At 68.9% G+C, this 55,671-nt stretch carries 53 protein-coding genes (1 of these 53 only partly in view); 31 read left to right on the top strand and 22 right to left on the bottom strand.

Annotation, left to right across the window (positions count from 1 at the left end):
- From ACE3OU_RS11775 to ACE3OU_RS11805, 7 genes are all read left to right on the top strand, one after another.
- On the top strand, window positions 1-604 hold a 604-nt coding region (locus ACE3OU_RS11775; RefSeq protein ID WP_374241755.1), incomplete at its 5' end, for a transporter substrate-binding domain-containing protein.
- Between the two features lie 96 nt (window positions 605-700).
- Window positions 701-1,441, top strand: coding sequence for an amino acid ABC transporter permease (locus ACE3OU_RS11780; RefSeq protein ID WP_374241756.1), 741 nt, complete (start codon window positions 701-703; stop codon window positions 1,439-1,441).
- Between the two features lies 1 nt (window position 1,442).
- Window positions 1,443-2,132 (top strand): glutamate/aspartate ABC transporter permease GltK, encoded by a 690-nt coding sequence (gene gltK, locus ACE3OU_RS11785; protein WP_374241757.1) that lies wholly within the window; start codon window positions 1,443-1,445, stop codon window positions 2,130-2,132.
- A gap of 14 nt (window positions 2,133-2,146) precedes the next feature.
- Entirely contained in the window at window positions 2,147-2,875 is a 729-nt protein-coding gene (locus ACE3OU_RS11790) for an amino acid ABC transporter ATP-binding protein (RefSeq protein WP_374241758.1), read from the top strand.
- Between the two features lie 43 nt (window positions 2,876-2,918).
- A complete protein-coding gene (locus tag ACE3OU_RS11795) occupies window positions 2,919-4,202 on the top strand; it encodes a Glu/Leu/Phe/Val dehydrogenase (RefSeq protein ID WP_374241759.1) in 1,284 nt (427 codons plus the stop codon).
- A 31-nt stretch (window positions 4,203-4,233) separates the two neighbouring features.
- Complete coding sequence (locus ACE3OU_RS11800) at window positions 4,234-6,120, top strand: ATP-binding protein (protein ID WP_374241760.1); 1,887 nt, start codon at window positions 4,234-4,236, stop codon at window positions 6,118-6,120.
- Window positions 6,117-7,451: a sigma-54-dependent transcriptional regulator gene (locus ACE3OU_RS11805; protein ID WP_374241761.1), complete on the top strand. Its 1,335-nt coding sequence runs from the start codon at window positions 6,117-6,119 to the stop codon at window positions 7,449-7,451. Before ACE3OU_RS11800 ends, ACE3OU_RS11805 begins: the two co-directional genes overlap by 4 nt.
- Window positions 7,452-7,791: 340 nt before the next feature.
- Here the strand turns inward: ACE3OU_RS11805 and rsmI are convergent, their stop codons facing one another.
- Window positions 7,792-8,574, bottom strand: coding sequence for a 16S rRNA (cytidine(1402)-2'-O)-methyltransferase (rsmI, locus tag ACE3OU_RS11810; RefSeq protein ID WP_374241762.1), 783 nt, complete (start codon window positions 8,572-8,574; stop codon window positions 7,792-7,794).
- A gap of 86 nt (window positions 8,575-8,660) precedes the next feature.
- On the opposite strand from rsmI, the gene ACE3OU_RS11815 reads away from it, so the two are divergent.
- The 7 genes from ACE3OU_RS11815 (at window position 8,661) to ACE3OU_RS11845 (ending at window position 13,938) form a co-directional block, all read left to right on the top strand.
- Window positions 8,661-9,095, top strand: coding sequence for a YraN family protein (locus ACE3OU_RS11815; RefSeq protein WP_374241815.1), 435 nt, complete (start codon window positions 8,661-8,663; stop codon window positions 9,093-9,095).
- Window positions 9,085-9,471, top strand: coding sequence for an HIRAN domain-containing protein (locus tag ACE3OU_RS11820; protein WP_374241763.1), 387 nt, complete (start codon window positions 9,085-9,087; stop codon window positions 9,469-9,471). The genes ACE3OU_RS11815 and ACE3OU_RS11820 overlap by 11 nt, the downstream gene beginning before the upstream one ends.
- 72 nt (window positions 9,472-9,543) lie before the next feature.
- On the top strand, window positions 9,544-10,137 hold the full coding sequence (locus ACE3OU_RS11825; RefSeq protein WP_374241764.1) for a phosphoheptose isomerase: 594 nt from the start codon (window positions 9,544-9,546) through the stop codon (window positions 10,135-10,137).
- Window positions 10,134-10,757, top strand: a complete 624-nt coding sequence (locus ACE3OU_RS11830; protein ID WP_374241765.1) for a BON domain-containing protein — start codon at window positions 10,134-10,136, stop codon at window positions 10,755-10,757. The genes ACE3OU_RS11825 and ACE3OU_RS11830 overlap by 4 nt, the downstream gene beginning before the upstream one ends.
- Before the next feature lie 18 nt (window positions 10,758-10,775).
- Window positions 10,776-11,207, top strand: coding sequence for a four-helix bundle copper-binding protein (locus ACE3OU_RS11835; RefSeq protein ID WP_374241766.1), 432 nt, complete (start codon window positions 10,776-10,778; stop codon window positions 11,205-11,207).
- A gap of 49 nt (window positions 11,208-11,256) precedes the next feature.
- Window positions 11,257-11,886, top strand: coding sequence for an Hpt domain-containing protein (locus ACE3OU_RS11840; RefSeq protein WP_374241767.1), 630 nt, complete (start codon window positions 11,257-11,259; stop codon window positions 11,884-11,886).
- Between the two features lie 177 nt (window positions 11,887-12,063).
- On the top strand, window positions 12,064-13,938 hold the full coding sequence (locus ACE3OU_RS11845; protein WP_374241768.1) for a potassium transporter Kup: 1,875 nt from the start codon (window positions 12,064-12,066) through the stop codon (window positions 13,936-13,938).
- A gap of 33 nt (window positions 13,939-13,971) precedes the next feature.
- Here the strand turns inward: ACE3OU_RS11845 and ACE3OU_RS11850 are convergent, their stop codons facing one another.
- From ACE3OU_RS11850 to aroG, 3 genes are all read right to left on the bottom strand, one after another.
- Window positions 13,972-14,205 carry a hypothetical protein gene (locus ACE3OU_RS11850; RefSeq protein WP_374241769.1) on the bottom strand — a complete coding sequence of 78 codons (234 nt, stop codon included), beginning with the start codon at window positions 14,203-14,205 and terminating at the stop codon, window positions 13,972-13,974.
- 183 nt (window positions 14,206-14,388) lie between these two features.
- On the bottom strand, window positions 14,389-15,321 hold the full coding sequence (gene gluQRS, locus ACE3OU_RS11855; RefSeq protein WP_374241770.1) for a tRNA glutamyl-Q(34) synthetase GluQRS: 933 nt from the start codon (window positions 15,319-15,321) through the stop codon (window positions 14,389-14,391).
- 122 nt (window positions 15,322-15,443) lie between these two features.
- Complete coding sequence (gene aroG / locus ACE3OU_RS11860) at window positions 15,444-16,523, bottom strand: 3-deoxy-7-phosphoheptulonate synthase AroG (protein WP_374241771.1); 1,080 nt, start codon at window positions 16,521-16,523, stop codon at window positions 15,444-15,446.
- Window positions 16,524-16,758: 235 nt separating this feature from the next.
- Between aroG and ACE3OU_RS11865 the strand changes: the two genes are divergently transcribed.
- Window positions 16,759-17,655, top strand: a complete 897-nt coding sequence (locus ACE3OU_RS11865; protein WP_374241772.1) for a cyanophycinase — start codon at window positions 16,759-16,761, stop codon at window positions 17,653-17,655.
- Between the two features lie 13 nt (window positions 17,656-17,668).
- Here ACE3OU_RS11865 and ACE3OU_RS11870 read toward each other — a convergent pair whose 3' ends face one another.
- Together ACE3OU_RS11870 and ACE3OU_RS11875 are read right to left on the bottom strand one after the other, a co-directional pair.
- On the bottom strand, window positions 17,669-18,268 hold the full coding sequence (locus ACE3OU_RS11870; RefSeq protein ID WP_374241773.1) for a response regulator transcription factor: 600 nt from the start codon (window positions 18,266-18,268) through the stop codon (window positions 17,669-17,671).
- Window positions 18,265-19,869: an ATP-binding protein gene (locus ACE3OU_RS11875; protein ID WP_374241774.1), complete on the bottom strand. Its 1,605-nt coding sequence runs from the start codon at window positions 19,867-19,869 to the stop codon at window positions 18,265-18,267. Before ACE3OU_RS11875 ends, ACE3OU_RS11870 begins: the two co-directional genes overlap by 4 nt.
- A gap of 366 nt (window positions 19,870-20,235) precedes the next feature.
- On the opposite strand from ACE3OU_RS11875, the gene ACE3OU_RS11880 reads away from it, so the two are divergent.
- Complete coding sequence (locus tag ACE3OU_RS11880; RefSeq protein WP_374241775.1) at window positions 20,236-20,985, top strand: 4-hydroxy-tetrahydrodipicolinate reductase; 750 nt, start codon at window positions 20,236-20,238, stop codon at window positions 20,983-20,985.
- A gap of 22 nt (window positions 20,986-21,007) precedes the next feature.
- Here ACE3OU_RS11880 and ACE3OU_RS11885 read toward each other — a convergent pair whose 3' ends face one another.
- From ACE3OU_RS11885 to ACE3OU_RS11905, 5 genes are read right to left on the bottom strand one after another with little or no spacing between them, the layout of a single operon-like run.
- A complete protein-coding gene (locus ACE3OU_RS11885; protein WP_374241776.1) occupies window positions 21,008-21,556 on the bottom strand; it encodes a hypothetical protein in 549 nt (182 codons plus the stop codon).
- A 9-nt stretch (window positions 21,557-21,565) separates the two neighbouring features.
- Window positions 21,566-22,351 (bottom strand): type IV pili methyl-accepting chemotaxis transducer N-terminal domain-containing protein, encoded by a 786-nt coding sequence (locus tag ACE3OU_RS11890; RefSeq protein WP_374241777.1) that lies wholly within the window; start codon window positions 22,349-22,351, stop codon window positions 21,566-21,568.
- Between the two features lies 1 nt (window position 22,352).
- Window positions 22,353-23,810, bottom strand: coding sequence for a metalloprotease TldD (gene tldD, locus ACE3OU_RS11895; RefSeq protein ID WP_374241778.1), 1,458 nt, complete (start codon window positions 23,808-23,810; stop codon window positions 22,353-22,355).
- A 23-nt stretch (window positions 23,811-23,833) separates the two neighbouring features.
- The gene (locus ACE3OU_RS11900; RefSeq protein ID WP_374241779.1) at window positions 23,834-24,649 is read right to left on the bottom strand and encodes a carbon-nitrogen hydrolase family protein; all 816 of its coding nucleotides are present in this window, start codon (window positions 24,647-24,649) and stop codon (window positions 23,834-23,836) included.
- A complete protein-coding gene (locus ACE3OU_RS11905; RefSeq protein WP_374241780.1) occupies window positions 24,646-28,539 on the bottom strand; it encodes a YhdP family protein in 3,894 nt (1,297 codons plus the stop codon). Before ACE3OU_RS11905 ends, ACE3OU_RS11900 begins: the two co-directional genes overlap by 4 nt.
- 217 nt (window positions 28,540-28,756) lie before the next feature.
- On the opposite strand from ACE3OU_RS11905, the gene glnE reads away from it, so the two are divergent.
- Together glnE and ACE3OU_RS11915 are read left to right on the top strand one after the other, a co-directional pair.
- Window positions 28,757-31,450: a bifunctional [glutamate--ammonia ligase]-adenylyl-L-tyrosine phosphorylase/[glutamate--ammonia-ligase] adenylyltransferase gene (gene glnE, locus ACE3OU_RS11910; protein ID WP_374241781.1), complete on the top strand. Its 2,694-nt coding sequence runs from the start codon at window positions 28,757-28,759 to the stop codon at window positions 31,448-31,450.
- 250 nt (window positions 31,451-31,700) lie between these two features.
- Window positions 31,701-33,449, top strand: a complete 1,749-nt coding sequence (locus ACE3OU_RS11915; protein WP_374241782.1) for a DEAD/DEAH box helicase — start codon at window positions 31,701-31,703, stop codon at window positions 33,447-33,449.
- Window positions 33,450-33,545: 96 nt separating this feature from the next.
- Here the strand turns inward: ACE3OU_RS11915 and ACE3OU_RS11920 are convergent, their stop codons facing one another.
- The gene (locus ACE3OU_RS11920) at window positions 33,546-33,842 is read right to left on the bottom strand and encodes a hypothetical protein (RefSeq protein ID WP_374241783.1); all 297 of its coding nucleotides are present in this window, start codon (window positions 33,840-33,842) and stop codon (window positions 33,546-33,548) included.
- Window positions 33,843-34,040: 198 nt separating this feature from the next.
- On the opposite strand from ACE3OU_RS11920, the gene ftsH reads away from it, so the two are divergent.
- The 6 genes from ftsH (at window position 34,041) to ACE3OU_RS11950 (ending at window position 40,125) form a co-directional block, all read left to right on the top strand.
- Window positions 34,041-35,858 carry an ATP-dependent zinc metalloprotease FtsH gene (gene ftsH, locus ACE3OU_RS11925; RefSeq protein ID WP_374241784.1) on the top strand — a complete coding sequence of 606 codons (1,818 nt, stop codon included), beginning with the start codon at window positions 34,041-34,043 and terminating at the stop codon, window positions 35,856-35,858.
- Window positions 35,859-35,972: 114 nt separating this feature from the next.
- Window positions 35,973-36,872 carry a glutamate/aspartate ABC transporter substrate-binding protein gene (locus ACE3OU_RS11930; RefSeq protein ID WP_374241785.1) on the top strand — a complete coding sequence of 300 codons (900 nt, stop codon included), beginning with the start codon at window positions 35,973-35,975 and terminating at the stop codon, window positions 36,870-36,872.
- Between the two features lie 96 nt (window positions 36,873-36,968).
- On the top strand, window positions 36,969-37,709 hold the full coding sequence (locus ACE3OU_RS11935; RefSeq protein ID WP_374241756.1) for an amino acid ABC transporter permease: 741 nt from the start codon (window positions 36,969-36,971) through the stop codon (window positions 37,707-37,709).
- A 1-nt stretch (window position 37,710) separates the two neighbouring features.
- Complete coding sequence (gltK, locus tag ACE3OU_RS11940; protein ID WP_374241757.1) at window positions 37,711-38,400, top strand: glutamate/aspartate ABC transporter permease GltK; 690 nt, start codon at window positions 37,711-37,713, stop codon at window positions 38,398-38,400.
- A gap of 14 nt (window positions 38,401-38,414) precedes the next feature.
- On the top strand, window positions 38,415-39,143 hold the full coding sequence (locus tag ACE3OU_RS11945; protein ID WP_374241786.1) for an amino acid ABC transporter ATP-binding protein: 729 nt from the start codon (window positions 38,415-38,417) through the stop codon (window positions 39,141-39,143).
- A 19-nt stretch (window positions 39,144-39,162) separates the two neighbouring features.
- Window positions 39,163-40,125 (top strand): asparaginase, encoded by a 963-nt coding sequence (locus tag ACE3OU_RS11950; RefSeq protein WP_374241787.1) that lies wholly within the window; start codon window positions 39,163-39,165, stop codon window positions 40,123-40,125.
- A gap of 13 nt (window positions 40,126-40,138) precedes the next feature.
- On the opposite strand, the gene ACE3OU_RS11955 is transcribed toward ACE3OU_RS11950, so the two are convergent.
- The gene (locus ACE3OU_RS11955; RefSeq protein WP_374241788.1) at window positions 40,139-41,926 is read right to left on the bottom strand and encodes a monovalent cation:proton antiporter-2 (CPA2) family protein; all 1,788 of its coding nucleotides are present in this window, start codon (window positions 41,924-41,926) and stop codon (window positions 40,139-40,141) included.
- A 341-nt stretch (window positions 41,927-42,267) separates the two neighbouring features.
- On the opposite strand from ACE3OU_RS11955, the gene ACE3OU_RS11960 reads away from it, so the two are divergent.
- Window positions 42,268-43,329 (top strand): PEP-CTERM sorting domain-containing protein, encoded by a 1,062-nt coding sequence (locus ACE3OU_RS11960; RefSeq protein WP_374241789.1) that lies wholly within the window; start codon window positions 42,268-42,270, stop codon window positions 43,327-43,329.
- 435 nt (window positions 43,330-43,764) lie between these two features.
- Here the strand turns inward: ACE3OU_RS11960 and cysB are convergent, their stop codons facing one another.
- On the bottom strand, window positions 43,765-44,706 hold the full coding sequence (gene cysB, locus ACE3OU_RS11965; protein WP_374241790.1) for an HTH-type transcriptional regulator CysB: 942 nt from the start codon (window positions 44,704-44,706) through the stop codon (window positions 43,765-43,767).
- 125 nt (window positions 44,707-44,831) lie between these two features.
- On the opposite strand from cysB, the gene ACE3OU_RS11970 reads away from it, so the two are divergent.
- The 6 genes from ACE3OU_RS11970 (at window position 44,832) to cysN (ending at window position 50,857) form a co-directional block, all read left to right on the top strand.
- Window positions 44,832-45,611: a sulfite exporter TauE/SafE family protein gene (locus ACE3OU_RS11970; RefSeq protein WP_374241791.1), complete on the top strand. Its 780-nt coding sequence runs from the start codon at window positions 44,832-44,834 to the stop codon at window positions 45,609-45,611.
- Window positions 45,612-45,678: 67 nt separating this feature from the next.
- Complete coding sequence (locus tag ACE3OU_RS11975) at window positions 45,679-47,361, top strand: nitrite/sulfite reductase (RefSeq protein ID WP_374241792.1); 1,683 nt, start codon at window positions 45,679-45,681, stop codon at window positions 47,359-47,361.
- Window positions 47,354-47,878 carry a DUF934 domain-containing protein gene (locus ACE3OU_RS11980; RefSeq protein ID WP_374241793.1) on the top strand — a complete coding sequence of 175 codons (525 nt, stop codon included), beginning with the start codon at window positions 47,354-47,356 and terminating at the stop codon, window positions 47,876-47,878. The genes ACE3OU_RS11975 and ACE3OU_RS11980 overlap by 8 nt, the downstream gene beginning before the upstream one ends.
- Window positions 47,879-47,891: 13 nt before the next feature.
- Window positions 47,892-48,617: a phosphoadenylyl-sulfate reductase gene (locus tag ACE3OU_RS11985; protein WP_374241794.1), complete on the top strand. Its 726-nt coding sequence runs from the start codon at window positions 47,892-47,894 to the stop codon at window positions 48,615-48,617.
- A gap of 33 nt (window positions 48,618-48,650) precedes the next feature.
- Window positions 48,651-49,586 (top strand): sulfate adenylyltransferase subunit CysD, encoded by a 936-nt coding sequence (gene cysD, locus ACE3OU_RS11990; RefSeq protein WP_374241795.1) that lies wholly within the window; start codon window positions 48,651-48,653, stop codon window positions 49,584-49,586.
- On the top strand, window positions 49,586-50,857 hold the full coding sequence (gene cysN, locus ACE3OU_RS11995; protein ID WP_374241796.1) for a sulfate adenylyltransferase subunit CysN: 1,272 nt from the start codon (window positions 49,586-49,588) through the stop codon (window positions 50,855-50,857). Before cysD ends, cysN begins: the two co-directional genes overlap by 1 nt.
- Before the next feature lie 436 nt (window positions 50,858-51,293).
- Here the strand turns inward: cysN and rplQ are convergent, their stop codons facing one another.
- The 8 genes in view from rplQ to secY are tightly spaced (at most 53 nt apart) and all read right to left on the bottom strand, a layout consistent with a single transcriptional unit that may run on beyond the window.
- Window positions 51,294-51,695 carry a 50S ribosomal protein L17 gene (gene rplQ, locus ACE3OU_RS12000; RefSeq protein ID WP_374241797.1) on the bottom strand — a complete coding sequence of 134 codons (402 nt, stop codon included), beginning with the start codon at window positions 51,693-51,695 and terminating at the stop codon, window positions 51,294-51,296.
- Window positions 51,696-51,721: 26 nt separating this feature from the next.
- Entirely contained in the window at window positions 51,722-52,702 is a 981-nt protein-coding gene (locus ACE3OU_RS12005; RefSeq protein ID WP_374241798.1) for a DNA-directed RNA polymerase subunit alpha, read from the bottom strand.
- Window positions 52,703-52,744: 42 nt separating this feature from the next.
- Entirely contained in the window at window positions 52,745-53,374 is a 630-nt protein-coding gene (rpsD, locus tag ACE3OU_RS12010) for a 30S ribosomal protein S4 (RefSeq protein WP_374241799.1), read from the bottom strand.
- Between the two features lie 14 nt (window positions 53,375-53,388).
- Window positions 53,389-53,778 carry a 30S ribosomal protein S11 gene (gene rpsK / locus ACE3OU_RS12015; RefSeq protein ID WP_079432670.1) on the bottom strand — a complete coding sequence of 130 codons (390 nt, stop codon included), beginning with the start codon at window positions 53,776-53,778 and terminating at the stop codon, window positions 53,389-53,391.
- Window positions 53,779-53,791: 13 nt separating this feature from the next.
- Window positions 53,792-54,154 (bottom strand): 30S ribosomal protein S13, encoded by a 363-nt coding sequence (gene rpsM / locus ACE3OU_RS12020; protein WP_141354279.1) that lies wholly within the window; start codon window positions 54,152-54,154, stop codon window positions 53,792-53,794.
- Window positions 54,155-54,207: 53 nt separating this feature from the next.
- Entirely contained in the window at window positions 54,208-54,321 is a 114-nt protein-coding gene (rpmJ, locus tag ACE3OU_RS12025; RefSeq protein ID WP_079432668.1) for a 50S ribosomal protein L36, read from the bottom strand.
- Between the two features lie 24 nt (window positions 54,322-54,345).
- Complete coding sequence (gene infA, locus ACE3OU_RS12030; RefSeq protein ID WP_153162180.1) at window positions 54,346-54,564, bottom strand: translation initiation factor IF-1; 219 nt, start codon at window positions 54,562-54,564, stop codon at window positions 54,346-54,348.
- Window positions 54,565-54,568: 4 nt separating this feature from the next.
- A protein-coding gene (gene secY / locus ACE3OU_RS12035; RefSeq protein WP_374241816.1) for a preprotein translocase subunit SecY crosses the window boundary here: on the bottom strand, window positions 54,569-55,671 show its 3' portion. It continues 160 nt past the right edge of the window; only the last 1,103 of its 1,263 coding nucleotides appear in the window; its start codon lies beyond the right edge, outside the window; it ends in the stop codon at window positions 54,569-54,571.

Here is a 55,671-nt window from a genome sequence, read left to right on the forward strand (position 1 = left end):
GCAGAACGGCACCGTCGACATCGAGTGCGGCTCCACCACCCACAACAAGGAGCGCGCCCAGCAGGTCGCCTTCTCGAACACCCTCTTCATCATCGGCACCCGCCTGATGACGAAGAAGGATTCCGGCATCCAGGACTTCCCCGACCTCGCCGGCAAGAACGTGGTCACCACCGCCGGCACCACCTCCGAGCGCCTCATCCGCAAGATGAACGACGACAGGAAGCTCGGCATGAAGATCATCTCCGCCAAGGACCACGGCGAATCCTTCCTGACCCTCGAGACCGGCCGCGCCGTGGCCTTCATGATGGACGACGCCCTGCTCTACGGCGAGATGGCCAAGGCCAAGCGCCCCGGCGACTGGACCGTGGTCGGCACGCCCCAGAGCTTCGAGGCCTACGGCTGCATGATGCGCAAGGACGACCCGGGCTTCAAGAAAGTGGTCGACGCCGCCCTGGCCAGGGCCATGACCTCCGGCGAGGCCGAGGCGATCTACCGGAAGTGGTTCACCCAGCCCATCCCGCCCAAGGGCCTGAACCTCAACTTCCCGCTCTCCGAGGCCATGCAGAAGCTCTACAAGGCGCCCAACGACAAGGCCTTCGAATGACGGCCGGCGGGGCGCGGGAGACGGCTCCCGGCGCCCCGCCCGGGGGCCCTCACGCCCCGCTCGTCGCCCACCCACTCCCCACTTTCCACCAACGCCATGAGCTACCAATGGAACTGGGGCATCTTCCTCGCCCCCGCCGCCTCCGGCGACAGCACCTACCTGGGCTGGATGCTCTCCGGCCTGCAGGTGACCGTCGCCCTGTCCCTGTCGGCCTGGGTCGTCGCCCTCGCCCTCGGCAGCCTGATGGGCGTGCTGCGTACCGTGCCCAACCGCGGGCTCTCGGGGCTCGCCGCCACCTACGTCGAGGTCTTCCGCAACATCCCCCTGCTGGTGCAGCTCTTCATCTGGTACTTCGTGCTCCCCGAGCTGCTCCCCTTCGGCCTGGGCGACGCCTTCAAGCAGGACCTCGACCCCCTCACCCAGCAGTTCCTCTCGGCGATGCTGTGCCTCGCCTTCTTCACCAGCGCCCGCGTCTGCGAGCAGGTCCGCGCCGGCATCAACGCCCTGCCCCGCGGCCAGAAGAACGCCGGGCTGGCCCTGGGCTTCACCCTGCCCCAGACCTACCGCCACGTGCTCCTGCCGATGGCCTTCCGCCTGGTGGTGCCGCCGCTCACCTCCGAGTTCCTCAACATCTTCAAGAACTCCGCCGTGTGCTCGACCATCGGCCTGCTGGAGCTCGCCGCCCAGGGCCGCCAGCTCGTCGACTACACCGCCCAGCCGTATGAGTCCTTCATCGCGGTCACGGTGCTCTACCTGCTGATCAATGTGGTGGTGATGACCCTGATGCGCGTGGTCGAGAACAAGACCCGCGTGCCGGGCTACCTGGGAGGGAAGTGAGATGTATGAATTCGACTGGTCGTCCATCCCCGGGGCGCTGCCCTTCCTGTGGGAGGGCATGAAGGTGTCGCTGGAGATCACGCTCACCGCGGTGCTCTTCGGCATCGTGTGGGGCACGGCGCTGGCGATGATGCGCCTCTCGGCGGTCAAGCCGCTGGCCTTCCTGGCCGCCAGCTATGTGAACCTGTTCCGGGCGATCCCGCTGGTGATGGTGCTGCTGTGGTTCTTCCTGATCGTGCCCCAGTTGCTCAAGGGCTTCTTCAACCTGGACCCGAACACCGACGTGCGCCTCGCCTCGGCGATGGTGGGCTTCGCGCTGTTCGAGTCGGCCTATTACTCCGAGATCATCCGCGCCGGCATCCAGAGCGTCCCCAAGGGCCAGGTGGCCGCCGCCTCGGCCCTCGGCATGACCTACGCCCAGGCGATGCGCCTGGTGGTGCTGCCCCAGGCCTTCCGCAACATGGTCCCCCTGCTGCTCACTCAGGCCATCGTGCTGTTCCAGGACACCTCCCTGGTCTATGTGTCGGCCCTGGCCGACTTCTTCGGCGCCGCCTACAAGGTGGGCGACCGCGATGGCCGGCTCGTCGAGCTGCTGCTCTTTGCCGGTGCCGTCTATTTCGCCGTCTGCTTCGCGGCCTCCCAGCTGGTGCGCCGCTACCAGCAGAAACTCAACGCCCACGTGGCACATTGATTGCGGGCTCACCCATGATTTCGATCCAGAACGTCTCCAAGTTCTACGGCAGTTTCCAGGTGCTCACCGACTGCAGCACCGAAGTGCGGAAAGGCGAGGTCATCGTGGTCTGCGGCCCGTCGGGCAGCGGCAAGTCCACGCTGATCAAGTGCGTCAATGGCCTCGAGCCCTTCCAGGCCGGCACCATCACCGTCGACGGTATCCCGGTGGGCGACCCGAAGACCAACCTGCCCAAGCTGCGCAGCCGGGTCGGCATGGTGTTCCAGCACTTCGAGCTGTTTCCCCACATGAGCATCACCGACAACCTCACCATCGCCCAGATCAAGGTGCTCGGCCGCAGCCGCGAGCAGGCGGTGGACAAGGGCCTCAAGCTGCTCGACCGGGTCGGCCTGAAGGCCCACGCCGACAAGTTCCCCGGCCAGCTCTCCGGCGGCCAGCAGCAGCGGGTGGCGATCGCCCGTGCGCTGGCGATGGACCCGATCTGCATGCTCTTCGACGAGCCCACCTCGGCCCTCGACCCGGAGATGATCAACGAGGTGCTCGACGTGATGGTCGAGCTGGCCCAGGAGGGCATGACCATGATGTGCGTCACCCACGAGATGGGCTTCGCCAGGAAGGTGGCCAACCGGGTGATCTTCATGGACCGCGGCCAGATCGTCGAGGACGACAGCAAGGACGCCTTCTTCGGCGCGCCGCGCTCCGAGCGCGCCCGCCAGTTCCTGGCCAAGATCCTGCAGCACTGACGCCGCGCAGCCCCACAAAAAAATACAACGGAGACACCACCCCATGACCACCCACACCCTGCCTTCCTACATCGACCCGGCCCGGGTCGGCCCGTGGGGCATGTTCCTCGAACAGCTCGAACGGGTCGAACCCCACCTGGGCCCGCTGGCCGAATGGCTGGATACCCTGCGCCACCCCAAGCGCTGCCTGATCGTCGACGTGCCGGTGCGCATGGACGACGGGCGCATCCGCCACTTCGAGGGCTTCCGCGTCCAGCACAACCTGTCCCGCGGGCCGGGCAAGGGCGGCGTGCGCTTCCACCCGGACGTGACCCTCTCGGAGGTGATGCCCCTGTCGGCCTGGATGACGGTGAAGAACGCCGCGGTGAACCTGCCCTACGGCGGCGCCAAGGGCGGGGTCAAGGTGAACCCGGCGGAGCTCTCCCGCCCCGAGCTCGAGCGCCTCACCCGGCGCTACACCAGCGAGATCGGCAGCATCATCGGCCCCGACCGGGACATCCCGGCCCCGGACGTAAACACCAACGAGCAGATCATGGCCTGGATGATGGACACCTACTCCATCAACCAGGGCAGCACCCAGACCGGCGTGGTCACCGGCAAGCCGGTGTCGATGGGCGGCAGCCTGGGGCGCAGGGACGCCACCGGCCGGGGCTGCTACGTGGTGGCCCGGGAGGCCATGAAGCGCCTCGGCATCCCGATGGAGGGCGCCCGGGTGGCGATCCAGGGCTTCGGCAACGTGGGCAACGCGGCGGCGCGGATCTTCCACGACGCCGGCGCGAAGATCGTGGCCATCCAGGACGTGGCCGGCACCATCGCCAACCCGAACGGCATCGACCCCCACGCCCTCGGCCGCTTCCTGGCGGGCAACCCGGGCGCGCTGCCCGACTATCCGGACGCCGGGCCCATCGCCGCCGCCGACTTCTGGGCGGTGGACTGCGAAATCCTGCTCCCCGCGGCGCTGGAGAAGCAGATCACCGAGGCCAACGCCGACCGCGTCAGGGCCCGCCTGATCGTCGAGGGCGCCAACGGCCCGACCACGCCGCTGGCCGAGGACATCCTGCTCGGCAAGGGCTGCACGGTGCTGCCCGACGTGCTGGCCAACGCCGGCGGCGTGACGGTGAGCTACTTCGAGTGGGTGCAGAACGCCTCGAGCTTCTTCTGGACCGAGAAGGACATCAACGACCGCCTCGACCGGGTGCTGTCGGAAGCCTTCGAGGGCATCTGGCAGGTGGCCGCCAGCCGCCGCGTGAACCTGCGCACCGCCACCTACATCACCGCCTGCTCGCGGGTGCTGGAGGCGCGCGCCCTGCGCGGGCTGTATCCTTGACGCCCCATCCCAGCGCCTGCGCCGGAGCCCCATGAGCGCCCAGCCCCCCGAACCGCCGGTTCCCCCCTCCCGCGCGCTGTCGACGCGGCCCCTGAGCGTGCTGGCGCTGCTGCTGGTGATCGGGCTGATCGGCTTCGGCGGCTACCGGGCCAGCGAGTACCAGGGCATGCAGACCCTGCGCACCGACGCCGGCCACCGCCTCGATCTCTTCGGCGCGGCGGTGGACGGCATCGTCAACCGCTACGCCCACATCCCGGCCACCATCCAGCTCAACGAAGAGGTGCTGGCACTGCTGCGCAAGCCCCGCCCGTCGGGCAGCGTGGCGGCAGCCAACCGCTTTCTCGAGCGGCTCAACGGCCACATCGGCAGCCTGGCCATCTTCGTGATGGACGAGCGGGGGATCGTGCTGGCCTCCAGCAACTGGAAGCAGCCGGACAGCTTCGTCGGCGAGGACCTCTCCTTCCGCAGCTACTACCTCACCGGCCTGTCGGGCCAGGTAGGGCGGCACTTCGCCATCGGCATCACCCAGGGCGAGCCCGGCTACTACGTGTCCCACCCGATCCGCGACGGCGAGCGGGTGGTCGGCGTGGCGGCCATCAAGATCGGCCTGGCCGGCATCGACCAGGCCTGGGACCTGCTCGGCGCACCGGCCCTGATCGCCGACGAGAACGGCGTGGTGATCCTCTCGTCGGTGCCCGACTGGCGCTATACCGCGCTGGGCCCGCTGTCCAGCGACAGCCGGGTCGAGGCGGCCGTGTCGCGGCTCTACAACAACCGCCCGATCGGCAACTTCCCGGTCGCCATCGACGCCGCCCTCGGCCCCGCGGGGCAGGAGATCCACAGCGGCGGCCGCCTCGGCATCGCCCCGGGACGGGCGCTCGGCAGCACCTACCTCGTCCATGGCCGCCAGCTCAGCAGCACCGGCTGGCGCCTGCTGATCTTCTCGGACCTGCAGCCGATGCGCGCCCAGGCCGCTGGCCACGGCGCCCTCGCCGCGGTGGCCACCGGCTGCGTGCTGCTGCTCCTGCTGGTGGTCGCCCAACGCCGCCGCATCCTGCGCCAGAAGCTCGAGGCCAAGGCGCTCCTCGAACAGGCCAACGCCCAGCTGGAGAGCAAGGTCGCCCGGCGCACCCGCGCCCTCACCGACACCAACGCCCGCCTGCGCAAGGAGGTGGCCGAACGCCAGCAGGCCGAGCAGACCCTGCGCGCCGCCCAGGACGAGCTGGTGCAGGCCGCCAAGCTGGCGGTGCTGGGGCAGCTGGCGGCGGGCATCACCCACGAGCTGGCCCAGCCGCTGGGGGCGATGCGCACCCTGTCGGGCAACGCCGTCGAGTTCATGAAGCGCGGCAACCTTGCCACCGTCGAGCAGAACCTCGGCATCATCGCCCGGCTGGCCGACCAGATGGGCCGCATCATCACCCCGCTGAAGACTTTCGCCCGCAAGTCGCCGGCCATCCCCGCGGCCACCGACGTGGCCCACGCGGTGGGCGCCGCGCTGTTCCTGCTCGACCAGCGCCTCGCCAGGGCCGGCATCACGGTCATCAACCACTGCGAGCCCGGCCGGGCGGTGGCGTGGTGCGACCAGAACCGGCTTGAGCAGGTACTGATCAACCTCATCCGCAACGCCGGCGACGCGATGGCCGACAGCCCCCGCAAGACGCTCACCCTAGCCGCCGCCCCGGCGGACGATGGCGTCGTGCTGCGCATCAGCGACACCGGCTGCGGCCTGCCGGAAGGCGGCGCCCTGTTCGAACCCTTCTTCACCACCAAGCCGCCCGGCGAGGGGCTGGGCCTCGGCCTCGCCATCTCGCGGGACATCGTGCGCGAGTTCGGCGGCGACCTGCGCGCCGAACACTGCCCGGAAGGCGGCGCGTGCTTCAGCGTGCACCTGCCCGCCGCCCCCAAGGAACAGCCATGAGCCAGGAACTCCGCGTACTCATCATCGAAGACGACCCCGACGTGCGCCTCGGCTGCGAGCAGGCGATGATGCTCGCCGACCTGCCCGTCGAGGGCGTCGGCTCGGCCGAAGAGGGCCTGGCCCGCGTGAAGGCCGGCTTCCCGGGCATCGTCGTCACCGACATGCGCCTGCCCCGGGCCGACGGGATGGAGGTGCTGCGCCGCTGCCAGGCGATGGACCCCGACCTGCCGGTGATCATCATCACCGGCCACGGCGACGTGACCCTGGCCGTCGAGGCCATGCGCAGCGGCGCCTACGACTTCATCCAGAAACCCTTCGCCCCCGACCTGCTGGTGGACGTGGTGCGCCGGGCCCTCGACAAACGCGCCCTGACCCTGGAGGTGCTCGACCTGCGCCGCCGCCTCGCCCAGCGCGACGGCATCGAGAGCAAGCTCATCGGCCGCTCGCCGCAGATGGCGCGGGTGCGCCAGCTGATCGGCGACGTGGCCGCCACCCGCGTGGACGTGCTGGTGCGCGGCGAGACCGGCACCGGCAAGGAGCTCGTCGCCCAGTGCCTGCACGAACTCTCGCCCCGCCGGGACGGCCCCTTCGTGGCCCTCAACTGCGGCGGCCTGCCCGACAACCTGCTCGACAGCGAACTCTTCGGCCACGAGGCCGGCGCCTTCACCGGCGCCCAGAAGCGCCGCATCGGCAAGATCGAATACGCCAACAAGGGCACCCTCTTTCTGGACGAGCTCGAGAGCATGCCGATGGGCGTGCAGATCAAGCTGCTGCGGGTGCTGCAGGAGCGGGTGGTGGAGCGCCTGGGCTCCAACCAGCAGCTGCCGGTGGATTGCCGGGTGGTGGCCGCCACCAAGGACGACCTCAGGGAGCGCGCCGAGCGCCAGACCTTCCGCGCCGACCTGTACTACCGGCTCAACGTGGTGACCATCGACCTGCCCCCGCTGCGCGAGCGCCGCGAGGACATCCCGCTGCTGCTGGAGCACTTCCTGCTCCTCGCCGCCGCCCGCCATGACCGCCCGCTGCCCGCGGTGCCGGCCGAGCAGATGCGCCGCCTGATGGCCCACACCTGGCCCGGCAACGTGCGCGAGCTGCGCAACGTGGCCGACTGCATCGTGCTGGGGGTGAGCACCGAGGTCCTCGGCGGCAACCCGGCCGACACCGCGCCGGTGTCCCTGGCCGAGTCGGTGGACAGCTTCGAGCGCAGCCTGATCGCCGCCGAGCTGCGCCGCCAGGGCGGCAGCCTGGCCCGCAGCGCCGAAGCCCTGCGCGTCGCCAAGACCACCCTCCACGACAAGATCCGCAAATACGGGCTGGGCGGCGGGAGTTGAGCGCCCCCAGGGCCGGGCTCCGCCCAGCCCACCCCCCGAGGGGGTTCAAGGAAACTTGGGGCGGCCCGGCGTTTCCTTGAGAGCGCCCCCAGGGCCAGGCTCCGCCCAGCCCACCCCCCGAGGGGGTTCAAGGAAACTTGGGGCGGCCCGGCGTTTCCTTGAGAGCGCCCCCAGGGCCGGGCTCCGCCCAGCCCGCCCCCCGAGGAGGTTCAAGGAAACTTGGGGCGGCCCGGCGTTTCCTTGAGAGCGCCCCAGGGCCAGGCTCCGCCCAGCCCGCCCCCCGAGGGGGTTCAAGGAAACTTGGGGCGGCCCGGCGTTTCCTTGAGAGCGCCCCCAGGGCTCAGCCTTCGCGGAGTTCCAGCGCCCGCTCGTAGAGCGCGTTCTTTGGCGCCCCGGTGATCGCCGCCGCCAGCTTGGCGGCCTGCTTGACCGGCAGCTCGGCGAGCAGCAGCGCGAGCACCCGCTCGGCCTCCGGGGGCAGGCCCTCGGCGGGCGGCGCAGCCGACACCAGCAGCACGAACTCGCCCCGCGAGCGATTGGGGTCGGCGGCCAGCCAGGCCGGCGCCTCGGCCAGCGGCATGCGCACGATCTGCTCGAACATCTTGGTCAGCTCCCGCGCGACGACGATCTGCCGGCCGGGCTCCAGCGTCGCGGCGATGTCGTCGAGGCACTCGGCGATGCGGTGCGGCGCCTCGTAGAACACCAGGGTGCCGGGCACCCCGCGCAGCGCGTCGAGCTGGGCCTTGCGGGCCGCCGACTTGGTGGGCAGGAAGCCGTGGAAATGAAAATGCCCGTCGGCGAGGCCCGAGGCCGACAAGGCCGCGATCGCCGCGCAGGCGCCGGGCACCGGCACCACCGGGAAGCCGGCGTCCTGGATCCGCGCCACCGCGCGGGCGCCCGGGTCGGAGACGGCCGGCGTGCCGGCGTCGGTGATCAGCGCCACGTGGCGGCCCTCCTCCAGCATCCGGATCACCTGGCCGGCGGCGGCCTGCTCGTTGTGCTCGTGCAGGGCCACCAGCCGGGTGTTGATGCCGAAGGCGTCGAGCAGCTTCTGGCTGTGCCGGGTGTCCTCGGCGGCCACCGCGTCCACGGCCTTCAGCACCGCCAGCGCCCGCAGGCTCATGTCATTAAGATTCCCCAGCGGCGTGGCAACGACATACAATGACGGCGTTCTGGAGAGCGGCGAGGCGGCAGATGCATCGGAGGGTGCTGGAAGCATGGCAGGCATGGCGAGGAAAAGCGGCGGAGCCCGATTGTGGGCGCGACGCCCCCCCGACGCAAGCCGCCCACCTCGTCCGGGGCCAGGCCGCCGAAGCCCTCGCGGCCGCCTACCTGCAGGCCCACGGGCTGGGCATCCTGGCCCGCAACGTGCGCTTCCGCGGCGGCGAGGTGGACCTCATCGCCCTCGACGGCGACGGCATCGTCTTCGTCGAGGTACGCCTGCGCCGGGACGGCCGCTTCGGCGGAGCCGCGGCGAGCATCACCCCGGCCAAGCAGCGGCGCGTCGTGCAGGCCGCCCAGCTGTGGCTCGGCGGCGCCGGCCGGCCCCACGCCAGCCGGCCGTGCCGCTTCGACGCGGTGCTCCTCGACCGCCTCGACCCGGCCCGCATCGACTGGATACGGGGCGCCTTCGATGCCGGCTAGCCGCCCGCTGGCCCGCCTCGCGGCCATCGCCGCCCCGCTGCTGCTGGCCACGCCCGCCGCCGGCCAGCAGATGCACGTGCTGGTGCACAGCGCGCCCCTGGCGGGCTTCCAGTATTACGCCGGCAAGATCCTGTGGGACGAGATGCGCGAGGGCGACCGCCTGGCCCTGGTCCGCGAGCGCGACAACCCCCACGACCCCTTCGCGGTCCGCATCGACTGGCGCGGCACCAAGCTCGGCTACCTGCCCCGCAGCGACAACCGCGCGGTGGCCGCCGAGATCGACAAGGGCACCCCCATCGGGGCCCGCATCGGCCGGCTCAGCCGCGACCCGAACCCCTGGAAGCGCCTGCGGGTCGACGTCTATGTGGGTTTGTAAGCGCGTTTCAGGCCGCCGGCGCAGGCTCCGGCGGCGATGCTAGAATCCGCGACACCTTTTCCGGAGCCTTAGATGGATCTTGTCGCCCGCATCGCCCAGCAGTTCACCGACAGCGCCCAGACCAAGCTGGCCGCCCTGGAATTCATGGCCGACCCGATCGCCGCCGCCATCGAGGCGATGACCCACAGCCTGATGGCCAACGGCAAGATCCTCGCCTGCGGCAACGGCGGCTCCGCGGCCGACGCCCAGCACTTCGCCGCCGAGCTGCTCAACCGCTTCGAGCTCGAGCGCCCGCCGCTGGCCGCCCTCGCCCTCACCACCGACAGCTCGACCCTCACCTCGATCGCCAACGACTACGACTTCTCCCAGGTCTTCGCCAAGCAGGTGCGCGCCCTCGGCCAGCCCGGCGACGTGCTGCTGGCGATCTCCACCAGCGGCAACTCGCCCAACGTGATCGAGGCCGTCCACGCCGCCCACGAGCGGGAGATGCGCGTGGTCGCCCTCACCGGCAAGGGCGGCGGCGAGATTTCCGCCCTGCTCGGCCCGGACGACGTTAACCTGTGCGTGCCGGCCGACCGCACCGCGCGCATCCAGGAAGTCCATCTCCTCACCCTGCACTGCCTGTGCGACGGCATCGACTGCCTCCTGCTTGGAGTTGAAGAATGACCCCCATCCGCAAGACCCTCGGCCTCGCCGGCCTCGCCCTCGCCACCCTGGTCAGCGTGCAAGGCTGCATCCCCGTGATCGTCGGCGGCACCGGCATGGCCGTCGCGATGGTCTCCGACCGGCGCAGCTCGGGCACCTACGTCGAAGACGAAGGCATCGAATGGAAGGCCAACAAGTGGGTCGCCGACCGCCTCGGCGACAAGGTGCACCTCAACGCCACCGCCTTCAACCGCAAGCTGCTGCTCACCGGCGAGGCCTTCAACGAAGAGAGCCGTGAAGAGGCCGGCCGCATCGCCGCCACCGTCGAGACGGTGCGGGAGGTGGTCAACGAGCTGCGCGTGGCCCCCACCAGTTCCCTGAGCGCCCGCGCCAACGACAGCTACATCAGCTCCAAGGTGAAGGCCCGCTTCGTCGACCAGAAGGATTTCCACATCCAGCAGGTCAAGGTCGTCACCGAGGCAGGCACCACCTACCTGATGGGCCTCGTCACCGAGCGCGAAGGCACCGCCGCCACCGAGATCGCCCGCACCACCAAGGGTGTCCAGAAGGTCGTGCGGGTGTTTGAATACATCAGCGAAGAAGAAGCCCGCCGTCTCGACGGCGCCGCCACCCCCAAATAAGCCCCCGGAGAACACACCATGAACCGTCGTGAAGCCCTCTTCGCCACCGGCGCCCTGCTCGCCGCCGCCGGCACCGCCCAGGCCGCCGACCACAGCCACCATCACCACGAAGGCGCCCACCCGTGGCAGGCCGTGCTCGACACCGCCGGCATCTGCATCGAGAAGGGCGAGGTCTGCCTGACCCACTGCATCATGCTGCTCGGCGAAGGCGACAAGTCCATGGCCGCCTGCGCCGCCAGCGTGCGCGAGATGCTCGCCTCCTGCCGGGCGCTGATCTCCCTCGCCGCCGCCGAATCGAAGTTCGCCCCCCGCCTCGCCGCGCTCTGCGTGGACGTCTGCCGGGCCTGCGAAGCCGAGTGCAAGAAGCACGCCGACAAGCACAAACCCTGCAGGGAGTGCATGGAAAGCTGCGGCGAGTGCGCCAAGGCCTGCCGGGCGATGGTCGCCTGACAATGCCGTCGGCGGCGGGCGCGCAAGAAGGCTTTGGAAAGAAACCGACATGACGCAAGCTCAGACCCCCTTCCCCTACTCCATCGACGGCCTCGACCCGGCGTCCGGGCTGCGTCGCATGGAGAGCGACATCGAGCTTTACGCCGCCCTGCTGCGCGACTTCGTTGCCACCGAGAAAGACGCCGCCCAGGCGATCGCCGACGCCCTCGCCCGGAACGACCGGGCGGCCGCCACCCGCCGCGCGCACACGGTCAAGGGCCTGGCCGGCACCTTTGGCGCGGTGCGCCTGCACCCCGCGGCCCAATCCCTCGAGACCGCCCTGCGTGAGGCCGCCCCGGCCGCGCACATCGCCGAACTGCTGGCCCACTTCGAGGCCGAGCTGGCGTCCCTCATCGAGGCCCTCGAGGCCGGGCTGCCGCCGGAGCACCCGGTCGAGGCCGAGCTCGCGCCGGTCGACCCGGAGCAGCTCACGCGGGTCTGCCGCGAACTCGGCAGCCTGATGGCCAACTGGGACGTGGCGGCCCGCCGCCTGCTCGACAGCCACGCGCCCATGCTGCGGGCGGCCTTTCCCGACGACTTCGTGGCGCTCCAGAGCGCCCTGCGCGACTTCGACTTCGACTCCGCGACGACCCGGCTCGCTCAGGCCTGCGCCCGGGCAGGCGTGCCACTCGAAGGCTGAGCCCGCACCGCGGGCCGCGTGAACATCCATCGTCCCCCTGCCGCTTGAGGCCGATCAACAAAACACCCACAAAAGGGCGGACAATCCGCCTGATGCCTGCGCCGAGCGCCGGCAAGCGGACACCCTGCGGGTTGCAGGGCCCAGCCTGATTTCCGTTATCCACTGAAAGCCTCAACAGTGTCCAACGCCCACTCCCAAAAGGCCCTGGCTCCCGTCGTGATCGGCGCCATCGGCGTCGTCTTCGGCGACATCGGCACCAGCCCCCTGTATGCCCTGAAGGAAATCTTCAACGGGCACCACCCCATCCCCATCACGCCCGACAACATCTTCGGCATCCTGTCGATGGTGTTCTGGTCCATCATCGCGCTGGTCACCGTCAAGTATGTCAGCGTGATCATGCGCGCCGACAACCGCGGCGAGGGGGGCTCCCTGGCCCTGCTGTCGCTGATCACCGAGCGCTCGCACCACCGCGTCGTCACCTGGATCATCTCGCTCCTCGGGATCTTCGCCGCCGCCCTCTTCTACGGCGACAGCATGATCACGCCGGCCATCTCGGTGCTCTCGGCGGTGGAGGGCCTGGAGATCATCACCCCCGACCTCAAGCCCTACGTGCTGCCGCTCACGGTGGGGATCCTGAGCGGGCTGTTCTTCATCCAGCGCCGTGGCACCGGCACCGTGGGCCTGTTCTTCGGCCCGGTGATGATCGGCTGGTTCGGCGTGCTCGGGCTGCTCGGCGTGCTTGAGATCGCCCGCCACCCCGACGTGCTGGCGGCCCTCAACCCGATCTACGCGATCCGCTTCATCAACGCCCACCCGGGCCTGGCCTTCCTGGCCCTCGGCTCGGTGGTGCTGTCGGTGACCGGTGGCGAGGCGCTGTACACCGACATGGGCCACTTCGGACGCTTCCCGATCCGGCTGGCCTGGTTCGGCTTCGTGATGCCGGCGCTGGTGCTCAACTACTTCGGCCAGGGCGCGCTGCTCCTCAACGAGCCGGGCGCCATCGAAAGCCCGTTCTTCCACCTCGGCCCCCAGTGGGCGCTGATCCCGCTGGTGATCCTCGCCACCCTGGCCACCGTCATCGCCTCCCAGGCGGTGATCTCCGGCGCCTTCTCGGTGGCCCGCCAGGCGGTACAGATGGGCTTCCTGCCGCGCATGCTGATCGTGCACACCTCCGGCAAGTCCGAAGGCCAGATCTACGTGCCCTTCACCAACTGGACCCTCTACTTCGCGGTGGTGGCCCTGGTGCTGGGCTTCAAGAGCTCCTCCAACCTGGCCGCGGCCTACGGCATCGCCGTCACCGGCACCATGCTGATCGACACCATCCTGGTGTCCTTCGTGATGGTCCTGCTGTGGCGCTGGCACCCGCTGGTGGTGGCCCTGGTGGCCGGCGCCTTCCTGCTGGTGGACATCGCCTTCTTCGCCGCCAACGTGATCAAGATCCCCGAGGGCGGCTGGTTCCCGATCGTGATGGGCCTGATCTCCTTCACCGTGCTCACCACCTGGCGCCGCGGCCGCAAGCTGGTGCGGCGCGAGCTGGCCAAGCAGGGCATCCCGATGGCGGCCTTCCTGCCGGCGATCGGCAGCGACATCCACCGGGTCAGCGGCACCGCGGTGTTCATGACCGGTTCCAAGGAAGGCGTGCCCGCCGCGCTGCTGCACAACCTCAAGCACAACCAGATCCTGCACGAGCGGGTGGCCCTGGTGACCGTCGAGACCACCGACACGCCCTACGTCAATGACCTCGACCGGCTCTACCTGCACCCCATGGAAAAGGGCTTCATGCGCATCGTGATCCGCTACGGCTTCATGGAAGACCCGGACATCCCCCTCGCCCTGGAGCAGTGCAAGCGCTTCGGTGAATCCTTCGAGATGATGGAAACCACCTTCTACGTGTCCCGCGAGACGGTGATCCCCGGCGTGCTCGGGCGGCGGATCAGCCCCTGGCGCGCGCGGCTGTTCGCCTTCATGTCGAAGAACGCCACCAGCGCCACCGACTTCTTCAAGATCCCGAACAACCGGGTGGTCGAGCTGGGCACCCAGCTGGTGATCTGACCCCGCTCCAGCGGACGCCCGGCCCCTCGCCCGTCAGGGCCGGGGCGCCAGGCCTGTCGCGCCCAGATCCCACTGGGCGAGGATCTCCGCGGCCTGGCACGCCAGCGCCGGGTCATCGAAGCCCTCGGAAGACGGCACCCGCACGAAAGTCCGCAACGGACGGCCGTTGGCCAGCAGGACGTCGTACCAGCCATCCCACTTCCGCTCGCCGCGCCGGGGCAGCGCGTAGGAGCAATAAACCACATCCGGGGAAATCTGTCGTGCCATGGCGGGCTCCTGCAACAAGATGCGGCGCCGGCCTACGGCGCTGCGGGTGCCTGGATTCTAGGCAGACACGGCCCGACCAAAGGTGAAAGAAGATTGCAGACGGGCCGCCTGAAGCACCTTGCAACAACTTTGCGCACGGCCCGACCCATGACGCCCCCGACGCCGGGACGGCCGGCTGGCGCCTCAGCCGTAGCGGGGTGCCGGCACCGAGCATCGGCGGGGCACCCGCGCCATCGACCAATGCTGTCGGGCCCAGGCCCAGACGGCCGCCAGCCCCGCCTCGGCGAGGCCCGCCGGCGGCTCCTGGCCCAGGAAATCCAGCGCATCGACCAGCACCCGGGCCGGATCGGCGCCCTCCACCGCCCGGGCGAGGGTCTGCTTGGAGAGCTTCTCGCCGGCGGCGTTGCTGGCCACCGGCAGGTGGGCGTAGCGCGGCTGGGGGTGGCCGAGCAGGCGCTGCAGCAGGATCTGCCGGCCGGTGGAGTCGAGCAGGTCGGCCCCGCGGACGACCTCGGTGACCCCCGCCTCGGCGTCATCCACCACCACCGCCAGCTGATAGGCGAACAGGCCGTCGGCGCGCAGCAGCACAAAATCGCCCACGTCGGCGGCCACGTCTTCGCGGATCGGGCCCTGCACCGCGTCGTCGAAACTCACCTCGCCCGGCTCGACCCGCAGGCGCCAGGCCCGCGCCTCGCGGCCGGGGGCCAGGCCGTCGCGGCAGGTGCCCGGGTAGCGCCGGGTGCCATCGCGGGCCAGGGCCGAATCGGCGATCTCCTTGCGGGTGCAGGCGCACGGGAACACACGCCCCGCCGCGCGCAGGGCCTCGAAGGCGGCCCGGTAGGCATCCGTCCGCCGGCTCTGCCAGACCACCGGGCCGTCCCACTCGAAGCCGAACTGCTCGAGGGTGCGCAGAATGCCTTCCGCGGCCCCCGGCACGGTGCGCGGCGTGTCCACGTCCTCGATGCGCAGCAGCCAGCGTCCGCCGGCGGCGCGGGCCGACAGGCTGCTGCCGAGGGCGGCCACCATCGAGCCGAAATGCAGCGGGCCGCTGGGCGACGGCGCGAAACGCCCCACCACGCAGCCGCCGGCCGGCCCGGCGAGGTCGGCACCCGGCATCGGAAAACCTCCTTGTGCGGGCCGCCGCGGCGACCCATGAAAATCGCCCGCATCGAGCGGGCGTCGCAAACGGCCCGGCCGGGCGGCCCCCGCCTGCGGCGGCGGCCCGGCGAGGGGTTGGATTACTCCTGCGCGGCGCGCAGCACGCGGCGCTGACGCACCGCCTCGGCGAGCACATCGAGCACGGTCAGGCTGTCTTCCCAGCCGATGCAGGCGTCGGTGATGCTCTTGCCGTATTCGAGGTCGACGCCCGGCTTGAGGTCCTGGCGACCTTCCTTGATGTGGGACTCCACCATCACGCCGATGATGCGCTCCTCGCCGCCGGCCATCTGCCCGGCCACGTCGCGGGCGACGTCCACCTGGCGCTTGAACTGCTTGCTGCTGTTGGCGTGGGAGAAATCCACCATCAGGCGGGCCTGCAGGCCGGAGGCAGCGAGCTCCTTGCAGGCCGCATCGACGCTCCCGGCGTCGTAGTTGGGGGCCTTGCCGCCGCGCATGATGAGGTGGCAGTCCTCGTTGCCGGTGGTGGACACGATGGCCGAGTGGCCGGCCTTGGTCACCGACAGGAAATGGTGGGGCGACTGGGCCGCCTTGATCGCATCGACGGCGATGCGGATGTTGCCGTCGGTGCCGTTCTTGAAGCCCACCGGGCAGGACAGGCCGGAGGCCAGCTCGCGGTGCACCTGGCTCTCGGTGGTCCGTGCACCAATGGCGCCCCAGCAGATCAGGTCGGCCAGGTATTGCGGGGTGATCATGTCGAGGAACTCGGTGGCCGCCGGCAGACCCAGCTCGTTGACCTCCCACAGCAGCTTGCGGGCGAGGCGCACTCCTTCGTTGATGGCGAAGCTGCCGTTGAGGTGCGGATCGTTGATGAGGCCCTTCCAGCCCACCGTGGTGCGCGGCTTCTCGAAGTAGACGCGCATCACCACCAGCAGGTCGTCCTGCAGGCGGTCGGCCTCGGCCTTCAGGCGGCGGGCGTATTCCATCGCCGCGTCGTAGTCGTGGATCGAACACGGGCCGATCACCACCAGCAGGCGGTCGTCGGCGCCGAAGAGGATGCGGTGGATCGCGCTGCGCGCGGCAAAAGTCGTCTCGGCGGCCTTCTTGGTGGCGGGAAACTCCCTCAACACATGGCTGGGGGGGTTGAGCTCCTTGATCTCCTTGATCCGGACATCGTCGATGGTGACTTTCGCTGTATGCATGGTGAAACCCTGTCGGCAACTTTTTGGTGAGTCGTGAATTCTAGCCCATGCACGGCGGCGACGGCCATGCCGGCAGGGCGCGGGGCGGGCGCTGGCGAGCCCGCCCCTACGCGGATCCCGAATTCTCGCGGAGGCGGGTGCGCGCTATAGTCCGCCCCCTTCGGCGAACGCCGCGCGCAGAGCCGCCCCCGGGCCGGCCGCCGACCATCGATCCGAACCCGCCCGCAGCCGCCCCGTGACGCCCCCTCTCCTCCGCCGCCTGCTCGTCCTCATCGCGCCCACCGTCGGTCTGCCCCAGCCCGGCCGCGGGGCGAGCGAGCCCGCCGTGCCGCCCTCCCGGCCCGGCAACCTCATCATCGTGGGGGGCAGAGACACCCCGATGGCGGTCCAGCAGCGCTTCGTCAGCCTGGCCGGGGGCGCCGGCCGGACCCGGATCGCCCTGTTCCCGATGGCCAGCACCCAGTTCGACGAGGAAGCCCGGGAGGTGATGGCCGACCTGCGGAAACTCAACGCCGACACCCACCTCATCAACATCGACCGCCAGGAAGCCCAGGCGGAGGCGACCGCGCAGCTGCTCGAGACCTTCACCGGCTACTGGTTTCTGGGTGGCGATCAGAACCGCCTGGCGGCCACCCTGCTCGGGACCCGGGCCCTCGATGTCATCGAGCGTCGGTATCAGGAAGGCGCGGTGGTGGGCGGCACATCCGCCGGCGCCGCCGTGATGACCAGCGAGATGCTGACCGGCCGCCAGAAGCCCGACAAGGGGGAGACGCCGCCCATCGCCCGCGGCGCGATCGACCTCGCCAGGGGCTTCGGCTTCCTGCCCGAGGCCATCATCGATCAGCACTTCCTGAAGCGCGCCCGCTACAACCGCCTGCTCAGCGCGGTGCTAGACCGGCCGCAGCTGATCGGCATCGGCATCGACGAGGAGACCGCCCTGCAGGTGCGCCCCGACGGCCGCTGGGAAGTGCTCGGCAACAGCTACGTGAAGATCATCGACGCCCGCGGCGCACGCCTCACCCACGACCGCCGGCACCTCACCGGCGCCGGCAACATCCGGCTGCACCTGCTGCCGCGGGGCAGCGTGTTCGACCCGAGGCGGGGGCGCGTCACCCTGCCCGAGGGCGGCTGAGGCCAGCGACGGCTCAGGAGAGGCTGAGGCGGACCAGCTCGGCGACGCTGCCGACCCCCAGCTTGTCCATCATCCGGGCCTTGTGGACCTCCACGGTGCGCGGGCTGATCGCCAGCGCCGCGGCGATCTCGCGGTTGTGCCGGCCGGCCACCACGTGGTCCATCACCTCGCGCTCCCGCGGGGTCAGCGCCTCCAGGCGCAGCCGGGCCGCGCTGCGGCGGGAGGCGGCATCGACCGCCTGGCGCTGGCGGGCGAAGGCCTCGTCGATGGCCGCCAGCAGGCGCGCCTCGTCGAGCGGCTTTTCGAGGAAGTCCACCGCCATCGCCCGGAAGGCCGCCCGCGCCGAATCCACGTCGCCGTGGCCGGTCATCACGACCACCGGCAGCTCGCAGCCCTGCTCGAGCAGCTGCCGCTGCAGGGTCAGGCCGTCCATCCCCGGCATGCGGATGTCGAGCAGCAGGCACCCCCGCCAGTGGGGCTTGAGCGCCTGCAGGAAGCTGGCGGCATCGGCGAACAGCGCCAGGCGGTGGTCATGGACGGCCAGCAGCAGGCCGAGGGCATCGCGAACGGAGGGGTCGTCATCGACGATGAAGACCGTCAGGGAATCGGTCATGGCGGTGGGGTTTCCTGGATCGGTAGGACGAGCTTGAAGATGCCGTGGTCCGCCGCCTCGCCCCACAGGCGGCCGCCGTGGGTCTCGGCGATGGCCCGGCTGATGACGAGGCCCAGGCCGAGGCCGCTCGACTTGGAGGAGCGGAAGGACTCGAAGGCCCGCTCGAGGTCCCGGGGGGCGAGCCCCGGGCCGGAGTCTTCCACGCAGATCAGCACCTGCCCGCCGGCGAGCCGGGCGGCGCGGAGCGAGACCCGGCGGGCGGCGGGCTCCACCGCAGCGACCGCGTCGAAGGCATTGGACAGCAGGTTGCGCAGCACGACCTCGAGCTGCAGGCGGTCGGCGAGCAGGGTGAGCGCCGGCACCTCGGCCACCTCGAAGGCGACCCCGCCCTGGCGGGCCCGGGAATGGTAATGGGCCGTGGCGGCGGCGATCAGTTCGTCCAGCCTGACCGCCTCGAGCCGGGTCGCCCCGGTGTGGAAGAAGTCCCGCAGGCGCCGGACCACCTCGCCCGCCCGCCGCGCCTCGGCGCGCATGCCGTTGATCGCCGCCTCGAGCCGACTGCCGGTCTCGCCGCGCACTTGGAGGGCGTCGTAGGCCGAGGCATAGGCGCCCATCGCCGTCAGCGGCTGATTGAGCTCATGAGCCAGGGCGCCGGCCATCTCCCCCGCGGCGGCGAGCCGCAAGGTCTGGCGCAGCTCGCTGCTGGTGCGGCACTGCTCGTCCACCACCCCGCCGATGAAGAAGCCGACGAGCACGATGACGACCGCCAGCATCTGCAGCTCGGCCATCGTCACCGCCCGGAAATCGAGCACCTGCATGGCGCCGATCATGCCGAGCTGGAGCACGGTCGCGGACACGATCGCCCCGGCCATGCCCTGCCGGACCGAGGCCCAGACGATGGGCAGGAAGAGAAAGTAGAACAGCTTGAAGCCGCCTTCACCGCCCAGCCCGAAGGCGATCCACAGCACGACCACCCCCAGCAGCGAATGGCCCAGGGTCTCCCAGCTCCGCAGCACCGTATGCAGCGCCAGCCGGCCCCGCCCGACGCTGAGCCACCAGAAGAGCGGCATCGCCACGGTGATCCCCACCGCGTCCCCGACCCAGGACCGGACCACCCCGGCCGACCATCCGTCCCACGGCAGCAGACCGAGCAGGCAAAGGCTGCTGACATACACCAGGCTGTTGAGCAGCGTCCCGCACACCACCGGCAGCATCCACCCGACCAGGGCCGCCCGGTCGTCGAGCAGTGTCGTGGGCGCCATGCGTCGCCGGAGCACCGCGCTCAGCAGCAGATAGCCGGTGGCGAGGATCAGCGCCGGGAGCAGGCGGTTCCACCAGGGGAAGGGCACCCCGCGCACCAGATATTCGCCGAGCAGGACGGCGACGACCAGCACTGGCCCGGCGCCCGGCCCCCGGCGCAACAGGAAGACGAGGCCGAGGGCCGCCGCCGGATTCCAGGGCGTGATGTTGAGGCCGTGCAGCGGATGAATGAAGCTGGCGGCGTCGAGGGCCACGTAAAGCGCGACAAAAGCGAGGGGCAACAGAAACTTGGACAAGACGCAGGCGGCGTGGAGCATGGCGATGGCGGCATTCTGAGCCAAGCGCCGCAATCCGGTAACACGGGCAACCCGTACGGCTTGCCCCTAAGCGATCCCCGAATTTTCCTGCGGGCCCTGGCCGGGTACCGTAAGGCACGACGCCTCACCCGGCCCGCTTCACCGGCCTTGCCACAGCCTCCGCCCCCCTGGCGTGGAGGTCTTGGCGTTTCAGGTGCGGAGCTGGCCGGCCATCGTCGGCGCCCGCCCCCGCGGGGCGATCCGCAGACTGCGCGGGCACGCCCGCTGATCCCGACCCGCCCGGCCGGCACGGCGGAACGCCCGCCGGCCACGCCCTTTACCGACGGCGCGGCCACTGGGGCGCCACGGCTCCGCGTCCGCCCCGGACATCATTTGAATGGTGGATATCCCATGTTGAAAATTGGTCTCATCGGCTACGGCAAGGCAGGACAGGCTGTCGCAAATGTCCTGCAGGCAGACCCGGAGCTCGAACTCGCCTGGATCGCCCGAAGGACCGGGCAGGAGAGCGCTCCCCGCGCCGACGCCCCGCCCCCCCCCATCGTCGGGATCGACCGGCTCGCCGACCCCGACTGGCTGGACCGCCACCCGGTCGATGCGCTGATCGACTTCTCGAGCCCCGCCGCCGTCCACCGCTACGGCGAGGCGGTGCGCCGGCGCAGGCTGATGCTGGTGAGCGGAATCTCCGCGTACAGCGACACGGACCTGGCCTACGTCCGCTCCCTGGGCGAGGACGCCCGGGTGATGAGCTCGCCCAACATCACCCTCGGGATCAACTTCCTGATCCTCGGGGCCAGGCTGCTCCGCGAGATCGCCCCCCACGCCGACGTCGCCGTGATCGAGGAGCATTTTCGCGACAAGCCGGAGGTCTCGGGCACCGCCCGCAAGATCGCCGAGTCACTGGATATAAAAGACGACGACATCCGGTCGCTGCGCCTCGGTGGCATCGTCGGACATCACGAGGTGGTGTTCGGCTTTCCGTACCAGACGGTGCGGCTGGTGCACGACTCGATCCGCCGGGAAGCCTTCGGCACGGGCGCCGTCTTTGCGCTCCGCGAGCTGGCGAAGCGCACCGGGCCGGGCTACTACAGCTTCGAGGACCTGCTGGTGCAACGGCTGCGCAGCCAGTTGCTGGCCGCCTGAGGAGAGCGGCGCAGGGCTGGGATCAGGGCCGGATCTGGATGCCCCAGCCGAAACCACCGTACGGCGCGAAGCGGGGATGGGGGTAGGGATAGCCGAAGGGGTAGCTGCGATAGGGCCAGAACGGATCGGCGTAGGGCACGCTGCGCCGGTAGCGCTCGGCGTCGGCCTGGGCGCGCTTGAGGGCGGCGGCCTGCTCGGCGTCGCGGCGGGCGCGCGCGGCGGCGGCTTCGTCCCGGGCCCAGCGCTGGTGGGCCTCGTCGAGGGCGTCGAGGACCTCCGGCGCCACGCCCTGGGCCTTCAGGCGCACCGCCTCGGACGGGCTGATCGGATGGCGGGTGCCGGTGCGGCGGATCTCGTCGATGAGGGCGGCGCTGGGCTGCCCGGCGCGGGACCGGGCGACCACCTCGTCGAGGCTGAGGGGCAGCGCCGGCTGGCGGGCGCTTTCGATGCCGGCCAGCGCCGCCGGGTCGAGCCGCTGGATGGCCTCGGGGGAGGCGTGCGGCGCGGCGCAGCCGGACTGCAGCAACACGGCGGCGAGGACGGCGGCAGGTGCCAGGTGGCGCGCGAGCATGCCCCTCTCCTACAGCCGCTCGTAGAGGCCGACCACCAGATCCATCTGCTCGAGGATACGCTCGCTGGTGGTGCCCACGTCGGAAGCCGCCTTGACCCGATCGGCGGCGGAGGTGAGCTGCAGGGCGTTCTGGAAGAAGAACCACTGCTGCTCCACCAGCGCCAGCTCGGCCTTGATCTGGGCGGTGTTCTGGCTGGCCGCCTTGAGGGTCTCGTGGGCCTTGGCGAACTCCTTCATCGACGCGTCGAGCATGCTCGACGCCTCCGCGGCATTGACCCCCATCTGGCGGAACAGGTAGGCCTTGGCCATGCGCTGGGACAACATACGCTGGCGGCCGGAGAGGTTGATCAGCTGCCCGCTGGCGGTGCCCGAGACCTTCTCGTAGGCCACGGTCAGCTTCTGCGCCGCGGCGAGCACCGCCTCGTTGTGGGTCCAGATGGCCTTCGCGTCGCTGCGGATGTCCACCAGCAGCGGGCGGCAGGCGCGCCATTCCTGCTCGAGAGCCTGGGCCAGCCCGCGGATCTCGTCGCCGGGCTGGAGGCTCTTGAGCTCGCCGAGGATCTGCTCGAAGGAAGCCAGGGACTGGTGCAGGATGCTCCGCCCCCGCTCCGGCAGCACGCCCTGCACCAGCAGCAGCCAGGCCTTGGCGCTGCGCTGGGACAGCATGCGCAGCCGGCCGGACTTGTTGATCGCCATCGGCAGGCTGAGGGCGGTGCCGGCCACCGGGGCCGCGACGGCAGTGGCCGACAGCAGGCCGCAGGCCGCACCGAAGATCACGAAATCACGTCTTTGCATGTCAGGCTCCCGTGCCGCCGACCGTCAGTCCGTCGATGCGCAGGGTGGGCTGGCCGACGCCCACCGGCACGCTCTGGCCGTCCTTGCCGCAGGTGCCGACGCCCGGATCGAGGGCGAGGTCGTTACCGATCATCGAGACCCGGGTCAGGCAGTCGGGGCCGTTGCCGATGAGGGTCGCGCCCTTGACCGGGCGGGTCACCTTGCCGTCCTCGATGAGGTAGCACTCGGAGGTCGAGAAGACGAACTTGCCGGAGGTGATGTCCACCTGCCCACCGCCGAAATTGACCGCGTAGAGGCCGTTCTTGACCGACGCGATGATCTCGGCCGGCTCGTGCTGGCCGGCCAGCATGATGGTGTTGGTCATGCGCGGCAGCGGCAGGTGGGCGAAGGATTCGCGGCGTCCGTTGCCGGTGGGCGCGACGCCCATCAGGCGGGCGTTGAGCATGTCCTGCATGTAGCCGGTGAGGATGCCGTCCTCGATCAGCACGGTGCGCCGGGTGGGGTTGCCCTCGTCGTCGATGGTGAGGGAGCCGCGGCGGTCCGGCAGGGTGCCGTCATCGACCACCGTGACGCCCTTCGCCGCCACCTGCTGGCCGATGCGGCCGGCGAAGGCGGAGCTCTCCTTGCGGTTGAAGTCGCCCTCCAGGCCGTGGCCGATGGCCTCGTGGAGCAGGATGCCGGGCCAGCCGTTGCCGAGCACCACGGTCATGGTGCCGGCCGGCGCCGGGCCGGCGCCGAGGTTGACGCGGGCCTGGTGCACCGCGGCCTTTGCGTAGTCGCCGAGCACCGCGTCGCTGAAGTAGGCGTAGTCGTAGCGCCCGCCGCCGCCGCCCGAGCCCTGCTCCCGGCGGCCGTTCTCTTCCATGATCACCGTCACCGAGACGCGCACCAGCGGACGCACGTCGGCGGCCAGGTGGCCGTCGCTGCGGGCCACCAGCACCACCTCCCAGGTGCCGACGAGGCTGGCCATGACCTCCTTGACCCGCGGGTCCTCGGCCCTCGCCATCGCCTCGAGGCGCTCCAGCAGCCGGACCTTGGCGACGTCGTCAAGGGAATCATGCGGGTTGCCGGCGCCGTAGAGGGCCAGCGGCGGTTTTTTGACGGCCTCGATCTTGTGGGCCTTGCGGCGCCCGGCGGCGGCGATCGCGCGGGTGGCGTCGGCGGCGTCCTTGAGAGCCTTCAGGCTGATGTCGTCGGAGTAGGCGAAGGCGGTCTTCTCGCCGGTGATCGCCCGCACGCCGACCCCCTGCTCGATGTTGAAGCTGCCCGACTTGACGATGCCCTCCTCCAGGCTCCACGCCTCCGAGCGGTGGTACTGGAAGTACAGGTCGGCGTAGTCGAGCTTGTGGCGGAAAAGCTTGCCGAAGACCTTGTCGAGATCCTCGAAATCCAGGTCGTAGGGCTTGAGGAGCAGCTTGCTGGCGGTCTTCAGCGGGCTGGGGGTCGGATTCTTGCTCATGGGCTTTCGGTTCGTGAAGACGGTTATTTGATCTTGCGGTGACGCAGGGCCGGCAGGCAGGCCCGCACGCCGGCAATACGGGCCGGATCGACGTCGGCCACCACCACCCCGGGGCCCTCGGGCAGGCTCGCCAGCACCTCGCCCCACGGGTCTATGATGATGCTCTCACCCCAGGTCCTTCGGCCATGGGGATGTGTCCCGCCCTGGGCACTGGCGAGCACGTAGCACTGGTTTTCGATGGCGCGGGCGCGCAGCAGCACCTGCCAGTGGGCGCGGCCGGTGGTGTGGGTGAAGGCGGCGGGGAGCACGATCAGGCTCACCTCGCCCATCGCCCGGAAGAGTTCGGGGAAGCGCAGGTCGTAGCAGATCGACAGCCCGATCTCGCCGCAGGGCCCGTCGAAGCACACCACCTCGTTGCCGGCCTCGATGGTGGCCGACTCGTCGTAGCGCTCGCGGCTGGTCTCGAAGCCGAACAGATGCACCTTGTCGTAGCGGGCCACCCGGTGCCCGGTGTCGTCGAACACGAGGGTCGAGTTGCGCACCTTGTCGGGGTCGTCGGCGGCCAGCGGGATCGAGCCGCCGACCACCCACAGCTTGTGGCGGCGGGCGGCATCCTTGAGGAAGTCCTGCAGCGGGCCCTCGCCATCGCGCTCGCGGATGCGGATCTTGGCCGTCTCGTCGGGGCTCATCAGCGGGAAGTATTCGGGCAGCGCCACCAGCCGGGCGCCCTGGGCTGCGGCCTCGCCGATCAGGCGGTCGGCCTCGGCCAGGTTGGCGTCCACGTCGGGGCCGGAGATCATCTGCACGGCGGCAATGCGGCAAAGCTGGGAGCTGTTCATGGGGTGCGTTCCTCGCGCTGTTTCGTGGGCGCGGCCACCGGGAGGGCAGCCAGCTTTTCCACCTTGGGGTCGGACCAGTTGCCGGTCACGGCGTATTCGAAGCTGAAGAGTTTCTCGACCGGGTCGCGCAGGGCCTTCTGCACGAGGTAGGTGGCCACGCCGACCATCGGGTGGATGGCCCCCATCGAGGCGATGGCCGAGCCGACGGCGATCGACTCGGACAGGGTTGGCTGGACCTTGACCCGCAGGTTCTGCGACTCCCGGACCGCGTCGGCCTCGCCGCTCATGAAGACCCTGGCGGCCGGGCCGGCGAGTTCGAGATCACTGGTGCGCAGCACGCCGTTCTTCATCTGGATGCTACCGGAAACCCGGTCGAAGGCGAATCCCTGGGAAAACACGTCGCGGAAGTCGAGGGTGATCCGCCGCGGCAGCGCCTGCAGGCTGAGCACCCCGAGGAGCCGCCCGACCCCCGGCTCGAGCTGGGCGAACTGGCCGTTGTCCACCGCCACCTGCATCTGCCCGCCCAGGCTGGGCAGGTGCAGCGCGGTGGGCGGCCCCTTCCAAGCGAGCTCGCCGGCGAGGCTGCCGCGGCCGCGCCGCACCGCCTCCGGGTAGCCGAAACGGGCGAGCAGCTTCTCGACGCTGGTGACGTCGAGCCGGAAGTCGAGCCGGGTCTCCTCGCGGGTGCCGGGCCGCCACACGCCCTTGCCCGACAGCACGCCGTCGGGGTTGGCGATGCTGAGCTGCTCGAGGCGCCAGGTTTCGCCCTGGTTGGCCGCCTTCAGCTCCAGCCGGCCGAGCTGGCGGCCCCGCAGCACGAAGCTGTCGGCGCTGATGTCGAGTCCCGGCAGCTCGGAGAGGCGCTCTTCGTCGGGCACTTCCCGCGCGGGCGCCGCGTCCGCGTCGGGGCTGCCGATGGTCAACTGCCGGAAGCGCGCCTGCAGCCGGCCGCGGCCCTGGTCGCGCCACACGAAGTCGCCGCTGGCCTCGCGGCTTGCCAGGCGCGCCTGCCAGCCGCCCTCCTCCATCACCGCGCGCAGGCGCACGTCGCCGAGGCGCTGGCCGAACATCTGCAGCTCGCCCGCCCGCAGCGCCAGGCCGGAGATCGGGAAGGCCTCGTCACCGTCGCTGGCCGCGGCCTCTGCCGGCCGGCCGGGCTTGCCGGCGAGGGCCTTGCGCCAGGCGTCGGCGTCCAGCCGGTCGGCGCTGGCCGACAGCATCACCCCCTTGTCGGCGAGGCGCAGCGGCTCGTTGAGGGACATGCCGCCCCGGGTCACGACGCTGCGCTCGCCCCGATACTGGCGCTGGAACTGGGCCTGGAAGACGCTGCCCGCCGCCAGCCTGAGCGTGTCGCCGGACACCGGCCGGCCGTCGCCCGCCGGCACGGCGACCTCGAAGTGGAAGGGCATGCTCGCCGCCGCCGACTTGTTGAGCGGATCGGGCAGGCTGGAGACGATGCCGTTCAGGGTGCTGTCGAGCACGAACTCGACGCCACCCTTCTTGGGCACGGTGACGGCCCCCTTCCACGGGGCGCTGCCCGACAGGTGATCGAGCAGCGGCAGGTCGACGGCCTGGCGCAGGCCGGTGACGCTGAGGGTGCCCTGGGTGTTCAGCACCACGCTGCCGTCGGGCCGGGTGCCACCACTCACCATGACCGGGTCGCCGAACACCCGCGCGCTGCCGTTCTTCACCACGAGCTGGCTCTCGGTGAAGGCGACCCGCCCGGCCGCCTCGGTGAAAGCCGGCAGCGACGGAGCCACCCGCAAGGCATTGTGGGCAAACTGGTATTCGCCCTTGACCCGCGAGGTTTCGATCTTCGCCAGCGGCAGCACCAGGTGCAGGTCGAGGCTGCCGTTGCCCTCGACGCGGAAGGGATCGGTGAAGTGGTTGATGCTCGCCGCCACCGGGCTCTCGGCGATGAAGCGCAGGAAGTCCTGGGTCGGGCCGCTGGCGGTGCCGCGCACGCTGAGCACATCGTTGGTCTCGAAGTCCGGCAGCACCGCGGTGACGTCCGCGAGCGTGGCGCCGAAGATCCGGCCGCGGTGGGCCTTGATGGTCATGCCGGCGCCCTCGAAGAGCAGCTCGCCGGAGATGCCCTCGATCCTCGGCCAGCCCTGGGCGTAGTCGAGCAGGCCGTCGGTGACCCGGGCGGTGACCCGGAAAGTGCCGTCCTTCGGGTTGCGGAAGGGAAACTTGGCGAGATCGCCCTTCAGCACCAGCCGCGCATCCTCGGCCCGGCCGCCGGCCAGGCTGTGCTCCAGCCAGTCGCGGGCTGCCTTGCCGACCACCGTGGGCATGTAGCGCCACACGGCGCGGGCGTCGGCCTCGGTGAGGCGGGCCTGCAGGTCGATCTCGCCCGGCGTGTCGCGGCTGGCCCGGTAGCGCCCGGCGGCCGAGCCGCGGGTGTCGCGGTTGGCGAAGCTGGCGCTGGCCAGGGTCACCTCGAGGATGCCGCCCGGGTGGCTCCAGCTCCCGTCGGCGGCCAGCTCGGCCAGGGCCAGGCGCGGCGCCGGGAAGATCTGCGGCAGGTCGAGGCTGGCATCGCGCCCGCTGAGGCTGAAGCGACCGCCCTTCTCGTTGCCCTCGATGCGCCCGGAGAGGCCCGAGAAACCCGGCCAGGCCCCGACCGGGGCGATGCCCAGGCGGGTGAAGCGCGCATCCACCGCGTAGCTCGCGAGGCGGCCGACGCCCACCGTCCACCGGACGTTGGCCGGCGCCACCTGGCCGGCGGGGGCCAGGGCCGCCAGCCGCGCCCGGAAGGCCGGGTCGAAGGGCAGGCGCCCGGCCAGCTCCGAGAGCACCGACAGATCCAGCTGGCTGGCCACGAACTCGCCCTGGGCCGGCTCCTTGCCGCGGGCTTCGCGCAGGCGCAGGAAGAAATCCATCGGCGCCAGCGCGAGCCCGTCGCGGGTCACCAGCGACAGCTTGCGCCCGCTCGCCTCGGTCACCCCATCCTCGTCGCGGTAGCGCAGGCGGCCGGAGGCACGGGCAAGGGGGATGGCGTCGAGCTCCGCCCCCAGCCGGGCGTGGGCGTCCCGCAGCGCGAAATCCGCCGTCACGCCGCTGAGCCGGCCCGCGGCGACCTCCAGCCACAAGCGCAGGCCGCCGGCGCCATCCACGTCGAGGGGGTAATCCACCCACTGGCGCCAGGCCCCGAGAGCGGCATAGTCGAGGGCGGCGTAGAGCTCGCCGCGCCAGTCGGCCAGCGTCGCCGGGTCGCGCCCGCGCAGGTCGCCCCGCACATCGAGGGCCGCCGCCAGCCGGGCCGGCGGCTGGGCGCGCAGGCCGAAGCGGTGGTGGGCGCCGCGGTTCTCGAGGCGGAACTCGAGCTTGTCGAGGGCCAGGTCCTCGGCCCCGCGCAGGGCGTCGCTCCACACCAGGCGCGCATCGCGGATCACGATCTCGCGCTGGTCGAGCAGCCAGTGGGCGAAGTCGCCCTGCCCGCCCCCGGTCTGGACCGGCAGCCCGGCGACGAAGACGCGCCCGTCGGCGAGGCGGCGCACCGCCAGCTGCGGCCCGGCGATCTCGAGCCGGTGCAGGCGCAGGCGCAGCAGGAGCAGCGAGCTCCAGCCCGGCTGGGCCTCGACCCGCTCGAGGCTGAGGGCCGGCCGGCCGGCGGCGTCCTTGATGGTCAGCCCGCCAAGCCGGAAGGTGGGGCGCAGCCCCTCCCAGTCGGCCGACAGGCTGTCTATCTCCACCGGCAGGCCGAGGGAGCGCGACAGCAGCCCGGCGACCTCGGCCCGGTAGGCCGGCACCTGGGGCAGCGCGAAGTGGCGCAGGCCCAGGAACAGCAGCCCGCCGGCAAAATAGACGGCCAGCGTCAGCCAGGCGAGCCGGCGCAGCCACAGGCGCGGCAGGTGCAGCAGCGGAAAGCGGCGGCCCTCAGCCACGCGGGGGCAGGCCGGCACGCGGGCCGCAGCGCGGACCGCAATGAAGGCCGGAGAAGACGGCGGGATGGCTCACGGCGCGCTCAGCACGGGGCCGCCGGGCCCGCAAACGCAGCCCGGCACGCCACACATACGGCATCGGGCTTGACGAAAATCAGTCCGGCAGACATAAGTCGGGGTCACCATAAGCAATTCCGCATTCTACCAATCGGCCTCCACCATGTCCGAACAGCCCACGGCCCTGCCCCAGCCCATCCTCGACGCCCTTTCCTGCTCGCGCTTCCTGCGCCGCCAGCTCGACAGCCGCAGCTGGCTCGCCCCGCGCCTCGCCGCGAGCATCGCCGCGCCCCTCGACGCCACCGCGCTGCGCGACTTCCTGCGCGACGAGAAGATCGACGACAACACCCTCAAGCCGGTGCTGCGCCGGCTGCGCGCCTGGGTCATCTGCCACGTGATGGTGCGCGACCTGGCCGGCCTCGCCAGCCTCGCCGAGGTCACCGAGACGATGACCCTGCTCGCCGACATCGCCGTCGAGACCGCCCACGACATCCTGCGCGACCAGCTGATCGCCCGCCACGGCATACCGCTGTCGGCCGACGGCCGCGAGCAGGAGTTCATCATCATCGGCATGGGCAAGCTCGGCGGCCGGGAGCTCAACGTCTCCTCGGACATCGACCTGATCTACGTCTATCCCGAGGACGGCAGCACCGCCGGCCCCAAGATCATCGACAACTTCGAGTTCTTCACCAAGCTCGGCCGCGGCATCATCCAGGCCCTCAACGACCTCACCGGCGACGGCCAGGTGTTCCGGGTCGACATGCGCCTGCGCCCCAACGGCGACTCCGGCCCGCTGGTGGCCAGCTTCGACATGCTCGAGAACTACTTCATCACCCAGGGCCGCGAGTGGGAGCGCTACGCCTGGATCAAGGCTCGCGTGATGACCGGCATCCGCAGCGCCGAGCTGGCCGACATCGCCCGCCCCTTCATCTTCCGCAAGTACCTCGACTTCGGCGCCATCAACGCCATGCGCGACCTGCACGCCCAGATCCGCCGCGAGGTGGCGCGCAAGGACATGGCCAACAACGTCAAGCTCGGCCCCGGCGGCATCCGCGAGATCGAGTTCCTGGCCCAGGTCTTCCAGCTGATCCGCGGCGGGCGCGACACCTCGCTGCAGATCAAGCCCACCCTCAAGGTGCTCGACCGCCTCGCCGAGCGCGGCATCATCACCCGCGAGGCCGAGCAGCAGCTGGCCGCCGCCTACGACCTCCTGCGCCGCGTCGAGCACCGCCTGCAATACCTCGACGACGCCCAGACCCACAACCTGCCGGGCAGCCCCGACGACCAGGCGCTGATCGCCCGCGGCATGGGCTTCGACACCTACGACGCCCTGCTGGCCGAGCTCAACCGCCACCGGGAGATCGTCGGCAGGCACTTCGACACCGTCTTCGGCGACCCCACCGAGGAGGGCCACAGCCTCGACGAGCTGTGGGCCTGCGCCGCCGATGAAGAACGCAGCGCCGAAGAATTCCGCCGCCTCGGCTACCCCGACGCCGCCGCCGCCGCCCGCCGCCTCGCCGCCGCCAAGAACGGCAGCCGCTACCAGCAGATGCCGCCGGGCATCCGGATGCGCTTCGACCCGCTGATCCCGCGGGTCGTCGAGGCCGCCGCCGAGACCGCCGACCCCAACGCCACCTTCGAGCGCCTGCTCGACCTGCTCGACGCCATCAGCCGGCGCGGCTCCTACCTGGCCCTGCTGCAGCAGTACCCGCAGACGGTGCACAAGGTGGCCGAGCTGGTCGGCGCCTCCAGCTGGGCCGCCCAGTTCCTCAACCGCCACCCGATCCTCCTCGACGAAGCCCTCGACCCGCGCCTGCTCGAGGAAGAACTCGACCTGCCCGCCTTCCGGGCCGAGCTGGCCCGCGCCCTCGACGAGATCGAGCCCGACATGGAACGCCAGATGGACCTGATGCGCGAGCAGCACCACGCCCAGGTGTTCCGCCTGCTCACCAAGGACATCGCCGGCAAGCTCACCGTCGAGCGCCACGCCGACTACCTGTCGGCCCTCGCCGACATCATCGTCGACCTCGCCGTGGCGATGTGCTGGCGCAAGATCAAGAACCGCCACCGGGACGATCCGAAGTTCGCGGTGCTGGCCTACGGCAAGCTCGGCGGCAAGGAACTCGGCTACGCCTCCGACCTCGACATGGTCTTCGTCCATGACGACGACGCCCCCGAGGCCGCCGAGCTGTACACCCGCCTCGGCCAGCGCACCAACACCTGGCTGTCGGCCCAGACCCCGGCCGGCCAGCTCTTCGAGACCGACCTGCGCCTGCGCCCCAACGGCGACGCCGGCCTGATGGTGGTGTCCCTCGAAGCCTTCCGCCAGTACCAGCTCGAGAACGCCTGGGTGTGGGAACACCAGGCCCTCACCCGCGCCCGCTTCTGCGCCGGCGACCGGGAGATCGGCGCCAGGTTCGAGGCCATCCGCTGCGAAGTCCTGCGCCAGCCGCGCGACCTCGCCAAGCTGCGCGAGGAGGTGCTGGCGATGCGCCAGCGCATGGTCGACGCCCACCCCAACAAGACCGGGCTGTTCGACCTCAAGCACGACCGTGGCGGCCTGATCGACGTGGAGTTCATCGTGCAGTACCTCGTGCTCGGCCACGCCCACCGGCACGCCAGCCTCACCGGCAACCTGGGCAACATCGCGCTGCTCGGGATGGCCGGCGAGCTGGGCCTGATCCCGGCCGAAGCCGCCGCGGCGGTGGCCGACAGCTACCGCGAATACCGCCGCCTGCAGCACGGCCTGCGCCTCAACAACCAGCCCTCGCGGGTGCCCCACGAGCAGGTCGCCGCCATGGCAGAGGGCGTGCGGCAGCTCTGGAACCAGGTTTTCGACGACCACCTCGCGGCCTGACCGGACCGGCGGACGGCGGGCAGCAGCGCCCGCCGCCCGCCGGAGCACAGCCCACCGCAGGTCAAAAAAGTCAACACAAGCCCCCCCCAAACCCGTACAATCCGCCAACCGTGCGCCTGCCAATCAGCGCACCGGCCTATTTTTTTCATTCGTTTCGTCCGATCCCCCCGATCGCGAAATCTCGTTGCGCCCGCCCCGATTGGTGCCGCTCCCCGTGAGCGGTCAGGCCGTCGCAGGAGCACACAATCCCATGACTCAAGCCGAATCCGCTGCGCAGGCAGCGGTTGCGATCAGCTTTTCCGATCTCGCCCTCAGCGAACCCATCCAGCGCGCCATCGCCGAAACCGGCTACACCGCGCCCACCCCGATCCAGGCCCAGGCCATTCCGCAGGTACTCGCCGGTGGCGACCTGATGGCCGCCGCCCAGACCGGCACCGGCAAGACCGCCGGCTTCACGCTGCCGATCCTGCACCTTCTCTCCGAGGCCCACGCCCACAACCAGAAGGCCGGCCGGCCGCGCTGCCTGATCCTCACCCCGACCCGCGAACTCGCGGCCCAGGTCGAGGAATCCGTGCAGACCTACGGCAAGCACCTCCCGCTCACCTCGATGGTGATGTTCGGCGGCGTCGCCATCAACCCGCAGATCACCCGGCTCAAGAAACGCGTCGACATCCTCGTCGCCACCCCGGGCCGCCTGCTCGACCACAACACCCAGGGCACCATCGACCTCTCGGGCGTCGAGATCCTGGTGCTCGACGAAGCCGACCGCATGCTCGACATGGGCTTCATCCGCGACATCAAGAAGATCCTCGCGCTGCTGCCCAAGAAGCGCCAGAACCTGCTGTTCTCGGCCACCTTCTCCGACGAGATCAAGGCCCTCGCCGACGGCCTGCTGCACAAGCCCGGCTTCGTCGAGGTCGCCCGCCGCAACACCGCCTCCGAGCTGGTGCAGCAGTCGGTGCACCTCTGCCCGCAGAAGCAGAAGCGCGAGCTGCTCGCCTTCCTGATCAACAAGCACCAGTGGTTCCAGGTGCTGGTGTTCACCCGCACCAAGCACGGCGCCAACAAGCTCGCCGAATACCTCGGCAAGCACGGCATCCCGTCCGCGGCGATCCACGGCAACAAGAGCCAGTCGGCGCGCACCCGCGCGCTGGCCGACTTCAAGGACGCCAAGCTGCAGGTGCTGGTCGCCACCGACATCGCCGCCCGCGGCCTCGACATCGACCAGCTGCCCCAGGTGGTCAACTTCGAGCTGCCCAACGTGCCCGAAGACTACGTGCACCGCATCGGCCGCACCGGCCGTGCCGGCGCGTCCGGCGCCGCCGTGTCGCTCGTCGACCGCGAGGAGCTGCCGCTCCTGAAGGACATCGAGCGCCTCATGAAGCGCCTGATCGAGAAAGTCGAGGTGCCCGACTTCGTGCCCTCCGCCGCGCCGCAGGAATCCGACGAGCGCCCGCCCCGCGAACCCCGCCCGGCCCACCAGGGCAAGCGCGGCGAACGGGAACGCCGCGAGCAGAAGCCGGCCCAGGCCGAGGCTAGCCGCCAGGGCAAGCCCCAGGGCCAGAAACCCGCCCAGGGCCAGGGCCGCCCGCAGCAGGCCCAGAAGCAGGGTCAAGGGCAAGGCCAGGGTCAGCCGCGCAGCGGTAAACCCCAGGGCCAGGCAGCCGGCGGCCAGGGCATCGAGCGCGGCAACCGCGCCCAGCCCGAGCGTCGCCCGGGCGGCCGCGACACGGATGACGACTTCGGCAACCGCGTCGATTACCAGTCCCGCCACAAGTCGCCCTACCGGGATCCGGACGCACCCCGCGGCGGCGGCCATCGCCACGGCAACGCCAGCGGCAACGGCGGCAACCCCAACCGCGGCACGCCCGCGGCCCTCGAGGAAGCCCGCCGCCAGCCGGTCACCCTGACCGGCCGTCGCCCGGGAGAGGCCAAGCCGGCCCTCTTCAGCAGCCCCCGCGGCGGCCAGGGCGGCAACGGGGGCAACGGCAACCGCTGATGTGCTCCTGATGCGCCCCTGAACCGGCTCATCATCAGGCCCGCCTGCTCCCCGGGCGGGCCTTTTCGTTTCATGGGCCCCTGCACGGGGCCTCGCTTACGGCTGGAGCGAGGTCGGGCTCTGCACGACCACCACCACCGGCGCGGGCGTGCGGGCGTATAACGTTGGGGCGGGTGTATGGTGGGGGCGGGGGGCGGGGGGGCTGCCGGCGAAGACCAACAAGACCACCACCACCGGCGCGGCCTTGCGGCCGTCAACCTTGGCACGGGGAGAATCGAGGCGGCCGGGCTCGGCCTGCATGCCGACGACGACCATCACCCCACCGAGGAGCAGGCCGACCAGGAAGGACTTGAGACGCACCGCGAGGCGGCTGGAATTATTACGGGTGGACATTTTTGGCACTCGACTTGGTCAAAATCTATAACTTTAGTTATACGCCCCTCAGACCCGATTACCCGTGATGGGTTTCGCGGCAAAGGAGGTCGCACCCTGGTCGGAATGCACGGCGCCCGATCCGGGCGCCCTGCGGGCTTGAAGCCGGCCGGCCCGCCCCCACATGGGAAGCATTCTCATCGCACAGGCGCAACCCCCATGCAGAAAAAACTCCAGTTCAGCCTGTGGTATTTCGTCTTCGCCCTGTTCGCGATCTTCACCCTGCACGACCTGTGGGTGCAGATGCGCACCGTCGAACCCGTGCCCTACAGCGAGTTCCAGCGCATGGTGAAGGACGGCGAGGTGAGCGAGATCGCGATCACCGACAACACCATCCAGGGCACCCTCAAGAAACCCCTCGCCGACGGCCGCCAGAAGTTCGTCACCACCCGGGTGGATCCGGCGCTGGCCAGGGAGCTGTCCCAGTACGACGTCAAGTTCACCGGCCTGGCCGAGAACACCCTGCTGCGCGACATCCTCGGCTGGGTGCTGCCGGCGGTCATCTTCGTGGGGATCTGGATCTTCGCGATGCGCAAGTTCGCCGGCAAGCAGGGCATGGGCGGCGGCTTCATGAACCTGGGCAAGAGCAAGGCCAAGGTGTATGTCGAGGCCGACACCGGCGTGAGCTTCGAGGACGTGGCCGGCGTGGACGAGGCCAAGGACGAGCTGAAGGAGGTCGTCGGCTTCCTGAAAGACCCGAAGAGCTACGGCCGCCTCGGCGGGCGGGTGCCCAAGGGCGTGCTGCTGGTCGGCCCGCCGGGCACCGGCAAGACCCTGCTCGCCAAGGCCGTGGCCGGCGAGGCGGGCGTGCCCTTCTTCTCGATCTCCGGCTCGGAGTTCGTCGAGATGTTCGTGGGGGTCGGCGCCGCGCGGGTGCGCGACCTCTTCGAGCAGGCCCGCGCCAAGGCGCCGGCGATCATCTTCATCGACGAGCTCGACGCCATGGGCCGCGCCCGCGGCGCCTTCGCGATGGGTGGCCACGACGAGAAGGAACAGACCCTCAACCAGCTGCTGGTCGAGCTCGACGGCTTTGATTCGTCCTCCGGCCTGGTGCTGCTGGCCGCCACCAACCGCCCCGAGGTGCTCGACCCGGCCCTGCTGCGGGCCGGCCGCTTCGACCGGCAGGTGCTGGTGGACCGCCCGGACAAAAAAGGCCGCGTGGCGATCCTGCAGGTGCACATGAAGAAGATCACCCTCGCCCCGGGGCTCGACGCCGAGCAGGTGGCGGCGCTGACGCCGGGTTTCTCTGGCGCCGACCTGGCCAACCTGTGCAACGAGGCAGCCCTGGTGGCCACCCGCCGCAATGGCGACGACGTGACGCTGCGGGACTTCACCGTGGCCGTCGAGCGCATCGTGGCCGGCCTCGAGAAGAAGAACCGCGTCCTCAACGAGCACGAGCGCACCGTCGTCGCCTACCACGAGATGGGCCACGCGCTGGTGGCGATGGGGCTGCCGGGCACCGACCCGGTGCACAAGATCAGCATCATCCCGCGGGGGGTCGGCGCGCTGGGCTACACCATCCAGCGCCCCACCGAGGACCGCTTCCTGATGACCCGCGCCGAGCTCGAGAACAAGATGGCGGTGCTGCTCGGCGGCCGCGCAGCGGAGCTGCTGATCTTCGGCGAAGTCTCCACCGGCGCCGCCGACGACCTGCAGCGGGTCACCGCCATCGCCCGCTCCATCGTGATGCGCTTCGGCATGCACGAGGCGCTCGGCAACGTCGCCTACGACAGCGACAAGACTAACTTCCTCGGCCAGGCCGCGCCCCAGGCCCAGGAGCGCAGCTATTCCGAGGAGACCGCCCGCGAGATCGACTGTGCGGTGCGCGAGATCGTCGCCCGGGCCTTCGAGCGGAGCAGCGCGATCCTCGCCTCGCGGCGCCCCCTCCTCGAAGAGAGCGCCCGCGACCTGCTCGCCCGCGAGACCCTCGACGAGGCGGATCTCAAGGCCATCCACGACCGGGCGACGGCCGGCTAGGGTCGCCTTCGACCCAAGGCCCCGGCGCGGGGCCTTGTCATCGGAGGCGCCGGCAGGGCTACAATCAAGGGAAACATGCGCCTTTGCCCATCATTCCGTCCCGGAGGTATTGCCATGCACCGTTTCCACCTGCCCGCCCTCGCCCTCCTCGCCAGCGCCACGCTCGTCGCCCAGCCGGCCGCCGCCCAGGAGTCGGCCACCCTCAGGAAGATCAAGGACAGCGGCACCATCTCCCTCGGTCACCGGGAATCCTCCATCCCCTTCTCCTACTACGACGACAGGCAGCAGGTGGTCGGCTACAGCCATGAGCTGATGCTGAAGGTGGTCGATGCAGTGAAGGCCGAGCTCAAGCTGCCCAGCCTCGCCGTCAAGCTCACCCCGGTCACCTCCCAGAACCGCATCCCGCTGGTGCAGAACGGCACCGTCGACATCGAGTGCGGCTCCACCACCCACAACAAGGAGCGCGCCCAGCAGGTCGCCTTCTCGAACACCCTCTTCATCATCGGCACCCGCCTGATGACGAAGAAGGATTCCGGCATCCAGGACTTCCCCGACCTCGCCGGCAAGAACGTGGTCACCACCGCCGGCACCACCTCCGAGCGCCTCATCCGCAAGATGAACGACGACAGGAAGCTCGGCATGAAGATCATCTCCGCCAAGGACCACGGCGAATCCTTCCTGACCCTCGAGACCGGCCGCGCCGTGGCCTTCATGATGGACGACGCCCTGCTCTACGGCGAGATGGCCAAGGCCAAGCGCCCCGGCGACTGGACCGTGGTCGGCACGCCCCAGAGCTTCGAGGCCTACGGCTGCATGATGCGCAAGGACGACCCGGGCTTCAAGAAAGTGGTCGACGCCGCCCTGGCCAGGGCCATGACCTCCGGCGAGGCCGAGGCGATCTACCGGAAGTGGTTCACCCAGCCCATCCCGCCCAAGGGCCTGAACCTCAACTTCCCGCTCTCCGAGGCCATGCAGAAGCTCTACAAGGCGCCCAACGACAAGGCCTTCGAATGACGGCCGGCGGGGCGCGGGAGACGGCTCCCGGCGCCCCGCCCGGGGGCCCTCACGCCCCGCTCGTCGCCCACCCACTCCCCACTTTCCACCAACGCCATGAGCTACCAATGGAACTGGGGCATCTTCCTCGCCCCCGCCGCCTCCGGCGACAGCACCTACCTGGGCTGGATGCTCTCCGGCCTGCAGGTGACCGTCGCCCTGTCCCTGTCGGCCTGGGTCGTCGCCCTCGCCCTCGGCAGCCTGATGGGCGTGCTGCGTACCGTGCCCAACCGCGGGCTCTCGGGGCTCGCCGCCACCTACGTCGAGGTCTTCCGCAACATCCCCCTGCTGGTGCAGCTCTTCATCTGGTACTTCGTGCTCCCCGAGCTGCTCCCCTTCGGCCTGGGCGACGCCTTCAAGCAGGACCTCGACCCCCTCACCCAGCAGTTCCTCTCGGCGATGCTGTGCCTCGCCTTCTTCACCAGCGCCCGCGTCTGCGAGCAGGTCCGCGCCGGCATCAACGCCCTGCCCCGCGGCCAGAAGAACGCCGGGCTGGCCCTGGGCTTCACCCTGCCCCAGACCTACCGCCACGTGCTCCTGCCGATGGCCTTCCGCCTGGTGGTGCCGCCGCTCACCTCCGAGTTCCTCAACATCTTCAAGAACTCCGCCGTGTGCTCGACCATCGGCCTGCTGGAGCTCGCCGCCCAGGGCCGCCAGCTCGTCGACTACACCGCCCAGCCGTATGAGTCCTTCATCGCGGTCACGGTGCTCTACCTGCTGATCAATGTGGTGGTGATGACCCTGATGCGCGTGGTCGAGAACAAGACCCGCGTGCCGGGCTACCTGGGAGGGAAGTGAGATGTATGAATTCGACTGGTCGTCCATCCCCGGGGCGCTGCCCTTCCTGTGGGAGGGCATGAAGGTGTCGCTGGAGATCACGCTCACCGCGGTGCTCTTCGGCATCGTGTGGGGCACGGCGCTGGCGATGATGCGCCTCTCGGCGGTCAAGCCGCTGGCCTTCCTGGCCGCCAGCTATGTGAACCTGTTCCGGGCGATCCCGCTGGTGATGGTGCTGCTGTGGTTCTTCCTGATCGTGCCCCAGTTGCTCAAGGGCTTCTTCAACCTGGACCCGAACACCGACGTGCGCCTCGCCTCGGCGATGGTGGGCTTCGCGCTGTTCGAGTCGGCCTATTACTCCGAGATCATCCGCGCCGGCATCCAGAGCGTCCCCAAGGGCCAGGTGGCCGCCGCCTCGGCCCTCGGCATGACCTACGCCCAGGCGATGCGCCTGGTGGTGCTGCCCCAGGCCTTCCGCAACATGGTCCCCCTGCTGCTCACTCAGGCCATCGTGCTGTTCCAGGACACCTCCCTGGTCTATGTGTCGGCCCTGGCCGACTTCTTCGGCGCCGCCTACAAGGTGGGCGACCGCGATGGCCGGCTCGTCGAGCTGCTGCTCTTTGCCGGTGCCGTCTATTTCGCCGTCTGCTTCGCGGCCTCCCAGCTGGTGCGCCGCTACCAGCAGAAACTCAACGCCCACGTGGCACATTGATTGCGGGCTCACCCATGATTTCGATCCAGAACGTCTCCAAGTTCTACGGCAGTTTCCAGGTGCTCACCGACTGCAGCACCGAAGTGCGGAAAGGCGAGGTCATCGTGGTCTGCGGCCCGTCGGGCAGCGGCAAGTCCACGCTGATCAAGTGCGTCAATGGCCTCGAGCCCTTCCAGGCCGGCACCATCACCGTCGACGGTATCCCGGTGGGCGACCCGAAGACCAACCTGCCCAAGCTGCGCAGCCGGGTCGGCATGGTGTTCCAGCACTTCGAGCTGTTTCCCCACATGAGCATCACCGACAACCTCACCATCGCCCAGATCAAGGTGCTCGGCCGCAGCCGCGAGCAGGCGGTGGACAAGGGCCTCAAGCTGCTCGACCGGGTCGGCCTGAAGGCCCACGCCGGCAAGTTCCCTGGCCAGCTCTCCGGCGGCCAGCAGCAGCGGGTGGCGATCGCCCGTGCGCTGGCGATGGACCCGATCTGCATGCTCTTCGACGAGCCCACCTCGGCCCTTGACCCGGAGATGATCAACGAGGTGCTCGACGTGATGGTCGAGCTGGCCCGCGAAGGCATGACCATGATGTGCGTCACCCACGAGATGGGCTTCGCGAAAAAGGTGGCCAACCGGGTGATCTTCATGGACCAGGGCCGCATCGTCGAGGACGACAGCAAGGACGCCTTCTTCGGCGCCCCCCGCTCCGAGCGCGCCCGCCAGTTCCTGGCGCGCATCCTGTCGCACTGACGCCTCACCGCCCCACGCCATGATCCATCTCCTCGCCACCGGCGGCACGATCGCCGGGGAAGCCGATCCCGACGCCCGACCCGGGCGTTACCGCGCCGGCGTGCGGCCGGTGGAGGCGCTTCTCGCCGCGGTGCCCGGGCTAGACGCCCTCGGCCCGCTCACGGCCCGGCAGATCCTCGCCCTCGACAGCAAGGACATGACGCCGGCCGACTGGCTGACCCTCCTCGCCGCCACCCGGGCCGCCCTGGACGAGCCGGCCTGCGCGGGGGTGGTGATCCTCCACGGCACCGACACCCTCGAAGAAACCGCCTGGTTCCTGCACCTCACCCTGCCCGCCGGCAAGCCGGTGGTGCTCACCGGCGCGATGCGCCCGGCCGACCACCCGGCCGCCGACGGCCCCGCCAACCTGCGGGCGGCGTTACGCCTGGCCGCCAGCCCGGAGGCCTGCGACAAGGGGGTGCTGGTGGTGATGAACGGCCAGATCTTCGGCGCCCGCGGCGTCGTCAAGGCCCGCAGCACCGGGCTGGACGCCTTCGAATCCCCCGAGCCCTGGCAGTCCGCCCGGCCCGACGGCCGCTTCGCCGGGCTGCAGGTGGCGGAACTCCCCCGGGTGGACATCCTGCCCGGCTATGCCGGCGCCCCGGCCGACCTGATCGACGCCAGCGTCGCCGCCGGCGCCCGAGGGCTGGTGCTGGCCCTCGCCGGCAACGGCAGCGTGCCGGCGGCCTGGCTGCCGGCCCTGCGGGCGGCGCGCCGGCAGGGCGTGGCGATCGTGCGCGGCAGCCGCGCCGCGGGCCCCGTGGAAGCGGACGCCAACGCCGACGACACGGGCGAAGGCTGGCTCACCGCCGGCGACCAGCCCCCCCCCAAGGCCCGTATCGCGCTGATGCTCGGCCTGGCCAGCGGGTTGGGCGGCGAAGCCCTGCGCGCGGTGCTGCTGGCCTGCGACGCCGCGCGGTCCATCAGGCCGGCGCCGGCGTGATCACGGGCCGGCGCTAAGCCGCCCGCTGCCCCCGCTCCTTGCGGGCAAAGGCGGCGCGGGCCTCTTCCAGGATCTGTGCCAGCTCATCCCGCGACGCCTTGGACGACTGGATGAGCTGCCCCTCGTCGTGGAGGATCGCCTGCTGGCGGGCCAGCAGGTCGGCGTCGTGGCGGGCGAAGCGGCTCACCAGCTGCTCGGCCAGGGCCGGCGGCTCATGGAGCAGCTCGAGGGTCCACCGGGCCAGCTCCAGGCTGGCCGGCAGGGTCTCGCGGATCTGGCGCTGGATGCCCAGGTCCATCAGGCGGCTGGCGTGAAAGCGGTTGCGCGCCCGGGCGACGATCTGCACATGGGGGAAATGCCGGCGCACCAGCTCGGCGGTACGCAGCGACGCCTCCACATCGTCGATCGCCAGCACCAGGACCTTGGCCTCGCCCAGCTGCGCCGCATGCAGCAGGTCCAGGTTGCCGGCGTCTCCGTAGAACACCTTCAGGCCGAACTTGCGCACCACGTCCACGTGCTCCGGGTCGGCGTCCAGCGCGGTGAAGGGCACCCCGCGGGCCAGCAACAGGCGGCCGACGATCTGCCCCATCCGCCCGAAACCGGCAATCACCACCTCCGCCCCGCCGTCCGGCATGGTGTCGAAGTCCCGCTGCGGCGCGGCCTTGTTCTCGGCCTGGGCCAGGCGGTCGCCGAGCATCAGCAGCAGGGGCGACAGGGCCATCGACAGCGCCACCACCAGGGTCAGCTTGTCGGCCTGCACCTCGCCGAGCACCCGGAAAGACTGGGCCGCGTCGAACAGCACGAAGGCGAACTCGCCGCCCTGGGCCAGCGCCAGCGCCAGCGGCCGCGCGTCGGCCTTGCAGCCGCCGATCAGGCGGCGCAGGGCATACAACGTCACGAACTTGATGACCACCAGGCCCAGCGTCAGACCGAGGATCTGCCACGGGAACTTCACCAGCAGGCTGAGGTTGGTGGACATCCCCACGGCCATGAAGAAGAGGCCGAGCAGCAGCCCCTGGAAGGGCGCGATGGAGGCTTCCAGCTCGTGGCGGAACGCCGAATCGGCCAGCAGCACCCCGGCCACGAAGGCACCCAGGGACATCGACAGGCCGCCGGCCTGCATCATCAGCGCCAGGCCCAGCACGGTGACCAGCGCCGCGGCGGTGAACATCTCGCGGCTGTTGACCCGCGCCACGTGGCGGAACAGCGCGTTGAGGAGCGGCCGGCCGACCACCGCCACCACCACCAGCAGCCCGAGGCCCACGCCGGGGTGGGTCAACGCGGTGGGCTTGCCGGTGCCAAACAGGGGGATCAGGGCCAGCAGCGGGATCACCGACAGATCCTGGAACAGCAGGATCGCGAAGGCCTCGCGCCCGTGGCGGGTCGACAGCTCGCCCCGCTCGGAGAGGGTCGGCAGCACGAAGGCCGTGGACGACAGGGCCAGGATGATCCCGACCACCGCCGCCGCCGGCACCGACAGCCCCAGATAACGCCCCGCCGCCGCCAGCGCCAGCGCCGCCCCGGCCAGCTGCAGCGCCCCCAGCCCGAACACCGAGCGGCGCAGGGCCCACAGGCGCGAGGGCTTCAGCTCCAGCCCGATCACGAAGAGCAGCAGCACCACCCCGAGCTCGGCCGTGTGCAGCAGGTTGTCCGGGTCACGCACCAGCTTGATGCCGAAGGGGCCGATCAGCATGCCCACCGCGAGATAGCCGAGCACCGTCCCCAGACCCGCCCGCTTGAACAGCGGCACGAAGACGACGGACGCCAGCAGGAGGGCGGCAAAGGTGGTCAGGGATTGCATGGGCGGGGAGGACGCGGGCCTTCGGAGCGGTAACCCATCGAGTTTCTCACAAAGCCCCCTCGCCGACCGGGCGTCGAAGGATCTGGAAACAATCGACGGCCCCCTTCGCCCCGATGAAAACCCAAATCGGGCGTCGGATTTTCTTACAGCGCGGGCGCTCCCCCGCGCCACGCGTCATTCCCCAGGGCGCCGGGCGAGGGGTCAGGCCGGGGAGATACACCATATTCGATGTTTTTATAAAAATTGGCACATTTACTGCTTCATGAGTGTCGGGCGCATGGTTTTCAACGTATCTCTCACCATTACCGGAGACGACAATGAAATCGGCAAAAAAAAGGATCGTGCACACACTGACCGCCGCCGCCACCTGTGCTGCGATGGTCTCCCCCGCGGCGGCCTTTGACCTGACCGGCGGCTACTACATGACCTACGGCGATGCGAACTCCTATTCGCTACCGATCAATGGTCTGGAAGTGATGGCCGGCCCGGGACAGATCGACCTCTACACCAAGCTGGGGCTGCAGAGCCAGCTCGGCAACCCGATCGCCGGCATGGACGACGCCTTCGACACGCCGAGCGCCAACAACATCAAGGGCTTCCGCATGGGCAGCGGCAACGAACCCGGCAGCGCCAGCCCGGAAGGCAGCTGGGACCGCATCGGCTGGTGGGACAGCTCCCTGGAGGCCCTCGACACAGCCCTCGACCTGAGCAGGAACGCGCCGGTCTTCTTCTTCGCCAACAACGAGACCGGCTACGGCGACAACCTGGCGGGCTGGGCGCGGGTCGAACTGACCCACAACGGCGTGGTGATCGGCCGCTACGACCTCACCAACGACGACCACGACCCGACGAACGGGCTGCCCGGCTACGGCGCCCCGCCGGTCGGCGGCGGGGTTGCGGGCACCGGCGCCCCGCTGGCCGACGTCCAGCGCTACACCTCGGACGGCGCCGCGCCACAGGTCACGGACTTCCTGATGTCCGGCGGGCTGGTCTGCGCCGACGCCAGCGGGATGGTGGATTGCAGCCAGCCCCACCTCTTCGAGTTCCAGCACAACCTGGGGGGCGACCGGGCCGCCTACGCGATCGTTTTCCCGGAGCTCAACGTCAAACTGGCCGACGTGCTCGACACCCTCGCCTCCAACGTCAATCCGGGTGAAACCCTGGCGAACTACGCGCTCCACGTGGACTTCCGCCTGGGCTGCGGGCCGGAAGGCGCCTTCCCGCAGGTGCCCGCCGGTGGCGGCAGCGCCTGCGACCCCGACTACGCCCTCAACGGCGGCAGCGAGAAGGTGTTCATCGGCACGATGGAGAACGTCCAGCGCGTTCCCGAACCCGCCTCGGCCGCCCTGGCCGCCGTGGGCCTGCTGGGGGCTTTCGCCCTGCGGCGCAAGCCCACGGCCTGAAAGCGGCGCAGCGGGACACTCGAGGCCGGGGGCGACCCCGGCCTTTTTCGTGGGTGCACCGCCGCCGAAAAGCCCCTCCCGCGGCCTGACTCACCGCATTTTCCCCTGCCGGCACGCCGTTCTGTCGGCATTTCTTACACTCGCCGGCCGCTTTTTGCAGCCTCGGACGTTGCCGTGCCGGGCTTCGAGCCTGTTCCGCGGCGTGACAAGGCCATGGGGAAATATGTGCTCCGGCGCCGAAATATCTAAATTTTAAAAAATTTTTAAAAATAAAAAATATTTCATGGGTGGCGGACCCGCCTGCCCGCCGGGCCGCACCCGTTCATCGGGCCCCGGCGCGCTTGTCGGTGGTTTTTACGTTGTCGCGTGCGCGCCGGCGGTCGCACCGGGGGCCGGAAACATCGGGCCGGCCACCACTCCAGGCGCTGGGCGCCCTTACAGGCCGGGGTCCTCGCCGCCCCCGGCCAGCGCTGCATCCACGACCCGCCGACTCAGGTGCGGCGCGAAGAGCTCGATGAAGGCATACACGTAGCCGCGCAGCCAGGCGTTGCGGCGCACCCCGATCCGCGTGGTGCTGGACTCGAAGAGATGGGCGGCATCCACCATGCCCAGCCCGCGGTCGGCCACCGGATCGTAGGCCATCCGCGCCAGGATCCCGATGCCCAGCCCCATCCCCACGTAGGTCTTGATGATGTCCGAGTCGATCGCCGTGAGCACCACGTTGGGCTTGAGGCCGCGGCCCATGAAGGCCTTGTTGATCTGGTTGCGCCCGGTGAAGGCGAAATCGTAGGTGATGACCGGATAGCGCGCGATGGCCTCCAGGGTCAGCGGCTGGGTGCTGAGGATGGGGTGGCGCAGGGGCGCGATCACGCAACGGTTCCACTGGTAGCAGGGCAGCATCACCAGGCTGCCCTCCTCGGCGATGGCCTCGGTGGCGATGGCGATGTCGGCTTCGCCGGAGAGCACGTATTCGCAGACCTGGCGAGGGCTGCCCTGATGCAGGGACAGGCGCACGTTGGGGTAGCGCGTCACGAAGGCCTGGATCACCGGCGGCAGGGCGTAGCGCGCCTGGGTATGGGTGGTGGCGATGGACAGGCTGCCGCTGGCTTCGTTGCTGAACTCGGCCCCCACCTGGCGCAGGTTGTCCATGTCGAGGAGCATCCGCTCGGCGATCGTCAGCACCTGCTGGCCCGGCTCGGTGATCGCCACCAGGCGCTTGCCGTGGCGCACGAAGATCTCGACGCCCAGTTCCTCCTCGAGCAGGCGGATCTGCTTGGAAACGCCGGGCTGGGAGGTGAACAGCGCCTCGGCGGCCTCGGAGACATTGAGCCCGTGCCGGGCCACTTCGAACACGTAACGCAGTTGCTGGATGTTCATGGGAAACGCGCCGGGCAGCCCCGGGGAGCCTATATAACTTTTTGTTCTTATAGTTTAACCCAGCAAAGCTATTTGCCCATAACCGCTGCCATTACAATGCGGCGCACAAGATTTCGAGGGTCATCATGGACATTGCTTACACCGTTGCCGGCTTTTCCGTCGGCGCCATCGTCGGCCTCACCGGGGTCGGCGGCGGCTCGCTGATGACGCCGCTGCTGGTCCTGCTGTTCGGCATCCACCCCTCGGTGGCGGTCGGCACCGACCTGCTCTACGCCGCCATCACCAAGGCCGGCGGGACCCTGGCCCACGGGCTGAAGGGCACCGTCGACTGGGCCATCACCCGCCGGCTCGCCCTCGGCAGCATCCCGGCCGCGGCGCTGACCCTGCTCGTCCTCGGCCAGCTGGCGCCCGGCGGCATCGGCGGCGCGACGGGGCTGATCAAGGTGGCCCTCGGCGTGGCGCTGCTGCTCACCGCGGTGGCGATCATCTTCCGCAAGCAGATCCAGGCCTTTGCCCTCCGCCACTCGGACGGGCGCGAGAACCCGCGCCGCACGGCCACCCTCACCGTCGTCACCGGCGCCGTGCTCGGCGTGCTGGTGTCGATCTCGTCGGTGGGCGCCGGCGCCCTCGGCGTGAGCGCCCTGTTCTTCCTCTACCCCCGCCTGCCGACCCTGCGCATCGTCGGCAGCGACATCGCCCACGCGGTGCCCCTCACCCTGGTGGCCGGCATCGGCCACTGGTTCCTGGGCAGCGTCGACTGGTCGCTGCTGGGCAGCCTGCTGATCGGCTCGCTGCCGGGCATCTGGCTGGGGAGCCACGTTTCCACCCGGGTGCCCGACCGGGTGCTGCGCCCCATCCTGGCCGGCATGCTGGTCCTGGTGGGTGGCAAACTGATTGCGGCCTGAACGCTCCGAACGACAATAGCCTCCCCGGGCGCCGCCGCCCGGCTCGAAAAACAGACAGGAACCCAGCATGTACCGTTACGACCCCTACGACCAGCGAATCGTCGACGAGCGCGTCGCCCAGTTTCGCGACCAGACCCGCCGCTACCTGGCCGGCGAGCTCTCCGACGAGGAGTTCCGCCCCCTGCGCCTGCAGAACGGCCTGTACATCCAGCGCCACGCGCCGATGCTGCGGATCGCGGTGCCCTACGGCCTGCTGTCGTCCACCCAGGTGCGCGAGCTGGCCCGCATCGCCCGCACCTACGACAAGGGTTACGCCCACATCACCACCCGCCAGAACGTGCAGTTCAACTGGCCCGAGCTGAAGGTGGTGCCCGAGATCCTGGCCGGCCTCGCCACCGTGCAGATGCACGCCATCCAGACCTCCGGCGCCTGCATCCGCAACATCACCTCCGACCCCTTCGCCGGCGTCGCCGCCGACGAATACCTCGACCCGCGCCCCTGGTGCGAGATCCTGCGCCAGTGGAGCACCTTCCACCCCGAGTTCGCCTTCCTGCCGCGCAAGTTCAAGATCGCCGTCAATGGCGCCACCGAAGACCGGGCCGTCATCCAGTGCCACGACATCGGCCTCGAGCTCAAGCGCGACGCGGCCGGTGAAATCGGCTTCCGCGTGCTGGTCGGCGGCGGCATGGGCCGCACCCCGATCATCGGCGAGGAGATCAACGCCTTCGTGCCCTGGCAGGACATCATCACCTACTGCGAGGCGATCCTGCGCGTCTACAACCGCTACGGCCGTCGCGACAACCTCTACAAGGCGCGCATCAAGATCCTGGTGAAGGCCCTCGGCGTCGCCGAGTTCAAGCGCCAGGTCGAGGAGGAATGGACCTTCGGCAAGGGCGGCCCGAACACCCTCACCGAGGCCGAGCTGACCCGCGTGGCCGGCCACTTCACGACGCCCGCCTACGAGACCCGGCCCGCGGATGACGCCGGCTACGTGAGCCAGCGCGCCGCCGACCCGGCCTTCGCCGCCTGGGCCCGGCGCAACGTGCTGGCCCATCGCCAGCCCGGCTACGCCATCGTGGTGCTGTCGCTGAAGGACCCCAAGCGCGCACCCGGCGACATCACCGACGCCCAGCTCGACCTCGTCGCCGAGCTGGCCGACGCCTACAGCTTCGGCGAAGTCCGCGCCACCCACGAGCAGAACCTGGTGCTCGCCGACGTCAGGCAGTCCGACCTCTTCGCGGTGTGGGAGAAGGCCCGCGCCGCCGGCCTCGCCACGCCCAACTTCGGCCTGCTCACCGACCTGATCTGCTGCCCGGGCGGCGACTTCTGCGCGCTGGCCAACGCCAAGTCGATCCCCATCGCCAACGCCATCCAGGCCCGCTTCGACGACCTCGACTACCTCCACGACATCGGCGACATCGAGCTCAACATCTCCGGCTGCATGAACTCCTGCGGCCACCACCATGTAGGCCACATCGGCATTCTCGGCGTCGACAAGAACGGCGAGGAGTGGTACCAGGTCAGCCTCGGCGGCAGCCAGGGCAACCAGACCAGCCTCGGCAAGGTCATCGGCCGCTCGTTTGCCGCCGCCGAGATGCCCGATGTGATCTCCAAAATCATCAATGTGTATCTGGCCCAGCGCCAGCCGGGCGAGCGCTTCATCGAAACCGTCCGCCGCACCGGCCTCGACCCCTTCAAGCTCGGCGTGTATGGCGAAGCCGCCGTCACCGAAAGGAAGCAAAATGCCTAAGCTCATCAAGAACGGCCGCCTCATCGACGACAGCGCCGAAATCCTCGTGCTCGACGAGAGCCAGGCCCCCGAGGCGCTCAGCCTGCCGGCCGGCCCGGTATTCATCCCCCTCGCCGTCTGGCAGGCCCACAAGTCCGCCTTCAGCGACCGCAAGGACGTCGGCGTGTGGCTCGACAGCCACGACAACGTGGAAGACCTCGCCCCCGACCTCGGCGAGATCTCCGCGGTGGCCCTCAACTTCCCCAAGTTCACCGACGGCCGCGCCTACTCGGCCGCCGCGCTGCTGCGCAGCCGCTACGGCTTCAAGGGTGAGATCCGCGCCATCGGCGACGTGCTGCGCGACCAGTTCTTCTTCATGCAGCGCTGTGGCTTCGACACGATCCAGCCCAAGGCCGGCAAGTACTCCGACGCCCAGCTCGAAGAGAGCCTGGCCAGCCTGAAGGATTTCTCGGCCCCCTACCAGGCCGCCATCGACCAGCCGGAACCCCTGTTCCGCCGCGCCCAACGCAGCGCCTGAGCGAGGAGCCGCCATGCACCCGAACCAGAACCCCAAGCTCGACGACCCGGCCCTGCTGGCCAGCCTCGAAGCCAAGGTCGCCCAGCTCAAGGCCGACCTCGCTGCCTGGGCGGCGGAGCTGCCGGCCATCACCCTGGCCAACAGCCTCGGCGCCGAGGACATGGTGCTCACCGACGTGATCGCCACCAGCCAGCTGCCCATCGAGATCTTCTCCCTCGACACCGGCCGCCTGCCCCTCGAGACCTACGACCTGATGGCCCGGGTGCAGCAGCACTACGGCCTCAAGCTCAAGTTCTACTATCCGCGCCACGAGGCCGTCGAGGCCTACACCCGCGAGCACGGCATCAACGCCTTCTATGGCAGCGTCGAACTGCGCAAGGCCTGCTGCCATGCCCGCAAGGTCGAGCCCCTCGGCCGGGCGCTGGCCGGCAAGCAGGCCTGGATCACCGGCCTGCGCGCCCAGCAATCCACCACCCGCACCGACCTGCCCAAGCGCGAGCTCGACGCGGGCAACGGCCTCGTCAAGTTCAACCCGCTGGCCGACTGGACCGAAAAGGAAGTCTGGGCCTACATCCGGCTGAACCAGGTGCCCTACAACGCCCTCCACGACAAGTTCTACCCAAGCATCGGCTGCGCGCCCTGCACCCGCCCGATTTCCATCGGCGAGGACGTGCGCGCCGGACGCTGGTGGTGGGAGAATCCCGAATCCAAGGAATGCGGCCTGCACGTCAAGAAGTGACGGCGGCCCGAGCCACATCAACCGAGTAAATCAATGTCGACGCTCACCAAACAAACCCTGAGCCACCTGGACTGGCTCGAATCGGAAGCCATCCACATCATGCGTGAAGTGGCCGGCCAGTGCAGCAACCCCGTGCTGCTCTTCTCCGGCGGCAAGGACTCCATCTGCATGCTGCGGATCGCCGAGAAGGCCTTCCGCCCGGGCAAGTTCCCCTTCCCGCTGATGCACATCGACACCGGCCACAACTACCGCGAAGTCGTCGAGTTCCGCGACAAGCGCGCCGCCGAGCTGGGCGAGCGGCTGATCGTGCGCTCCGTCGAAGACTCGATGAAGCGCGGCACCGTGGTGCTGAAGAGCGAGAACGAATCCCGCAACAAGCACCAGTCGGTGACGCTGCTCGAGGCCATCGAGGAATTCGGCTTCGACGCCTGCATCGGCGGCGCCCGCCGCGACGAGGAAAAGGCCCGCGCCAAGGAGCGCATCATGAGCTTCCGCGACGAGTTCGGCCAATGGGACCCGAAGAACCAGCGCCCCGAGCTGTGGAACCTCTACAACGCCCGCAGCCACAAGGGCGAGAACATCCGCGCCTTCCCGATCAGCAACTGGACCGAGATGGACGTCTGGCAGTACATCGAGCGCGAAGGCCTCGAGCTGCCGTCCATCTACTTCGCCCACACCCGCCCGGTGGTGATCCGCCAGGGCGCGATCGTGCCGGTCAATGTGCCGCTGATGAACGGCGAGCTCACCAACCTGCCCAAGGCCGGCGAGGAGATCGTCGACCTGCAGGTGCGCTTCCGCACCGTCGGCGACATCTCGTGCACCGCGCCGGTCGAATCCGCCGCCGACAGCGTCGAGAAGATCGTCGTCGAAACCGCCACCACCACCATCACCGAGCGCGGCGCCACCCGTCTGGACGACCAGACCAGCGAAGCCTCCATGGAACAACGCAAGAAAGAGGGTTACTTCTGATGTCCGCCCACGTTGAAGACCACGGCCTGCTGCGCTTCCTGACCTGCGGCTCCGTCGATGACGGCAAGAGCACCCTTATCGGCCGCCTGCTGTTCGACACCAAGGCAATCCTGGCCGACACCCTGACCGCCATCGAGAAGACCTCCAGCAAGCGCGGCATGACCGCCGTCGACCTGTCCCTCCTCACCGACGGCCTGCAGGCCGAGCGCGAGCAGGGGATCACCATCGACGTCGCCTACCGCTACTTCTCCACCGGCACCCGCAAGTACATCATCGCCGACGCGCCGGGCCACGAGCAATACACCCGCAACATGGTCACCGCGGCCTCCACCGCCAACCTGGCCATCATCCTGATCGATGCGCGCAAGGGCGTGCTCACCCAGACCCGTCGCCACAGCTACCTCACCAAGCTGGTGGGCATCCCCCATGTGGTCGTCGCCGTCAACAAGATGGACCTCGTCGACTACGACCAGGCCACCTACGATCGCATCGTCGGCGAATACAAGGCCTTCGCCGACCAGATCGGCCTCACCGACGTGCGCTTCATCCCGCTGTCGGCCCTCAACGGCGACATGATCGTCGACCGCGGCGAGCGCCTCGGCTGGTACGACGGCCCGACGCTGATCGACATCCTCGAATCGGCACCCGCAGCCCACACCGAAAAGGCCGAGAGCTTCCGCTTCCCGGTGCAGTACGTCTGTCGTCCCCAGGCCTCCGACAACCCCGAGCTGCACGACTACCGTGGCTTCATGGGTCGCGTCGAAGCCGGCGAGATCAACGTCGGCGACAGCGTGACGGTGCTCCCCAACGGCCTCACCACCCGCGTGAAGGACATCCAGCTGTACGGCCAGTCGCTGCCCAAGGCCATCCACGAACAGTCGGTGACCCTGCTCCTCGAAGACGAGATCGACATCTCCCGCGGCGACATGATCGTCGCCAGCGGCGAAGCCCCGGCCCAGAGCAAGCAAGTCGAAGCCCTCGTCTGCTGGCTCTCCGAGACGGCCCTGTCACCCGCCCGCACCTACTGGCTCCGTCACACGACCCGCGAAGTCAAGGCCAAGGTCGCGGCGATCGCCCACCGGGTCGACATCAACACCCTCGCCAACGAACCGGCCACCACCCTGGCGATGAACGACATCGCCCGCGTCAGCCTGAAACTCGCCCAGCCGATCTTCGCCGATCGCTATGAGGACTCCCGCGCCACCGGCGCCTTCATCCTCATTGACGAATCCACCAACAACACCGTCGGCGCCGGCATGATCGTCGCCTGACGAAGCCTTCCCACCACGCCCCAAAGCCCGCCCGGCGCAAGCCCGGCGGGTTTTTTCACGGTCAGCGTCCGGACGCACTGGCCCGACAATCTCCGCCCGTGAAGCCTGGCAAACACCACCGACGGGGCGGAGCCAGCCCCAACGACGCCCCCAAAGGCAACGCGTGGCCACAAGCTCATCCCATCGATTCAGAGCTACGCTGCCAGAAGCACCATATCCGGCGCGCCGGCCTGCCCGAAAACATTGGCCGCGGCGACGCTTACCGTCGCACAGTTGATGTACCGTGGAAATGACAAAAAAACTCTCCGGCCGGCGGTGAGAATCCGCAGATCGCATCGCCAGGACCTGACTTGCAAACACCCGGCTCGACATCCATACATCTGCTGCGGACGAAAAAAAAGCCAGCTAAGCTGGCTTTTTTTAGCATCTGCCTTAATCAGGCAGCGGCTTGTTCCGTTTCCGGCGCGGCAACTTCAACTTCCGGACGGTCGAGCAGTTCGACGAAGCACATCGGAGCGTTGTCGCCATCACGGAAACCGCACTTCAGGATACGCAGGTAACCGCCGTTGCGGGCGGTGAAACGCGGACCCAGCTCGTCGAAGATCTTGACGACGATCTCGCGGTCGCGCAGACGGTCGAAAGCCAGACGACGGTTGGCCAGGCTCGGCTTCTTGCCGAGGGTGATCAGCGGCTCAACAACCTTGCGCAGTTCCTTGGCCTTCGGCACGGTGGTCTTGATGACCTCGTGACGCAGCAGGGAATTTGCCATGTTGCGCAGCATAGCCTGACGATGGCTGCTGGTGCGGTTGAGCTTGCGAAGACCATTACGGTGACGCATTTGGAATTACCTCTTCTTCGTTACGCTCAACCGAGCTTTTCCAGCCCGGCCGGCGGCCAGTTTTCAAGTTTCATGCCCAGCGTCAGACCGCGCGAGGCAAGGACTTCCTTGATCTCGTTCAGCGACTTGCGGCCCAGGTTGGGCGTCTTGAGCAGTTCGGTTTCGGTGCGCTGGATCAGATCACCGATGTAGTAGATGTTCTCGGCCTTCAGGCAGTTCGCGGAGCGGACGGTCAGCTCGAGATCATCAACCGGACGGAGCAGGATCGGATCGATGGTCGGAGCCTTGGGCGCCTCAACCGCCGTCGGAGTGCCCTCGAGATCCGCGAACACGGAAAGCTGATCCATCAGCACCCGCGCCGCGAAACGAACGGCCTCTTCCGGATCGACAGCACCGTTGGTCTCGATGTCGAGCACCAGACGGTCCAGGTCGGTACGCTGCTCGACGCGAGCGCTTTCCACCGAATAGCTGACACGACGAACCGGGCTGAACGACGCGTCGAGAACGATACGACCGATGGTCTTCGTCTCGCCCGCCGCCGGACGCTGGTTGCCGGGGACGTAACCACGTCCCTGCTCGACCTTGATCTGCAGATCGAGCTTGCCGCCCGGCGCGAGGTGCGCCAGCACGTGATCCGGGTTGATGACTTCGACGTCGTGGGAGACTTCGATGTCCGCGGCCGTCACGACGCCTTCGCCAGCCTTGACCAGCGACAGCGTTGCTTCGTTACGACCATGCAGCTTGAGAACAACACCCTTCAGGTTCAGCAGCAGGTCGACAACGTCTTCCCGCACACCATCCAGCGTCGAGTACTCATGCAGTACGCCCTCGATCGACACCTCGGTCGGCGCGTAGCCCGGCAACGAGGAGAGCAGAATCCGGCGAAGCGCATTACCAAGCGTATGACCGAAGCCGCGTTCAAACGGCTCCATGGTCACGCGGGCATGCACCGGCGAAACGTTCTGCACCTCGATGATGCGCGGTTTCAGCAGAGCATTACTTTGCATCGACAATCCTTCTATAGAGTCGCGCCAGAGGCGCGACCACCATTAACGCGAATACAGTTCGACAACCAGACCTTCGTTCAGGGTCGCAGGCAGTTCCGCGCGCTGCGGATAAGCCTTGAACGTACCCTTGCCGGCCTTGGCATCAACAGCCAGCCACTCGGGGAAGCCACGGGAATCGGCGGCTTCCAGAGCGGCCTTGACGCGCAGCTGGTTGCGAGCGCTGTCGGTCAGAGCGATCTCGTCGCCCGGACGAACCGTGTAGGACGGGATATTCACGCGCTTGCCATTGACCAGGACGCCATTGTGGCGAACGACCTGGCGTGCTTCGGCGCGGGAGGCACCGAAGCCCATGCGATAGGCGACGGCATCCAGACGGCCTTCGAGCAGCTGCAGCAGGTTCTCACCGGTCTGGCCCTTGCGACGGTCAGCTTCGGCATAGGTCTTGCGGAACTGACGCTCCAGCACGCCGTAGACGCGGCGGATCTTCTGCTTTTCACGCAGTTGCACACCATAGCCGGACAGGCGCTGACCAGACTTCTGGCCGTGCTGGCCAGGCGCATAGGAGCGACGCTCGATCGCACACTTATCGGTAAAGCACTTTTCGCCCTTCAGGAAGAGCTTTTCACCCTCGCGACGGCACTGACGGCACTTCGGGTCAAGATTACGAGCCACTGTTCAACTCCTTGTCAGATACGACGCTTCTTCGGCGGACGGCAGCCGTTGTGCGGGATCGGCGTGATATCAGTGATCGTGGTGATCTTGATACCCAGCGCGTTCAGCGCGCGAACGCTGGATTCGCGACCGGGGCCGGGGCCCTTCACGCGCACTTCCAGGTTCTTGATGCCGCACTCGATGGCCACCTTGCCAGCCGCTTCGGCGGCAACCTGGGCAGCGAACGGGGTGCTCTTGCGGGAACCCTTGAAGCCGGCGCCACCGGAGGTAGCCCACGACAGCGCGTTGCCCTGGCGATCGGTGATCGTGATGATCGTGTTATTGAAAGAAGCGTGCACGTGGGCGATGCCCTCAGCCACGTTCTTTTTGATCTTCTTGCGAACCTTCGCAGCAGTCTTTGCCATGTCTTATCCCTGATTACTTCTTGCCGGCGATCGCCTTGCGCGGCCCCTTACGGGTACGGGCGTTGGTACGCGTGCGCTGGCCACGAAGGGGCAAACCACGACGATGGCGCACCCCGCGATAGCACCCCAGATCCATGAGGCGCTTGATACTCATCGTCACTTCACGACGCAGGTCACCCTCGACGGTGAACTTCGCGACTTCGTCGCGCAGCCGTTCCATGTCCGACTCGGTCAGATCCTTGATCTTGACGGAGCGGCCAATGCCGGCCGCATCACAGATCTGTTGCGCACGAGTGCGCCCAATACCGAAAATCGCGGTCAGCGCGATCTCGGTGTGCTTGTGGTTGGGAATGTTTACCCCTGCAATGCGGGCCATGCGTTCACCCCAAAATGCTAAACGTTAAATTATAAAGAATGCGGGTGACCGCATCAACCCTGACGCTGCTTGTGGCGCGGATCAGTACAGATCACGCGAACAACACCTTTGCGACGGACAATCTTGCAGTTTCTGCAAAGCCGCTTGACCGATGCTTGAACTCTCATTTCTAGCTCCTGACTACTATTCTGTTATTTCGCTCGGAAAACGATCCGGGCCCTGCTCAAATCATACGGCGTCAGCTGCACCGTAACCTTGTCGCCGGGAAGAATCCGGATGTAGTGCATCCGCATCTTCCCCGAGATGTGGCCAAGAACCACGTGGCCATTTTCAAGCTTCACTCTGAAGGTCGCATTGGGGAGGTTCTCGAGAACCTCACCCTGCATCTCGATGTAATCTTCCTTCGACATAAGCCTACTTGAGCGCGGACCGGGAGCCCTTGAAGTTAGCCTTCTTCAACAGGCTTTCGTACTGGTGGGACATGATGTAGGCCTGAACCTGGGACATGAAGTCCATCGTCACCACCACGATGATCAACAAGGAAGTCCCGCCGAAGTAGAAAGGCACATTCCACTTCAGGATCAGAAACTCCGGCAGCAGGCACACCAACGTGATGTAAACCGCACCAGCCAAAGTCAGACGCATCAGGATCTTGTCGATGTAGCGCGCCGTCTGCTCACCAGGACGAATCCCCGGGACGAAGGCCCCGCTCTTCTTCAGGTTGTCGGCCGTCTCCTTGGAATTGAAGACAAGAGCCGTATAGAAGAAGCAGAAGAAAACGATCGCTGCCGCGTACAAGATCACGTAGATCGGCTGACCAGGAGCTAGAGTAGAACCCAGATCCTTCAGCCAGGTCATGCTCTCGGAAGAACCGAACCACTGAGCAAGCGTTGCCGGAAACAGGATGATGCTCGATGCAAAAATCGGCGGAATCACGCCCGACATGTTCAACTTCAGCGGCAGATGCGAGCTCTGACCACCGTAAATCTTGTTGCCCACCTGTCGCTTGGCGTAATTCACGAGAATCTTGCGCTGACCACGCTCCACGAAGACCACCACCCCGGTGACGACGACCACCAGCACACAGATGACGAGTGCGGTGAAGGGGTGCATGGCACCGGTGCGAACCAGCTCAAAGAGACCGCCGAGCGAATTCGGCAGACCAGCAGCAATACCCGCGAAGATGATGATCGAGATCCCGTTACCCAAGCCACGCTCGGTGATCTGCTCGCCCAGCCACATCAGGAACATCGTCCCGGTGACAAGAGTTGAGACAGTCACAAAACGGAACATCAGACCGGGATCGATGACCAGACCCTGCTGAGACTCCAGCGCGACAGCGATACCCAGACCCTGGAACAGGGCCAGCGCAAGCGTGCCATAGCGCGTGTATTGAGTAATCTTACGGCGCCCGCCTTCACCTTCCTTCTTGAGCGCCTCGAGCTGCGGGGAAGCCACAGTCAGGAGCTGCATGATGATCGATGCCGAAATATACGGCATGATCCCCAGCGCGAAGA

The organism is Zoogloea sp., from assembly GCF_041908905.1.
Taxonomy (GTDB): Bacteria; Pseudomonadota; Gammaproteobacteria; order Burkholderiales; family Rhodocyclaceae; genus Zoogloea.

Bases quoted from the DNA above. Each gene is read 5' to 3' on its own strand.
- ACE3OU_RS11920 (WP_374241783.1), bottom strand. From the start codon at position 33,842: ATGTCCACCCGTAATAATTCCAGCCGCCTCGCGGTGCGTCTCAAGTCC.
- rpmJ (WP_079432668.1), bottom strand. From the start codon at position 54,321: ATGAGAGTTCAAGCATCGGTCAAGCGGCTTTGCAGAAACTGCAAGATT.
- ACE3OU_RS11780 (WP_374241756.1), top strand. From the start codon at position 701: ATGAGCTACCAATGGAACTGGGGCATCTTCCTCGCCCCCGCCGCCTCC.
- ACE3OU_RS12005 (WP_374241798.1), bottom strand. From the start codon at position 52,702: ATGCAAAGTAATGCTCTGCTGAAACCGCGCATCATCGAGGTGCAGAAC.
- ACE3OU_RS11945 (WP_374241786.1), top strand. From the start codon at position 38,415: ATGATTTCGATCCAGAACGTCTCCAAGTTCTACGGCAGTTTCCAGGTG.
- ACE3OU_RS11790 (WP_374241758.1), top strand. From the start codon at position 2,147: ATGATTTCGATCCAGAACGTCTCCAAGTTCTACGGCAGTTTCCAGGTG.
- ACE3OU_RS11870 (WP_374241773.1), bottom strand. From the start codon at position 18,268: ATGACCGATTCCCTGACGGTCTTCATCGTCGATGACGACCCCTCCGTT.
- ACE3OU_RS11915 (WP_374241782.1), top strand. From the start codon at position 31,701: ATGACTCAAGCCGAATCCGCTGCGCAGGCAGCGGTTGCGATCAGCTTT.
- glnE (WP_374241781.1), top strand. From the start codon at position 28,757: ATGTCCGAACAGCCCACGGCCCTGCCCCAGCCCATCCTCGACGCCCTT.
- ACE3OU_RS11820 (WP_374241763.1), top strand. From the start codon at position 9,085: ATGCCGGCTAGCCGCCCGCTGGCCCGCCTCGCGGCCATCGCCGCCCCG.
- gltK (WP_374241757.1), top strand. From the start codon at position 37,711: ATGTATGAATTCGACTGGTCGTCCATCCCCGGGGCGCTGCCCTTCCTG.
- cysB (WP_374241790.1), bottom strand. From the start codon at position 44,706: ATGAACATCCAGCAACTGCGTTACGTGTTCGAAGTGGCCCGGCACGGG.
- tldD (WP_374241778.1), bottom strand. From the start codon at position 23,810: ATGAGCAAGAATCCGACCCCCAGCCCGCTGAAGACCGCCAGCAAGCTG.
- rplQ (WP_374241797.1), bottom strand. From the start codon at position 51,695: ATGCGTCACCGTAATGGTCTTCGCAAGCTCAACCGCACCAGCAGCCAT.
- ACE3OU_RS11900 (WP_374241779.1), bottom strand. From the start codon at position 24,649: ATGAACAGCTCCCAGCTTTGCCGCATTGCCGCCGTGCAGATGATCTCC.
- infA (WP_153162180.1), bottom strand. From the start codon at position 54,564: ATGTCGAAGGAAGATTACATCGAGATGCAGGGTGAGGTTCTCGAGAAC.
- ACE3OU_RS11935 (WP_374241756.1), top strand. From the start codon at position 36,969: ATGAGCTACCAATGGAACTGGGGCATCTTCCTCGCCCCCGCCGCCTCC.
- ACE3OU_RS11880 (WP_374241775.1), top strand. From the start codon at position 20,236: ATGTTGAAAATTGGTCTCATCGGCTACGGCAAGGCAGGACAGGCTGTC.
- ACE3OU_RS11800 (WP_374241760.1), top strand. From the start codon at position 4,234: ATGAGCGCCCAGCCCCCCGAACCGCCGGTTCCCCCCTCCCGCGCGCTG.
- ACE3OU_RS11950 (WP_374241787.1), top strand. From the start codon at position 39,163: ATGATCCATCTCCTCGCCACCGGCGGCACGATCGCCGGGGAAGCCGAT.
- ACE3OU_RS11885 (WP_374241776.1), bottom strand. From the start codon at position 21,556: ATGCTCGCGCGCCACCTGGCACCTGCCGCCGTCCTCGCCGCCGTGTTG.
- ACE3OU_RS11825 (WP_374241764.1), top strand. From the start codon at position 9,544: ATGGATCTTGTCGCCCGCATCGCCCAGCAGTTCACCGACAGCGCCCAG.
- ACE3OU_RS11835 (WP_374241766.1), top strand. From the start codon at position 10,776: ATGAACCGTCGTGAAGCCCTCTTCGCCACCGGCGCCCTGCTCGCCGCC.
- rpsK (WP_079432670.1), bottom strand. From the start codon at position 53,778: ATGGCAAAGACTGCTGCGAAGGTTCGCAAGAAGATCAAAAAGAACGTG.
- ACE3OU_RS11970 (WP_374241791.1), top strand. From the start codon at position 44,832: ATGGACATTGCTTACACCGTTGCCGGCTTTTCCGTCGGCGCCATCGTC.
- ACE3OU_RS11840 (WP_374241767.1), top strand. From the start codon at position 11,257: ATGACGCAAGCTCAGACCCCCTTCCCCTACTCCATCGACGGCCTCGAC.
- aroG (WP_374241771.1), bottom strand. From the start codon at position 16,523: ATGCATACAGCGAAAGTCACCATCGACGATGTCCGGATCAAGGAGATC.
- ACE3OU_RS11850 (WP_374241769.1), bottom strand. From the start codon at position 14,205: ATGGCACGACAGATTTCCCCGGATGTGGTTTATTGCTCCTACGCGCTG.
- cysN (WP_374241796.1), top strand. From the start codon at position 49,586: ATGTCCGCCCACGTTGAAGACCACGGCCTGCTGCGCTTCCTGACCTGC.
- ACE3OU_RS11955 (WP_374241788.1), bottom strand. From the start codon at position 41,926: ATGCAATCCCTGACCACCTTTGCCGCCCTCCTGCTGGCGTCCGTCGTC.
- ftsH (WP_374241784.1), top strand. From the start codon at position 34,041: ATGCAGAAAAAACTCCAGTTCAGCCTGTGGTATTTCGTCTTCGCCCTG.
- cysD (WP_374241795.1), top strand. From the start codon at position 48,651: ATGTCGACGCTCACCAAACAAACCCTGAGCCACCTGGACTGGCTCGAA.
- ACE3OU_RS11930 (WP_374241785.1), top strand. From the start codon at position 35,973: ATGCACCGTTTCCACCTGCCCGCCCTCGCCCTCCTCGCCAGCGCCACG.
- gluQRS (WP_374241770.1), bottom strand. From the start codon at position 15,321: ATGCCGGGTGCCGACCTCGCCGGGCCGGCCGGCGGCTGCGTGGTGGGG.
- ACE3OU_RS11980 (WP_374241793.1), top strand. From the start codon at position 47,354: ATGCCTAAGCTCATCAAGAACGGCCGCCTCATCGACGACAGCGCCGAA.
- ACE3OU_RS11985 (WP_374241794.1), top strand. From the start codon at position 47,892: ATGCACCCGAACCAGAACCCCAAGCTCGACGACCCGGCCCTGCTGGCC.
- rpsM (WP_141354279.1), bottom strand. From the start codon at position 54,154: ATGGCCCGCATTGCAGGGGTAAACATTCCCAACCACAAGCACACCGAG.
- gltK (WP_374241757.1), top strand. From the start codon at position 1,443: ATGTATGAATTCGACTGGTCGTCCATCCCCGGGGCGCTGCCCTTCCTG.
- ACE3OU_RS11795 (WP_374241759.1), top strand. From the start codon at position 2,919: ATGACCACCCACACCCTGCCTTCCTACATCGACCCGGCCCGGGTCGGC.
- ACE3OU_RS11830 (WP_374241765.1), top strand. From the start codon at position 10,134: ATGACCCCCATCCGCAAGACCCTCGGCCTCGCCGGCCTCGCCCTCGCC.
- rsmI (WP_374241762.1), bottom strand. From the start codon at position 8,574: ATGAGCCTGCGGGCGCTGGCGGTGCTGAAGGCCGTGGACGCGGTGGCC.
- ACE3OU_RS11975 (WP_374241792.1), top strand. From the start codon at position 45,679: ATGTACCGTTACGACCCCTACGACCAGCGAATCGTCGACGAGCGCGTC.
- ACE3OU_RS11805 (WP_374241761.1), top strand. From the start codon at position 6,117: ATGAGCCAGGAACTCCGCGTACTCATCATCGAAGACGACCCCGACGTG.
- ACE3OU_RS11890 (WP_374241777.1), bottom strand. From the start codon at position 22,351: ATGCAAAGACGTGATTTCGTGATCTTCGGTGCGGCCTGCGGCCTGCTG.